General features: G+C 62.1%; 52 protein-coding genes, 1 other RNA gene and 1 riboswitch (1 of these 54 only partly in view). Of the genes, 22 read left to right on the top strand and 31 right to left on the bottom strand.

The genetic code is table 11. The features are described from left to right. The 10 genes from QN219_RS09410 to QN219_RS09365 form a co-directional block, all read right to left on the bottom strand. Positions 1-1,118 carry the 5' portion of a UDP-N-acetylmuramoyl-L-alanyl-D-glutamate--2,6-diaminopimelate ligase gene (locus QN219_RS09410; protein WP_283999503.1) on the bottom strand. Its footprint begins 343 nt before the window's first position, so the window shows 1,118 of its 1,461 coding nt (coding positions 1-1,118); its start codon is at positions 1,116-1,118; the stop codon falls past the left edge of the window. Between the two features lie 66 nt (positions 1,119-1,184). Beyond that, entirely contained in the window at positions 1,185-2,930 is a 1,746-nt protein-coding gene (locus QN219_RS09405; RefSeq protein ID WP_173509745.1) for a penicillin-binding protein 2, read from the bottom strand. Continuing rightward, positions 2,930-3,313: a hypothetical protein gene (locus QN219_RS09400; RefSeq protein WP_283999355.1), complete on the bottom strand. Its 384-nt coding sequence runs from the start codon at positions 3,311-3,313 to the stop codon at positions 2,930-2,932. The genes QN219_RS09405 and QN219_RS09400 overlap by 1 nt, the downstream gene beginning before the upstream one ends. Before the next feature lie 5 nt (positions 3,314-3,318). Continuing rightward, entirely contained in the window at positions 3,319-4,344 is a 1,026-nt protein-coding gene (gene rsmH, locus QN219_RS09395; RefSeq protein WP_283999354.1) for a 16S rRNA (cytosine(1402)-N(4))-methyltransferase RsmH, read from the bottom strand. A gap of 14 nt (positions 4,345-4,358) precedes the next feature. Continuing rightward, entirely contained in the window at positions 4,359-4,799 is a 441-nt protein-coding gene (gene mraZ / locus QN219_RS09390) for a division/cell wall cluster transcriptional repressor MraZ (protein ID WP_173509742.1), read from the bottom strand. 422 nt (positions 4,800-5,221) lie between these two features. Beyond that, an RNA gene (gene rnpB / locus QN219_RS09385) (RNase P RNA component class A) lies at positions 5,222-5,620 on the bottom strand. Positions 5,621-5,811: 191 nt separating this feature from the next. Then, the gene (locus QN219_RS09380) at positions 5,812-6,999 is read right to left on the bottom strand and encodes an FAD-binding oxidoreductase (protein ID WP_283999353.1); all 1,188 of its coding nucleotides are present in this window, start codon (positions 6,997-6,999) and stop codon (positions 5,812-5,814) included. A 184-nt stretch (positions 7,000-7,183) separates the two neighbouring features. Beyond that, complete coding sequence (locus tag QN219_RS09375; RefSeq protein WP_283999351.1) at positions 7,184-7,717, bottom strand: lytic transglycosylase domain-containing protein; 534 nt, start codon at positions 7,715-7,717, stop codon at positions 7,184-7,186. Between the two features lie 226 nt (positions 7,718-7,943). Next, positions 7,944-8,708 carry an N-acetylmuramoyl-L-alanine amidase gene (locus tag QN219_RS09370; protein ID WP_283999350.1) on the bottom strand — a complete coding sequence of 255 codons (765 nt, stop codon included), beginning with the start codon at positions 8,706-8,708 and terminating at the stop codon, positions 7,944-7,946. Then, positions 8,705-9,409: a DnaJ family molecular chaperone gene (locus tag QN219_RS09365; RefSeq protein ID WP_283999349.1), complete on the bottom strand. Its 705-nt coding sequence runs from the start codon at positions 9,407-9,409 to the stop codon at positions 8,705-8,707. The genes QN219_RS09370 and QN219_RS09365 overlap by 4 nt, the downstream gene beginning before the upstream one ends. Before the next feature lie 401 nt (positions 9,410-9,810). Between QN219_RS09365 and QN219_RS09360 the strand changes: the two genes are divergently transcribed. The 3 genes from QN219_RS09360 to QN219_RS09350 all read left to right on the top strand — a co-directional run bounded on the left by QN219_RS09360 (position 9,811) and on the right by QN219_RS09350 (position 12,987). Then, positions 9,811-11,025: a pyrophosphate--fructose-6-phosphate 1-phosphotransferase gene (locus QN219_RS09360; protein ID WP_283999348.1), complete on the top strand. Its 1,215-nt coding sequence runs from the start codon at positions 9,811-9,813 to the stop codon at positions 11,023-11,025. 202 nt (positions 11,026-11,227) lie between these two features. Further along, positions 11,228-11,863, top strand: coding sequence for a LysE family translocator (locus QN219_RS09355; protein ID WP_283999346.1), 636 nt, complete (start codon positions 11,228-11,230; stop codon positions 11,861-11,863). A 116-nt stretch (positions 11,864-11,979) separates the two neighbouring features. Continuing rightward, positions 11,980-12,987: a lytic transglycosylase domain-containing protein gene (locus QN219_RS09350; RefSeq protein WP_283999345.1), complete on the top strand. Its 1,008-nt coding sequence runs from the start codon at positions 11,980-11,982 to the stop codon at positions 12,985-12,987. 106 nt (positions 12,988-13,093) lie between these two features. On the opposite strand, the gene QN219_RS09345 is transcribed toward QN219_RS09350, so the two are convergent. After that, positions 13,094-14,461 (bottom strand): serine hydrolase, encoded by a 1,368-nt coding sequence (locus QN219_RS09345; RefSeq protein ID WP_283999344.1) that lies wholly within the window; start codon positions 14,459-14,461, stop codon positions 13,094-13,096. A 181-nt stretch (positions 14,462-14,642) separates the two neighbouring features. Here QN219_RS09345 and QN219_RS09340 point away from each other — a divergent pair, with 181 nt between their 5' ends. The 5 genes from QN219_RS09340 (at position 14,643) to QN219_RS09320 (ending at position 20,166) form a co-directional block, all read left to right on the top strand. Next, positions 14,643-15,893 carry a DUF3419 family protein gene (locus tag QN219_RS09340; protein ID WP_283999343.1) on the top strand — a complete coding sequence of 417 codons (1,251 nt, stop codon included), beginning with the start codon at positions 14,643-14,645 and terminating at the stop codon, positions 15,891-15,893. Continuing rightward, complete coding sequence (locus QN219_RS09335) at positions 15,890-16,567, top strand: class I SAM-dependent methyltransferase (RefSeq protein ID WP_283999342.1); 678 nt, start codon at positions 15,890-15,892, stop codon at positions 16,565-16,567. The genes QN219_RS09340 and QN219_RS09335 overlap by 4 nt, the downstream gene beginning before the upstream one ends. A 195-nt stretch (positions 16,568-16,762) precedes the next feature. Next, entirely contained in the window at positions 16,763-17,548 is a 786-nt protein-coding gene (locus QN219_RS09330) for a glycoside hydrolase family 25 protein (RefSeq protein WP_283999341.1), read from the top strand. Between the two features lie 248 nt (positions 17,549-17,796). After that, positions 17,797-19,008: a lytic murein transglycosylase gene (locus tag QN219_RS09325; RefSeq protein WP_283999340.1), complete on the top strand. Its 1,212-nt coding sequence runs from the start codon at positions 17,797-17,799 to the stop codon at positions 19,006-19,008. Positions 19,009-19,236: 228 nt separating this feature from the next. After that, a complete protein-coding gene (locus tag QN219_RS09320) occupies positions 19,237-20,166 on the top strand; it encodes a DMT family transporter (protein ID WP_283999338.1) in 930 nt (309 codons plus the stop codon). Positions 20,167-20,701: 535 nt separating this feature from the next. Here QN219_RS09320 and metF read toward each other — a convergent pair. From metF to QN219_RS09300, 4 genes are all read right to left on the bottom strand, one after another. Beyond that, complete coding sequence (gene metF / locus QN219_RS09315) at positions 20,702-21,637, bottom strand: methylenetetrahydrofolate reductase [NAD(P)H] (RefSeq protein WP_283999336.1); 936 nt, start codon at positions 21,635-21,637, stop codon at positions 20,702-20,704. 2 nt (positions 21,638-21,639) lie between these two features. Then, the gene (locus tag QN219_RS09310; RefSeq protein ID WP_283999335.1) at positions 21,640-22,659 is read right to left on the bottom strand and encodes a metalloregulator ArsR/SmtB family transcription factor; all 1,020 of its coding nucleotides are present in this window, start codon (positions 22,657-22,659) and stop codon (positions 21,640-21,642) included. Between the two features lie 395 nt (positions 22,660-23,054). Next, complete coding sequence (gene ettA, locus QN219_RS09305; RefSeq protein WP_283999334.1) at positions 23,055-24,704, bottom strand: energy-dependent translational throttle protein EttA; 1,650 nt, start codon at positions 24,702-24,704, stop codon at positions 23,055-23,057. 120 nt (positions 24,705-24,824) lie between these two features. Next, on the bottom strand, positions 24,825-25,598 hold the full coding sequence (locus tag QN219_RS09300; protein WP_283999332.1) for a ribonuclease T2 family protein: 774 nt from the start codon (positions 25,596-25,598) through the stop codon (positions 24,825-24,827). Between the two features lie 257 nt (positions 25,599-25,855). On the opposite strand from QN219_RS09300, the gene QN219_RS09295 reads away from it, so the two are divergent. The 3 genes from QN219_RS09295 to QN219_RS09285 all read left to right on the top strand — a co-directional run bounded on the left by QN219_RS09295 (position 25,856) and on the right by QN219_RS09285 (position 29,469). Continuing rightward, the gene (locus QN219_RS09295; RefSeq protein WP_283999331.1) at positions 25,856-26,791 is read left to right on the top strand and encodes an alpha/beta hydrolase; all 936 of its coding nucleotides are present in this window, start codon (positions 25,856-25,858) and stop codon (positions 26,789-26,791) included. 11 nt (positions 26,792-26,802) lie between these two features. Further along, positions 26,803-27,756 carry a DMT family transporter gene (locus tag QN219_RS09290; protein WP_283999330.1) on the top strand — a complete coding sequence of 318 codons (954 nt, stop codon included), beginning with the start codon at positions 26,803-26,805 and terminating at the stop codon, positions 27,754-27,756. Between the two features lie 63 nt (positions 27,757-27,819). Next, on the top strand, positions 27,820-29,469 hold the full coding sequence (locus QN219_RS09285; RefSeq protein WP_283999329.1) for a thiamine pyrophosphate-binding protein: 1,650 nt from the start codon (positions 27,820-27,822) through the stop codon (positions 29,467-29,469). A gap of 84 nt (positions 29,470-29,553) precedes the next feature. Here the strand turns inward: QN219_RS09285 and QN219_RS09280 are convergent, their stop codons facing one another. The 4 genes from QN219_RS09280 to QN219_RS09265 all read right to left on the bottom strand — a co-directional run bounded on the left by QN219_RS09280 (position 29,554) and on the right by QN219_RS09265 (position 31,522). Next, positions 29,554-29,760, bottom strand: coding sequence for a hypothetical protein (locus QN219_RS09280; protein ID WP_173509722.1), 207 nt, complete (start codon positions 29,758-29,760; stop codon positions 29,554-29,556). A 98-nt stretch (positions 29,761-29,858) separates the two neighbouring features. Continuing rightward, the gene (locus QN219_RS09275) at positions 29,859-30,209 is read right to left on the bottom strand and encodes a cupin domain-containing protein (RefSeq protein ID WP_283999328.1); all 351 of its coding nucleotides are present in this window, start codon (positions 30,207-30,209) and stop codon (positions 29,859-29,861) included. A 61-nt stretch (positions 30,210-30,270) separates the two neighbouring features. Next, positions 30,271-30,609, bottom strand: a complete 339-nt coding sequence (locus QN219_RS09270; protein WP_283999327.1) for a TIGR01244 family sulfur transferase — start codon at positions 30,607-30,609, stop codon at positions 30,271-30,273. 73 nt (positions 30,610-30,682) lie between these two features. Continuing rightward, on the bottom strand, positions 30,683-31,522 hold the full coding sequence (locus QN219_RS09265; RefSeq protein ID WP_283999326.1) for a DUF4432 family protein: 840 nt from the start codon (positions 31,520-31,522) through the stop codon (positions 30,683-30,685). A 366-nt stretch (positions 31,523-31,888) separates the two neighbouring features. On the opposite strand from QN219_RS09265, the gene QN219_RS09260 reads away from it, so the two are divergent. Next, positions 31,889-33,295 carry a L,D-transpeptidase gene (locus tag QN219_RS09260; protein WP_283999325.1) on the top strand — a complete coding sequence of 469 codons (1,407 nt, stop codon included), beginning with the start codon at positions 31,889-31,891 and terminating at the stop codon, positions 33,293-33,295. A gap of 47 nt (positions 33,296-33,342) precedes the next feature. Here the strand turns inward: QN219_RS09260 and QN219_RS09255 are convergent, their stop codons facing one another. Next, positions 33,343-33,504 carry a hypothetical protein gene (locus QN219_RS09255; RefSeq protein ID WP_283999324.1) on the bottom strand — a complete coding sequence of 54 codons (162 nt, stop codon included), beginning with the start codon at positions 33,502-33,504 and terminating at the stop codon, positions 33,343-33,345. A gap of 43 nt (positions 33,505-33,547) precedes the next feature. On the opposite strand from QN219_RS09255, the gene QN219_RS09250 reads away from it, so the two are divergent. Then, the gene (locus tag QN219_RS09250; protein ID WP_283999323.1) at positions 33,548-34,837 is read left to right on the top strand and encodes an FAD-binding oxidoreductase; all 1,290 of its coding nucleotides are present in this window, start codon (positions 33,548-33,550) and stop codon (positions 34,835-34,837) included. Positions 34,838-34,960: 123 nt separating this feature from the next. Here the strand turns inward: QN219_RS09250 and QN219_RS09245 are convergent, their stop codons facing one another. The 9 genes from QN219_RS09245 to QN219_RS09205 all read right to left on the bottom strand — a co-directional run bounded on the left by QN219_RS09245 (position 34,961) and on the right by QN219_RS09205 (position 44,207). Then, entirely contained in the window at positions 34,961-35,116 is a 156-nt protein-coding gene (locus QN219_RS09245; RefSeq protein ID WP_283999322.1) for a hypothetical protein, read from the bottom strand. 114 nt (positions 35,117-35,230) lie between these two features. Further along, positions 35,231-35,950: a ParA family protein gene (locus tag QN219_RS09240; protein WP_283999321.1), complete on the bottom strand. Its 720-nt coding sequence runs from the start codon at positions 35,948-35,950 to the stop codon at positions 35,231-35,233. Between the two features lie 194 nt (positions 35,951-36,144). Further along, complete coding sequence (locus QN219_RS09235; protein ID WP_283999320.1) at positions 36,145-37,290, bottom strand: iron-containing alcohol dehydrogenase; 1,146 nt, start codon at positions 37,288-37,290, stop codon at positions 36,145-36,147. Beyond that, positions 37,287-38,672 carry an aldehyde dehydrogenase family protein gene (locus QN219_RS09230; RefSeq protein ID WP_283999319.1) on the bottom strand — a complete coding sequence of 462 codons (1,386 nt, stop codon included), beginning with the start codon at positions 38,670-38,672 and terminating at the stop codon, positions 37,287-37,289. The genes QN219_RS09235 and QN219_RS09230 overlap by 4 nt, the downstream gene beginning before the upstream one ends. A 180-nt stretch (positions 38,673-38,852) precedes the next feature. Further along, positions 38,853-40,223 (bottom strand): glutamine synthetase family protein, encoded by a 1,371-nt coding sequence (locus QN219_RS09225; RefSeq protein WP_283999318.1) that lies wholly within the window; start codon positions 40,221-40,223, stop codon positions 38,853-38,855. A 100-nt stretch (positions 40,224-40,323) separates the two neighbouring features. Then, a complete protein-coding gene (locus QN219_RS09220; protein ID WP_283999317.1) occupies positions 40,324-41,373 on the bottom strand; it encodes a TRAP transporter substrate-binding protein in 1,050 nt (349 codons plus the stop codon). 96 nt (positions 41,374-41,469) lie between these two features. After that, positions 41,470-42,795: a TRAP transporter large permease subunit gene (locus tag QN219_RS09215; protein ID WP_283999316.1), complete on the bottom strand. Its 1,326-nt coding sequence runs from the start codon at positions 42,793-42,795 to the stop codon at positions 41,470-41,472. Next, entirely contained in the window at positions 42,792-43,301 is a 510-nt protein-coding gene (locus QN219_RS09210) for a TRAP transporter small permease subunit (protein ID WP_283999314.1), read from the bottom strand. Before QN219_RS09210 ends, QN219_RS09215 begins: the two co-directional genes overlap by 4 nt. 132 nt (positions 43,302-43,433) lie before the next feature. Beyond that, positions 43,434-44,207, bottom strand: coding sequence for an N-formylglutamate amidohydrolase (locus QN219_RS09205; RefSeq protein WP_283999502.1), 774 nt, complete (start codon positions 44,205-44,207; stop codon positions 43,434-43,436). Between the two features lie 195 nt (positions 44,208-44,402). Here QN219_RS09205 and QN219_RS09200 point away from each other — a divergent pair, with 195 nt between their 5' ends. The 8 genes from QN219_RS09200 (at position 44,403) to QN219_RS09165 (ending at position 53,703) form a co-directional block, all read left to right on the top strand. Next, positions 44,403-45,260, top strand: coding sequence for a MurR/RpiR family transcriptional regulator (locus QN219_RS09200; RefSeq protein WP_405052120.1), 858 nt, complete (start codon positions 44,403-44,405; stop codon positions 45,258-45,260). A 178-nt stretch (positions 45,261-45,438) separates the two neighbouring features. Beyond that, positions 45,439-46,542, top strand: a complete 1,104-nt coding sequence (locus QN219_RS09195; RefSeq protein ID WP_136510236.1) for an ABC transporter substrate-binding protein — start codon at positions 45,439-45,441, stop codon at positions 46,540-46,542. A 71-nt stretch (positions 46,543-46,613) separates the two neighbouring features. Beyond that, a complete protein-coding gene (locus QN219_RS09190) occupies positions 46,614-47,495 on the top strand; it encodes an ABC transporter permease subunit (protein WP_136510237.1) in 882 nt (293 codons plus the stop codon). Continuing rightward, positions 47,492-48,280, top strand: coding sequence for an ABC transporter permease (locus QN219_RS09185; protein ID WP_283999310.1), 789 nt, complete (start codon positions 47,492-47,494; stop codon positions 48,278-48,280). Before QN219_RS09190 ends, QN219_RS09185 begins: the two co-directional genes overlap by 4 nt. A gap of 4 nt (positions 48,281-48,284) precedes the next feature. Continuing rightward, entirely contained in the window at positions 48,285-49,346 is a 1,062-nt protein-coding gene (locus QN219_RS09180; protein WP_283999309.1) for an ABC transporter ATP-binding protein, read from the top strand. Positions 49,347-49,468: 122 nt separating this feature from the next. Continuing rightward, positions 49,469-49,642: riboswitch (FMN riboswitch) on the top strand. 90 nt (positions 49,643-49,732) lie between these two features. Next, complete coding sequence (locus tag QN219_RS09175) at positions 49,733-50,206, top strand: 6,7-dimethyl-8-ribityllumazine synthase (RefSeq protein ID WP_283999308.1); 474 nt, start codon at positions 49,733-49,735, stop codon at positions 50,204-50,206. Positions 50,207-50,404: 198 nt separating this feature from the next. Beyond that, a complete protein-coding gene (locus tag QN219_RS09170; RefSeq protein WP_283999307.1) occupies positions 50,405-51,289 on the top strand; it encodes an AraC family transcriptional regulator in 885 nt (294 codons plus the stop codon). A gap of 188 nt (positions 51,290-51,477) precedes the next feature. Continuing rightward, entirely contained in the window at positions 51,478-53,703 is a 2,226-nt protein-coding gene (locus tag QN219_RS09165) for a TonB-dependent siderophore receptor (RefSeq protein ID WP_283999306.1), read from the top strand. Positions 53,704-53,823: 120 nt separating this feature from the next. Here the strand turns inward: QN219_RS09165 and QN219_RS09160 are convergent, their stop codons facing one another. Together QN219_RS09160 and QN219_RS09155 are read right to left on the bottom strand one after the other, a co-directional pair. Beyond that, positions 53,824-55,101, bottom strand: coding sequence for a low temperature requirement protein A (locus QN219_RS09160; RefSeq protein WP_283999305.1), 1,278 nt, complete (start codon positions 55,099-55,101; stop codon positions 53,824-53,826). A 203-nt stretch (positions 55,102-55,304) separates the two neighbouring features. Beyond that, positions 55,305-56,108 (bottom strand): LuxR C-terminal-related transcriptional regulator, encoded by an 804-nt coding sequence (locus QN219_RS09155; protein WP_283999304.1) that lies wholly within the window; start codon positions 56,106-56,108, stop codon positions 55,305-55,307. Positions 56,109-56,293: 185 nt separating this feature from the next. On the opposite strand from QN219_RS09155, the gene QN219_RS09150 reads away from it, so the two are divergent. Beyond that, positions 56,294-56,916: ABC transporter ATP-binding protein (locus QN219_RS09150; RefSeq protein WP_283999302.1), on the top strand; the 623-nt coding region annotated here is incomplete at its 3' end.

Genomic DNA, 56,916 nt, shown 5'->3' with positions numbered 1-56,916 from the left:
CCGGTCGTGAACGGACGCACCGAGGTCAAGACGTTTTCCAGCGCGTCGGGCTTGTGGGCATAGTCCACATAGGCGAGCGCGCCGTCTTTGGTGTGCCCGACGAGTTCCAGGCGCCCTGACGCGCCCTGCAATTTCTCGAGCGCCGAGAAGGCCGCCTTGGCGCCGATGCCGGTGGACATGGCAAGGCCGGCGGCAACCAGCGCGTTGGCGATCTGGAAGTCGCCGGCAAGCGGCACATGGATTTCAAAGATATCGTCGCCGACATGGACCTCCGCCGACTGCTTGTGGCGGAAATGCTCGACGCGCTTCAGCGTGATGAATTCGCCCTTGCGTCCGACGGTGCGCACATCCTGGCCGGCTTTGCGGGCGGCGGCGATCGCCTGGTCCGACCATTGGTCGTCGGCGAAGATCACCGCCGGCGCTCCCTGGGGCAGGAGGTCGGAGAAGAGACGCATCTTCGAGGCCATGTAATGTTCGACCGTCGGATGATAGTCCATGTGGTCGCGGCCGAGATTGGTGAAGGCCGCAGCGGCAAGCCGAACGCCGTCGAGACGGCTCTGATCGAGGCCGTGGCTGGAGGCTTCCATCGCCGCGTGGGTTACGCCGGCGTCGGCGAGTTCTTTAAGCAGCTTGTGCAACGAAACCGGGTCCGGGGTGGTCAGCGATCCATAGTCGTTGCGGCCCGGCGCCACGACGCCGGTCGTTCCGATCATCGCAGCCGCAAGGCCCGAATGCGCCCAGATCTGGCGCGTGAAGGAGGCGACGGAGGTCTTGCCCGCCGTTCCCGTGACGGCCACCATGGTCTCCGGTTGGCGCCCGTAGAAGGCGGCTGCCGCTTTCGCTAGGAAGCGGCGCGGCTCCGAAAGCCCGAACACCGGCGCGCCGGCCTCCGCCTCGGCGCCGGCCGTGGTGATCACGGCCGCGGCGCCGCGCGAAAGAGCATCGGCAATATAGGCAGCGCCATTCGCCTTTGTCCCGGCAACGGCGACGAAAAGGTCGCCTGGCTTGACCTGCCGGCTATCGGCCGTAATGCCGGCGATATCGATATCCGAGGAAGCGCCCTTCAGTTGCGCCGAAAGTTCCGGGAAAGCTGCTCCCGCCAGGTCCTTGATCTTCATGAACTGCATGTCTCGCATCGATATCGATCCGCCGGATGACGAATCGTCCGCATTCTCATTTCACGGTCAATAAGACACAAGCAAGGCAGAGCCGTCTTCTCCAAATTTCGGCTCGACACCGAGAAGCGGCGCGGAGCGGCTGATGATGTCGCGCACCATTGGCGCTGCGTTGGAACCTGCGGTCCGCCCGCCGCCTTCGCCGGTCTTCGGCGCATCGATGAAGGTCAGTACGATGTATTTGGGATTGTCGATCGGGAACGCGGCGAGGAAGGCGTTGAAGTTCAGGTCGCTGGCGTAACGGCCGTTGACCACCTTGTCAGCCGTGCCGGTCTTGCCGCCGACGTTGAAGCCGGGGACGAGAGCCCGCTTTCCGGAACCGGCGATGCCGTTCCAGCGGAGCAGGAAGCGCATATCTTCGCTGGTGCTCTTCTTGACGACCGCGGTCGCAAGCTCGCTTGCCTGCTCCTCCGTGCGCGGAAGGAAGGTCGGCGGGATGAGCTTGCCGCCATTGACCAGCGCCGCCCCGGCAACTGCCGTCTGCAATGGCGTCGTCGAAACGCCGTGGCCGAAGGAGATGGTGATCGAATTGATCTTCTTCCATTCGCGCGGCTGGCTCGGTGTCTTGACCTCCGGAAGCTCCGTCGGCAGCTTCGACAAGAGCCCGATGCGCGTCAGGAACTCTTTGTGCCCGGGAATGCCGACCAGATCGGCGATCTTGGCCGTGCCGATGTTCGAGGAATACTGGAAGATCTCCGGGACGGTCAGCACGCGACGCTTGCCGTGAAAATCTTTGATTGTGAAGCCGCCGATGCGGATGGGCGCGGTCGCATCGAAGCTGTCGTTGAGCGTCACCTTGCCGGAGTCGAGCCCCATCGCGATCGTGAAGGTCTTGAAGGTCGAGCCCATCTCGAACGTGCCGTTCGACATGCGGTTCATCCAGCCTTCCTCGGCGCCTTCCACCGGCTTGTTCGGGTCGTAGTCCGGAACCGAGGCCATCGCCAGCACTTCGCCGGTATTGACGTCGAGCACGACCGCGCCGGCGGCAATCGCCTGGAAATTCTTCATGCCGGCGTCAATGACGTCACGCACGATGTTCTGGACGCGCACATCGATCGAAAGCTTGACCGGCTCGAGTTTCGCGTCGCTTGTCATGCCGATGGCCGCCAGGTCGGCGAGGCCCTGGCTGTCGATGTAGCGCTCCATGCCCGCGACGCCCCGGTTGTCGATATTGACATGGCCGAGAATGTGGGCGGCGGTCGGACCTCCGGGATAGAAGCGCCGCTTTTCCGGGCGGAAGCCGACGCCCGGAATCCCGAGCGCAAGGATTTCGCTCTGCTGCTTCGGCGTCAGTTGCCGGCGCAGCCATTGGAAGCGCGATTTCGACTTGAGCTTGTTGTAGATCTCGCGGGCGTTGAGATCGGGCAGAACCGTCGCCAGGCGCTCGACCGCTTCGTCGGCATCGACGATCTTGTGCGGCTCGGCATAGAGCGACACGGTGCGGATGTCGGTTGCGAGGATCTCGCCGTTGCGGTCGAGAATGTCGGGACGCGAAGCCATAAGGTTGTCGGCGCGCCCGATCGAGGAGACGGTCTCCGGCTGCGCCATGCCGTATTGCACCAGCCGCCCGCCGATCACCGCATAAACGATGCCGAAGCTGGCAATGACGATCGCCACCCGGTTCTTCGCCTGGCTGGCGCTCTTCTTGCGCGTCCCCTGGATCGTGACGTTAACCCCGTCGGACGGGCGGTTATTGCCGCCCGCCGAAAAATGCGCCTTGCTCTTCAGCACCATGATACGGGAGAGAAACGACATCAGCGCGCCACCGAACCTGTTGCGATACCATCTGTCTTGATGACGGCAGCGACGCCGTCTTCAGCCGCCTTGTCGACTTCCGGCTGCGGCAGGTCCGCTTTCAGCATCGGAAGCTCCTCGGGCCGAGCGAGCTGGGTCGAAGGCGTCGGCGCGAGTTGCAGGTCGACGGCGAAGGCGGCGACGAGGCGCTCCAGCCGGTTCGGCTGGGTCAGCAGCGCCCAGTCCGCCCTGAGCAGATCGATCGTGTCTTCCTCAAGCTTGATGGCCGCATCGAGCCGGCGGACCTCCTCGCGCTTGTTCTCGGCCTGATGCTTGATCGTATAGGTCACCGTGGCGGCTGCCGTCATGACGACGATCAGGACAATGTCGAGCGTTCGCAGCATCTTTCTCAGCCCCCCAGTTTCGCAAGGCTCGCCAGTTCCGGCAGATTGAAAATGGACAGATCGTCTCCCGGCGACGGGGCCTCCGTGCGGATGCCGGCTCTGAGCTTCGCGGACCGGGCGCGCGGATTGCGGGACGCTTCTTCCTCGCTGGCCGCAATCATAGGCTTGCCAACTGGCGTGAAGGTTGCGGCGCGGGCAGCAACCATCGGCAGGTGACGGGATCCTGCCGCCTTGCCGGATCGGTCCTGGAAGAATGTCTTGACGATCCTGTCTTCGAGAGAATGAAAGGTGACCACGACGAGGCGCCCGCCGGGCTTCAACACCCGCTCAGCCGCGAAAAGCGCGTTGGCAAGTTCGCCGAGCTCGTCGTTGACGAAGATGCGAAGCGCCTGGAAGACGCGGGTCGCGGGATGAATCTTGTCCTTGGCCTTGCGCGGGGTCACCGTCTCGATGAGGTTGGCGAGGTCGCGCGTCGTTTCGAACGGCGCCTCGGCGCGGCGCTTCTCGATGGCGCGGGCGATGCGGCCTGCCTGCTTCTCTTCGCCAAGGAACCCGAAAATGCGAATGAGATCGGAGACCTTGGCGCGGTTGACGACATCGGCGGCGGAGACGCCGGCGGCCGACATGCGCATATCGAGCGGGCCCTTTTTCTGGAACGAGAAGCCGCGCTCGGCCTCGTCGATCTGCATGGACGAGACGCCGATATCGAGCACGACACCATCAAGCCCTTGTGCCAGCGCGTGCTCGGCGAGGTCGGAAAAACGGGAATGAACGAGCGTGAGCCGCCCTTCGGAGGCAGCGGCGAGCGGTTGGCCGGCGGCAATCGCCGTCGGATCGCGATCGAGCGCGATCACGTCGGCGCCCGCCTTCAGGATGGCGGACGTGTAGCCGCCGGCACCGAAGGTGCCGTCGAGAATGATCTTGCCGGGCGCGGGATCGAGGGCGGCGAGCACTTCGCTCAACAGGACGGGAATGTGACGAACCGGTCCGCCGTCGGCTTCAGAAACTCCGCCGCCTTGATCCGTCACCATTCCGCCTCTCCATTCTATTCCGGACGCAACCCCCGTGATTTGCGCCCTTCCCGGGCCTCCGCCTGCGCTCTCGCAAACGCCTGCGGTTCCCAGAGCTGAAAATGATCTCCCCGGCCGACAAAAGTCACGTCGGTCGAGATGCCGGTGAAGTCGCGAATGAAATCCGTCACCATCAACCGGCCCTCCGGGTCGAGCTTCACAAAGACGCCGCCCCCATGAACGAGGAGCGACATCTGGTTGGCGGCATCCGAAAACGGATCCTCGGCCGCCATCTGCTTCTCGAACCGGTCCAGAAGCTCCGGCCCGCCGACGCTGATCGCCGGAAAGACGAAGTCCTGAAAGCAGTATAACTCCCGGACGCCTCCATCCGAAAGCACGGCACGGAACGCCGAAGGCACAGAGACCCGTCCCTTTGCATCGATCCGGTTCGTTGCATGTGACAAGAAGCGGTTCATGACGCGAAACGGCCGCCTCCGACTGACGGGCCACAATCATCGGCCCGCGCGAACACCTGCCTGCGCGCGCAAAAAACCCCCGCCGGACACAAGCATGCCCGCCTAATCCTTCCGAGGAAGGAACCTTGGAATTTTGCGACGATGGGCCACGACGCGGCCCTTGCGCAGTACCATTATGGGATAACATGGGACCATATGGGCGTCAATGGGAGAAGCTCGTAATAAGCCTCGCGGATGATCAAATATTGATAGGTTGTTAAGTTTAACAAAGGGTTACGATCGGAACCCTAATCCATTGGAATCCCGCGCGAAACCGCCCGGGACGGGCCGGCCAGACGGCCTTTGCCAGCTGATTCGTTTAAGGAGAAGGAAAGGGGCGACGCGCCGCTCGACGTCGACGCGCGAAAAGGTGTGGAAGAAAAATTGCCAGTTGGCCTGTAAGCCGGGTTCTGTATGGCCCCGCTCCCGAAGGAACGGAACGTGGCAGCCATTCATCTGGGACTGCGCTTGCGCGCAGCCTCTTGCAACCCACCCGGATGACGCGCCTGGAAACCGGCTGGGCGCTCGCGCGCCCGTGTCATCCCTATTCGGTCTTGCTCCCGGTGGGGTTTGCCGTGCCGTCCATGTTGCCATGTCCGCGGTGGGCTCTTACCCCACCCTTTCACCCTTACTCCGCGAAGCGAAGCGGTTTGCTTTCTGTGGCACTTTCCCTGGGGTCGCCCCCGCCGGACGTTATCCGGCACCGTGTTTCCGTGGAGCCCGGACTTTCCTCCCCCCGCGGCCTTTCGGCGCTTGCGGGGCGCGGCTGCCCGGCCAACTGGCAGAGCGGTCATTAACTGACCAAAGCGACAAGCGCCAGAGAAATCGGTGATTTCACTTTCGCTCGCCCGGATCCGCTTGCCTACTGCACGATTCCTTAAATCGGAATCGATTTGAGGACAAAATCATGCAGCACTTCAAATGCTACAGCCACATTAGCGCGTCCGATCGGACGCGCGGCGCTGTAGATCGGTCAGCGGTACGCAACCGCAAAATCGGTCTCGTATTCGGGGGCATCGAGATGCCCGTTCAGGACGAGCACGGCACCGAGTCGGCCGATCTCGTCGGAACTCTTGGCGGCCTGACCGTTGCCGCCGGTGACGACGCCGACGCGATCGCTGGCAAAGCCGATATAGGGATAGCCGTGGCGCGTAAACGACGTGATGCAAGGCGCAAAATGCGTCGAAACAGGCTGGAAGCCCGGCATCACTCCGGCAAGCAAGCCACGCAAATGATCGGCCGCGGGCGCATTGCCGCCGCTGCGGAACCATTCCCTCACCGCCGGTTCGCTCGCGAGCAGCCGGTCGGTCGGGTCGCCGCCGATCTTGATGTAGTGTTTGCCGTCGGCATAGGCAACCGGGGGCAGCAGATAATAGCTTCGCTCCTGCTCCGGAGCCGCACCGATCAGCGATGGCATGCCCTCGAAACTCGAGAGATCCCCGGCAGCGACCTCGGCAAAAAGCACGGTACGCGCCTTCACGGAAAGATCGATCGGCCGCGGCAGCAGCGCCTTCGACAGCGAAAAGCCGCCGGCAGCGACAAGGACACGCTCGGCCCGAACCGTTTGGCCGTCGGCGGTCGTAACGGCGGCGTGATCCGAATTTTCGTCGACGGCAATCACCTCGGAACGGATGACGCGTGCGCCCGACCTTTCGGCAAGGATCGTCTGCGCCAGCACCAGCGCCCGAGGATTGATGTGGCCCGCGCCCCGCGCCTCATGAATACCGCCGTAGCGCTTGGGGAAACGAAACCAGGGAAAGCGCTGAGCGAGATCATCGCCCAAAATCAGCGGCGCCTCGACGCCGAGCCTGTCACGGGCGTGTCCGACGTTCTCCAGATAATCGAATTCGCCGCCTGGCGCTGGCGCGGCGATCAGGCAGCCGACCTCCGCGTAGAAGTCGACGCCGCTCTCGCCGGCGATCTCCGCGTAGCGATCGATCGAACGGCGGGCGAGACGGGCCCAGACCGGATCGTCGTCGATCGTGCGGGTAATGCGGGCATTGTCATAGTGGCTGGCGAAGACGCCGCCGTGATTGGCCCAATCTTCCGGCTCGTCGGGGCCGATGAGCGCAACGCTTGCACCGGCACCGCTCAGATGCCGCGCGGCCGCAGCACCCATCATGCCCTTGCCGACAACGACGAAATCAAAGTTCTCCGACATGCCACTCCCCGACTGTTCAGTTCGCCGGGAATAACATGCCGCAATAACAAATGGCACCGAATTGAATTAACGGTATGCCGGAACGCGAGACCTATCCGGCCAAGCCTTGGATCGGAACCGCTCCAAGGCAAGTCATGCTCAGCCACGAAGGGCGACGCCGCCGGCCCACCGGCGATTTCAACGTTTAGTCGAGGATGGACTGGACCTTGCCGCAATAGCGCTTCGACACCGGGTTCATGCGCTTGGCGGCGTGACCGGCGTTGTACTTCAGGATGGTTCCGCAGGTGGTGCCGTCCGAAAGCTCGCGCGCCTTCGCAAGATACATCATGCCGAACTTGATGTTGGTTTCCGGGTCGTAGAGGCCCTTGGCGGAACCGGAATAGCCCATCATGCGGGCGGTGGCGGGCTTGATCTGCATGAGGCCGATTTCACCGGAGCTGCCGCGCGCCTTCGCGTCGAAGTTGCTTTCGACCTGCACGACGGCATGGGCGAGGCCCGCGGGGACGCCAAATTGTTTTGCGTAGGAATGGATGAGAATCGTGTATTGGGAGGCGGGCGATAGTGTCAGGTCTGGTTTCGGATAGCCTGTCGTTCTGGTGGCCGACGGAAGGGCAGAGGTCTTGATGGTCTTGTCGACGCCCCCCGCGTACGACGTACCCATCCCGGTGATGAACATGCCAAGGCATGCCGCCACCGCAGCAACAGACGATATTCTCATTTAGTTTGAAGTCTCCGGTCTGGGGAACTGCCCGGGCGGCGCACCCCGCCACCCGACCGAATTTCCCGATCGCTTTCATTGACAAAAGAGCGGCGCGGACGCGCTGCATCCCCTGCAGTTGATGGAGCGCAAATGAAGGGGCCATCATGGTAAACATGTGGCAACACAAAAAAATCGCGCAGGAAAGTGAAGAGCACGCTAAATTAGCGCACCCGAAAATCGCCGCCTAAACGCTGAGATTCGGAAGTGCGGAAAGCAGGCGGTGGAGCGTGTCGATGGTCGAAACATCGGCGATTCCGTCCACCCTCGCCTGGCGGAAATGTCGCTGGAACGCCGCCACCGCGCCCTCGGTCTTTTCACAGAAATCGCCTGTTACTTCAATACCATAGCCGTAAAGTGACAAGAGCGACTGGATTGCCGCGACGGGCTGCCCACGGTCGCCGCGCTGGAAAAACCGGCCACCGCCGACCGGCGTCGGTTCCACCCAGTGGCCGACCCCTCTGGCATGCAGCACATGCCAGGGAAATTTTTCTCCCGGATCGACCTTGCGAATCGGCGCGACATCGCTATGCGCAAGCACCCTTTCAGGGGCGATGGACCAGCGTTGGCCACAGTCCCGACACAATTCGACGACCGCTTCAATCTGCGCTTCAGGGAACTCCGGCAGGCCACCCGGATGGCCGGGATTGGCGATCTCGATGCCGATCGAGCACGAGTTGATGTCCGTCTCGCCTTTCCAGAAGCTTTTTCCCGCATGCCAGGCCCGCCGCTCCTCCGCGACAAGTTGGTCGACGCGCCCGTCCTCGTGGATGAAGTAGTGGCTGGAAACCTGACTTTCCTCGCGGCAAAGCCAGTCGAGCGCCGATACCGCCGTCTCCATACCGGTGTAGTGCAGCAGGATCATATCCGGCTCGCGACCGCCCGCCCGCTCGCCGTGGTTCGGCGACGGCACGAGACGCGCGCCGGGAAAATCGCATGTCTTCGCTGTCATGCGGCGCGGCGTTCTTTCTCGATCGCCTCGTAGGCCGCATTGAGCGCGGCCATGCGATCGTTGGCGATCGCGTGAAATTCTTCCGGAACGCCACGCGCCACCAGCATGTCCGGATGGTTCTCGGACACGAGCACGCGATAGCGCCTGCGGATCTTGGCGAAGTCGTCCTTCGGCGATACGCCCAGCACCTCATAGGGGTCGCCTGAGAGATGAACATGACGCGCCATGATGCTCTGGAAATGCTCCTCGTCCATCTTGAAGATCTCGGCGACGCGCATGAGGAAGGTCAGTTCCTTCTCGTGGACAGCGCCATCGGACTTCGCGATGTGGAAGAGTCCGTCGATAATGTCCTCGAGGATCGGGCAGTTCTTCTCGCAGGAGGAGCACAGCGACGCCATCTTTTCGGCATAGGCTTCGTAGCCCGCAACGTCCTGACGCGCGAGGTTGTAGAGACGCGCAACGTTCCGCGCCTGATCGGCGGGAAATTTGAAGATATCGCGGAAAGCGGCAACCTCGTTCTCGCTGACGATCCCGTCGGCCTTCGCCATCTTCGCCGAAAGGGCGATCATCGCGACCGAGAACGCGACCTTGCGCCGGGTTTCCGGATCTCCTTCAAAGAGGGTGCGAACAGCCTCCACCACGCCTGCAAGCGCGTTGCCGGTGGCCGTGACGATTTTCAGCAGGCTGTCCCAGAATGACATATGTGCGATTTTTCCCTGTCCACCAGCAGCATGACCCGATGTGGTGGCAAATTGCAAGCGGCCGGCAGCCGGAAACGTCCTGGATGACGGATTTGTGATGGCCCCTCAATAAATCATATCGCCGTAAATTTCAACCGATTTCGGTGCGGCATAAACGCGATCGATTCCGGTGAAGTTGCGATCGGGCAAAAAAATTTGGCGCGACTGAAAGCCCGCATCGCCAAGGCGGCGCGACGCGGTTTACGCCACCGCCCTGTTCGAACTTTTCGCGCATCCACAGCCCTGTCATTTAACTTCCATCGGATTTGCGCTAGACCACGGTGTCCTTGAATAGGCAAGGATCATGAATGTGATTGGCTCTGATGAGCCGCCAGCCAGTGCCGAATCGCCGAGGAGGAACCATGGCCAAGAAGAAAGTCGCAATGCTGACGGCGGGCGGGCTTGCCCCCTGCCTTTCATCCGCTGTCGGCGGCCTGATCGAACGGTACACGGACATCGCGCCCGACTACGAACTCGTCGCCTACCGCTCCGGCTACCAGGGCCTGCTTCTCGCCGATCGTATCGAAATTACCCCGGAAATGCGCGAGAAGGCGCATGTGCTTCATCGCCATGGCGGATCGCCGATCGGCAACAGCCGCGTGAAGCTCACGAATGCCGCCGACTGCGTGAAGCGCGGCCTGGTCAAGGAAGGTCAGAACCCGCTTCGTGTTGCCGCCGAAAGGCTGGCTTCCGACGGTGTGACGATCCTGCACACGATCGGCGGCGACGACACCAATACGACGGCGGCCGATCTTGCCGCCTATCTCGGTGCCAACGGCTACGACCTGACGGTGGTCGGCCTGCCGAAGACGGTCGACAACGACGTGGTGCCTATCCGCCAGACGCTCGGCGCCTGGACCGCGGCCGAATACGGTGCGCGTTTCTTCGACCATGTCAGCAACGAGCAGAGCGCAGCGCCGCGCACCCTCGTCGTCCACGAAGTGATGGGCCGCCACTGCGGCTGGCTGACGGCGGCAACCGCACGCTCCTATATCCAGATGGCCGGAGACAAGGACTATGTCGACGGCTTCATGATGAACGCGCAATTGAAGAACATCGACGGGCTATACCTGCCGGAGATGAAGTTCGACTTGGAGGCCGAGGCCGAGCGTCTGCGCGAAGTCATGGACCGCGCCGGCTTCGTCACCCTGTTCGTCAGTGAAGGCGCTTGCCTCGACGCGATCGTCGCCGAGCGCGAGGCGGCCGGCGAGACGGTCAAGCGTGATGCTTTCGGCCATGTGAAGATCGATACGATCAACGTCGGCAATTGGTTTTCCAAGCAGTTCGCCGCCCTGCTCGGCGCCGAACGCTCGATGGTGCAGAAGTCCGGCTATTACGCCCGCTCCGCGCCCGCCAATGGCGACGACCTGCGCCTGATCCAGAGCATGGTCGACCTCGCGGTCGAAAGCGCTCTCAACAAGGTCTCCGGCGTCACCGGCCATGACGAGGACCAGGGCGGCAAGCTGCGCACGATCGAGTTCCCGCGCATCAAGGGTGGCAAGCATTTCGACACGTCGGCCAAGTGGTTCGGCGATGTCATGGATGTCATCGGCCAGAAGTGGCAAGCGGCGGACTAGATCACGATGATTTCAGGTCGGAATCATAAACGTGATCGCTTCTAAGAAGTTCGCGCGGGATGCGGACGGAAAACCGCGCACACGCTTTTCCTCATCCCGCGCCAAGCAGCGCCCCCGCACTACCAGTTGACGGCTGCGCGCTTGCGTGGCTCCCTCCGGGTTCTACCCAGGAAAGAGAGCCATTCAAGCGCGGAGCCTTTTCATGTCCTTCGAACACTGGTTTGCCTTTGCGGCCGCCTCGGCGGTGCTGCTCGCCATCCCCGGCCCCACCATTCTTCTTGTGATCTCCTACTCCCTCGGTCATGGCCGGAAGACCGCCGGAGCGACGGTCGCCGGCGTCGCCCTCGGCGATTTCACCGCCATGACCGCCTCGATGCTCGGCCTTGGCGCCCTGCTCGCCACGTCGGCCGCCATCTTCACCCTCTTGAAATGGGTCGGCGCCGCATATCTCGTTTGGCTCGGCATCAAGCTCTGGAAGGCACCGGTCGGCAGTGACGATCAGGATGCCGACGGCACAGCCCCGACGGAACGGCCGTTGCGCATCTTCCTGCACACCTATGCCGTCACCGCGCTCAACCCGAAAAGTATCATCTTTTTCGTCGCCTTCCTGCCGCAGTTCCTTGATCTGTCGCGGCCGCTCTTTGCCCAGATGGCGATTTTCGAGGCCACGTTCCTCGTGCTCGCAACGCTCAATGCGGCGCTTTATGCCTTTCTCGCTTCGGCTGCGCGGAACTCGATCCGCAAGCCGAATGTTCGCCGCGTGGTCAACCGCACCGGCGGTTCGCTGCTCATCGGCGCCGGGCTGCTGACGGCCGGCCTGAAGCGGACTGCGTCGTGAAAATCGCCCCCACGCTTGCCGCAACCAACGGCATCGGTTAATGGAGATTCAAGCGCGGTGGTTGGCATCCACTGATTTGCAGGGGCTACGGGGCCCAGAAGCACGAAAGTGACACTATGGCGATATTCCGTATCTCCCTTTCAAAACGGGCATTTACTGCCGCTGCCCTGGCATCGGTGGCCATTGCCTCGGGGTGCTCCACGGTAGAGCATACGTCGCTTGAAGAACTGACCGCCGTGCAGACCGTCACGCCCATAGCGAAGCCCGGAACGGAAATGACGGCCTATGCCCTGCCGACGCCGGACGGGGTGGCGACCACCGCTTCGAGCGCGCTCGCAGCACAGGCGACCCCAGTCGCCGCCACGACGACGGCAATGCTGCCGGCCGCGACGGAAGCCGCGACAGGCGTCACTCCGGCAACGGACACGACATTGGCCTTTGCGGCACCGCAGCGCGTCGCCGTTCCCGTGGCCAAACCGGGCCAGGCATTCGAGGTAGCGATTGCAGCGCCCGCCGGACAGTCCCTTGCATCGGCAGAGCTTGCCGAGAAGCCTGCCGTCGCCGAGCCCGCGGCCGTGCCCTTCCTGGGTGTCGCTGCCGCCATGGAATCCGATTTCGACACGGGCGAGCCGGTCGGCCTCGAAACGCTGGTCGCCAAGAGGATGATCGTTCCGACCGCGCGGCCGAACACGGGCGTTATCGGCTCGGCCGTCGGCGCAGTCGCAAGCGTCATCCCCGATTCGATGAAATTCTCGAAAACGCCGACCAGCTCGCGGCCCGAGCTCGACCGGCTGATCAAATACTATGCCGAGCTGAACGGTATCCCGCTGGAGCTGGTGCATCGGGTCGTCAAGCGCGAGAGCAACTACAATCCCCGCGCCTACAGCAAGGGCAACTACGGCCTGATGCAGATCCGCTACAACACCGCCAAGGGCCTTGGCTTTGAAGGACCGGCCGAGGGCCTCTTCGACGCGGAAACCAATCTCAAATACGCGACCAGGTATCTGCGCGGCGCCTGGATGGTGGCCGACAACAAGCATGATGGCGCGGTGAAGCTCTACGCCAGCGGCTATTACTATCACGCCAAGCGGAAGGGCATGCTCGACGAGCTCGACATGCGGTAAGCGCTACTGCATGTTTCCTTGAATCGTAAGCGGTTGAAGGAGCATGCAGCAATTCAAAGTGCTACTGCGTCTTCCGCAAGCAACACGGCTTTGACATCCGAGGCGCTCAATCGAGCGCCTCTATTATTTTGGCGTTCAGCTTCTGCACATCGTAACCGGTTCGCGATGGCGTAAGGCCGAGACGGACGACCGCCAGCCTCAGCGAGGGGACGATCATGATCGCCTGTCCGTCGTGCCCGAGCATCCAGAACGTGTCCGGCGGGAAGCTGCCCGTCCCGGCGCGAATGCCGTTTTCCTGCAACCAGACCTGGGCGGAACCATAATCGCCGCCGGAAGCCGCCGATGGCGTTCGCATAAAGGAGACATAGCCCTTGGGCAAAAGCCGCCTGCCCTTCCAGCTTCCGTCCTCGAGCAGAAACTGTGCGAAGCGCGCCCAGTCCTGCGCCGTCGCATACATGTAGGAAGAGCCGACGAAAGTACCGCTCTCATCGGTCTCCATCACCGCGCTTCTCATGCCGAGTGGCGCAAAAAGCGCCTTGCCGGGATAGGCAAGTGCTTCAGCCGGATCGTCGAACGTCTGCATCCAGAGCCGGGATAGAAGGTTGCTGGTACCGCTCGAATAGCGGAATTTCGTGCCCGGCGGCACCTCCGGCAGCTTGGATGCAACGAAGCCGGCCATATCGGATTCGAGATAGAGCATGCGCGTGACGTCGGTGACGTCGCCATAGTCCTCGTTGAATGCGAGGCCGCTTTGCATCGCCAGCAGGTCGGCAAGCTTGATCCGCGATCGATCGTCGCCGCTCCAGGCGGGCAGCAGGTCGCTGCGCGCAACGTCCATCTCCCCCTCGCCGATCCGCAGACCGATCAGCGCCGCGGTCACGGATTTCGTCATCGACCAGCCGAGCAGAGGCGTCTCCCGGTCAAAGCCGGGGCCATAGGTTTCGGCCACCAGCCGGCCGTCGCGCACGACGGCGATCGCCCGTATGCCGGGCCCCGCCAGGCCGGCATCCTCGATGACGCTCTGAATTGCCGGATCGATATCGGCCTTGCTGCCGTCGGGCCAGCCGAGCGCCGCATCGTGAACGGCGGATACCCCGGCCGCACCCCTTGTCTCGCTTGGAGAGCCTGCAAGCGCCTGCGCGCCGCCGTCGTCGACGTTAGTGCAGCCAAATCCCGGCCTGTGGACCGCTCGGCCAGGCGCGGCAAAGCCGAATATGCGCGCCGTCACGGTCTCCCGGTCCCGGTCAACAGAGACACGCACGAACTTCAGGAGCGGATGCCCCGGTGCCTGCACGTCTTCCGCAAGGACGGCCTGCGGATCGCGCTTGGCAATGAAGACGTTGGAGCAGACGATCTTGGCGGCATAGCCGTCACCGACCTTCAGAAGGTCCGGCGGAAACAGCGCCAGCCAGCCGCCGATACCCGCAAGACCGACGACCACGGCCCCGGCGATCGTCTTCAGCAAACGTCTCATTCGCATCCTCCCGGGCTCTATTGCATGCACGCGCATAGGGCACGCAACAGGCTTCAGAGAAACAGGATTCCGGCGAAAGGAAAAGCCCTTTGGAAAGCGCGCGCCTGTGCGAAACCCCGTCATCAAAGTGTAGCGGAGTCACTTTAGAAGCGGCTAAGTTTCAACTGGATGACAGGCAAAGATGACCGAACTCGCTCCCGATGCCGGCTTTGGCAGGAAGAACCCGAAGCTGAAAAGCGCGCTGCTCCAGCACAAGCCCCTCTCCCTCGCCGGCCTGTCGGAACGCCTGTTCGGGCTGCTCTTCTCCGGGCTCGTCTATCCGCAGATCTGGGAAGACCCGATCGTCGACATGGCGGCAATGCAGATCCGCCCCGGACACCGCATCGTGACGATCGGCTCCGGCGGCTGCAACATGCTGACCTATCTCTCCGCCGGCCCCGCCCGTATCGATGTCGTCGATCTCAATCCACACCACATCGCACTGAACCGGCTGAAACTCGCGGCCTTCCGCCACCTGCCGAGCCACAAAGATGTCGTGCGGTTTCTCGGCGAAACCGGCACGCGGTCGAACGTACAGGCCTTCGATCTCTTCCTGGCCCCTAACCTCGATGCGGCGACCCGCGCCTACTGGAACGGCCGCGCACGCGACGGACGCCGCCGCATCGGCGTGTTCGGCCGCAACATCTATCGCACCGGCCTGCTCGGCCGCTTCATTGCCGCCAGCCATCTGCTCGCCTGTCTTCACGGCATCAATCCGGAAGACTTCGTCAAGGCGCGCTCCATGCGCGAACAGCGCCAGTTCTTCGACGACAAGCTCGCGCCGCTGTTCGACCGTCCCGTTATCCGCTGGATCACCAGCCGCAAGAGCTCGCTTTTTGGCCTCGGCATCCCGCCGCAGCAGTTCGACGAGCTCGCGAGCCTGAGCGAGGAGAAATCGCTGGCCGCAGTGCTTCGCCACCGTCTTGAGAAGCTCACCTGCCATTTCCCGCTTCGCGAGAACTATTTCGCCTGGCAGGCATTCGCCCGACGCTATCCGCAGCCGCACGAAGGTGAGCTGCCGGCCTATCTGCAAGCCCAGAACCACGAGGCGATCCGCAACCATGCCGAACGCGTCGAAGTCCACCACGCAAGCTTCACCGAGCTGCTTGCCGGCAAGGCCGCTTCGTCCGTCGATCGTTACGTCCTGCTCGACGCGCAGGACTGGATGACCGATCGCCAATTGAACGATCTCTGGACGGAGATCACGCGCACCGCCGATGCCGGGGCCATGGTGATCTTCCGCACGGCCGCGGAAGCAAGCATCCTGCCGGGCCGCGTCTCCGCCGCACTGCTTGACCAGTGGCACTACGATGCCGAGGCGTCCATCAAGCTCGGCGCCGAGGACCGTTCGGCCATCTACGGCGGCTTCCACGTCTACCGGAAGAAAGCATGAGCGCCGCCCAGCCCTTGGAAAACAACCACGCCCGCCTCATGGACCGGATGTACCGCTACCAGCGGTACATCTATGATTTTACGCGGAAATATTATCTTTTCGGGCGCGACACGCTGATCCGGGAGCTCAACCCGCCGCCGGGTGCCTCCGTGCTCGAGGTCGGCTGCGGCACGGGCCGCAACCTCGCCATGATCGGCGATCTCTATCCGGACGCCCGGCTGTTCGGTCTCGATATTTCTGCAGAAATGCTCGCCACCGCGAGAACAAAGCTTCGGCGACAGGGGCGGTCGGACGTGACCTTGCGCGTCGCCGATGCGACGAATTTCACACCCGCCGCTTTCGACCTGCCGAGTTTCGACCGGATCGTCATTTCCTATGCGCTCTCGATGATCCCCGAATGGGACCGGTCGCTCGATGCCGCGATCGCCGCGCTCAACCCGGGAGGCTCGCTTCACATCGCCGACTTCGGCCAGCAGGAGGGTTGGCCCGGCGGCTTCCGCCGCCTGCTCCAGGCGTGGCTCCGGCGCTTTCACGTGACGCCTCGTGAAGCGCTTTTCGACGTCCTGCATGACAAGGCCGACAGAAACGGAGCGGTGCTCGAACTGAAGTCGATCGGTCGGGGATATGCCTGGCTGGCCGTCTACCGCCGCCCCGGCGCGAACGGGCCTAGATAACCCTGACGCATCACCGGCGGGGCAAGCGCCCGCACCAGCGACACCGAACTGTTCGTCCCGTCGCAATCCCCACTTGAGCTAACTCAATTTTTACGATGATATGGTGAAAATGGGGCACGCCTCCGAGGGGAAAATCATCATCATGGAAGCCATCGCGTGAGGCAGGATCGTCGATCGTCTCGAAACGGGAACCCCATGCGCCGGCTTCTTCTGGCTTTATTGCCTATTGCAACCATTCTTTCCGCCTGCACCTCAACCGACTACGACCTGGTCCAGACCGCCTCGATATCGCCGCGGTTCCGGGACACGGACCCGCAGGATTTCGGCGGTCGCACGCCGCATGGTCACCACGTCCACGGTATCGACGTGTCCAAGTGGAACGGCGACATCGACTGGGCGAGCGTGAAAAATTCGGGCGTCTCCTTCGCCTTCATCAAGGCGACCGAAGGCAAGGACAGGGTCGATACGCGCTTCAACGAATATTGGCAGCAGGCGCGCGCCGCCGGAATTCCCTACGCGCCCTACCACTTCTATTACTTCTGCTCGACCGCGGACGCCCAGGCCGACTGGTTCATCGCCAACGTGCCAAAGAGCGCGGTCTATCTGCCGCCGGTACTCGATGTCGAATGGAACGGCGAATCGAAGACCTGCCGCTATCGCCCCTCGCCCGAGACCGTGCGCGCCGAAATGAAGCGTTTCATGGACCGGCTGGAAGCGCATTACGGCAAGCGGCCGATCATCTATACGTCCGTTGACTTCCATCGCGACAATCTCGTTGACCAGTTCAAGGACTATCACTTCTGGGTCCGCTCGGTTGCCAAGCATCCGGGCGAGGTCTACGTGGAGCGCCGCTGGGCCTTCTGGCAATACACCAGCACCGGCGTCATCCCCGGTATCCAGGGAAGCACGGACATCAACGCCTTCGCCGGGTCCGCGAAAAACTGGCAGAAGTGGGTCGCGGCGGTTTCCCGGGCGAGATAGACGGGAATTGCTGTTCGGATTTGGTCGTGGACACCCCGCATTTCTTCATTCGGTCATAATGCTCTGAGAGAGCTTGGGCAGATTTGATCCCTACGGCGCCATGCGGTGTTCAGACGCGCAACGGTCGTTGCAGCACTCGGAATGGCTGCATGTTTCCCTGGATCGCCGGCGGTACAAGGAAACATGCAGTAGACAGATTGCAGGCTCGCCGGCCGACTGAGACCGACCGGCGACAGAAAGGAATTATGATGACTGGCGCAGCCCAAAAAGCCCTTCTCACTCTCGGACTGCTCGCGCTGACCGCCACCTCGGCGCTGGCGCAGCCCCAACCGCAGACGCCGGCCATGGCCTGCGGCGGCGATCTCGCCACGTTTCTCGAGGGCGTCAAGGCCGAGGCCGTTGCCAAGGGTATGCCGGCCGATGCCGCCGACCGCGCTCTCGCCGGCGCCGCGATCGACCAGAAGGTTCTGAGCCGCGACCGCGCCCAGGGCGTGTTCAAGCAGACGTTCACCGAGTTTTCCAAGCGCACCGTCAGCAAGGCTCGGCTCGATATCGGCGCGCAGAAGATGAGGGAATATGCCGACGTTTTCGCTCGGGCGGAAAGCGAATTCGGCGTGCCGGCTCCGGTCATCACCGCCTTCTGGGCGATGGAGACTGATTTCGGCGCGGTCCAGGGCGATTTCAACACGCGCAATGCGCTGGTGACGCTGGCACATGATTGCCGCCGCCCGGAAATGTTCCGCCCGCAGCTGCTGGCTGCGATCGAAATGGTGCAGCACGGCGACCTCGACCCGGCGACAACCACCGGCGCCTGGGCCGGCGAGATCGGCCAGGTGCAGATGCTGCCGGAAGACATCATCGCCTATGGCGTCGATGGCGACGGCGACGGCCACGTTAATCTGAAGAAGAGCTCACCGGATGCCATCCTCACGGCGGCAAAATTCATCCAGAGCCTCGGCTTCAAGGCCGGCCAGCCCTGGATTCAGGAAGTCAGGGTCCCGGAGAACCTGCCATGGGAGAAGACCGGGCTGCAATCCGGCATGACGGCGGGAGACTGGTTCGCGCTCGGCGTCACGCCGCGCGACGGCAACACCGCCAACAGCGGCCTTGAAGCATCCCTCGTCGTGCCGCAAGGTCGCAAGGGCGTCGCCTTCCTGACCTATCCGAACTTCAACATCTATCTCGAGTGGAATCAGTCGTTCATCTACACGACTTCCGCAGCCTATTTTGCCACCCGCCTTGCCGGCGCCCCGCCCTACCAGGGCGGCAATCCGGAACCGGGCCTCGGCGATGTCGAGATGAAGGCGCTGCAAACGCGGCTCCAGGCCCTCGGCCACGACGTCGGCAAGATCGACGGCATTCTCGGTTCCGGAACGCGCACCGCGCTGCAGAAGGAGCAGCTGAAGCTGGGATTGCCCGCCGACGGCTGGGCAACGCCGGAGCTCCTGGGCGCGCTCTGATCTGCTGCATGTTCCCTTAGGTCGAAGCCGAGTTAAGGCAGCAACTCAAAGTGCTACAACGGCCTTTGTGCGTCTGAAAAGACGCACGCCGCTGTAGAACTACGCTCGTCATCGGACAAGCCGAGACGGGCTCGAAAACAGTCGAACGCGAGCAAGAAGCGGGTGGTACCACCCGCTTCGCCGTATTAGGGCTTACGCGTCAATTTGCAGAACGGCGCAGGCACGATCATGAATTCACCGATCAACACACAGATGACGATGCGCAACTGGGCGCTCCTGGCCCTGCTCGGTCTCATCTGGGGTGGTTCGTTTTTCTTCGCGCGTGTGGCTGTCGCCCATGTGCCGCCCTTCACGCTGGTTCTCCTGCGCCTCGGTCTCGCGGCACTTGCTCTCCACATCTATATTCGCGGCCGCTACGACATCTATCCGGCGCTCAAGAGACGCTGGCCCGAATTCCTGTTGATGGGGCTGATCAACAATGCCATTCCACACGCCTTCATCTTCCTCGGCCAGACCCATATCGGTGCGGGGCTCGCCGCGATCCTGAATGCGACGACTCCGGTCTGGACCGTGCTGATCGCCAACATGGCGACGGACGACGAGAAACTGAGCGCCTCCAAGATCAGCGGCTGCCTGCTGGGACTGGCGGGCACCATCGTGCTTGTCGGGCCGAGCGCGCTCGCGGGCCTTGTCGGCCGTTCCACCACGATCCCGCTTTGGGCGCTCGTCCTGCCCGTGCTCGCTGCCGTGAGCTACGGTCTCGCAGCAACCTACGGCAAGCGCTTCCGCAATCTGGCGCCGCCCGTGACGGCAGCGGGACAACTGACGGCGTCGACACTCATGATGTTGCCGATCGCTGCCCTTGCCGATACGCCCTGGATATTGCCCATGCCGCCGATGACCGCTGTGCTCGCGATCCTCGGACTTGCCCTTGTCTCCACCGCCTACGGCTACATTCTTTATTTCCGGGTCATGGCGGAAGCCGGCGCGACGAATGCTTCCCTTGTCACTCTCCTGGTGCCGCCGAGCGCCATCCTGCTTGGCTATCTCTTCCTCGGCGAAACGCTGCAGGCGTTGGACGTCGCCGGCATGGCCCTCATCGCGACCGGTCTCACGGTCCTCGACGGACGCATCCTGAAACTCCGATATTCAGCTTGAAACAGAATCAAAACGGCTCTCGCCGCCACGCGACGCCCCGCTCACGCAGCATTACAAACGTTCATATTAACCGCTGCGAAGCAATTGTGAAAAAAATGTGGCAACGGAAATTGGTGAGCGATTCCCGGCGGTTAGCCCTGTGAATATGGTTTCTCCACCAGACGCGTTTCGCAGCGCAGCACAAGTTTCGCTTTCACGCGCCGCTTTTTCGCCCTATGTTTTACCCGTCAACGCAGGGAGGATCAGCTTATGGGACTTACACATTCGTTGAATGTCCTCATGATCAGTGCAGCGTTTGCATTCGTGGCCGTAATGCTTTTTGTCTGAGCAAGGCCACTGACAAGTCCAAACCGAGACAGGGACTTTAATTCCGGAAAATCCATTTGCAGCGAGATTAGTCAGGCAGGCCTCTCATAGAGTACCCGGTCAACAGGCTGCGATAATGACCAAAGCCCATGAACGTTGATTCGTTCATGGGCTTTCTCTCTGTTCCGGCACTGCGCGCTGCCGGCACTATCTATATCTATATCGATATCTATGCCCTTGCGACCGCCTTGACCGGGAGCTCGACAGCGGTCTCCTGTGCCGGTGCACGCGCATAGCCGACCAGGTCGCAAACCGCCGTGACAAGCGGCGAGCGGTTCATCGTGTAGAGATGGAAGTCGCGCACGCCGCGCCGCGCAAGATCGACAATCTGCTCGGCAGCTATGTGGGTCGCTTCCTTGAACCGCTCCGCCGGCTGTTCTTCAAGATGGGCGAGCCGCGAAATTATCGCCTGCGGAATCCGCGCTCCGCACAGGCCAGCAAATCTCTGCACTTGCGTGAGATTGTTGATCGGCAGGATTCCCGGGACGATCGGGACCTGGACGCCAGCCCGCCGCACCCGCTCCAGATAGCGCTCGAAATCATCGTTGTCGAAAAAGAACTGGGTGATCGCCCGCGTCGCGCCGTTGTCGACCTTGCGCTTCAGCATGTCGATGTCGGCGGCGACATCCGGGCTCTCCGGGTGTTTCTCCGGATAGGCCGAGACCGAGATTTCGAAGTCGCCACGGGCACGCAAGGCCTTCACGAGGGCGGCGGCGTTTTCATAACCGCCCGGAAACGGCTGATAGGTGCTGCCGATGCCGCCCTGCGGGTCGCCCCGGAGAGCCACGAAATGCCGGACGCCAAAGGCCAGGAACTCCTCTATCACCGCATCGACCTCGGGCTTTGGGGCGCCGACGCAGGTCAGATGCGCCGCAGTGTTCGTCGCGCCCATCTCCCCGATCATGCGCCTGACGGTCGTCAGCGAGCGGGCTTTCGTCGAGCCGCCGGCACCGTAGGTCACGGTGACGAAGGCGGGATTGAAAACGGAGAGGTCGGCCACGGTCTGGAAGAGCTGTACCTCCATCTCGTCCGTCTTCGGAGGAAAATACTCTAATGACAGCCTGAGATTGCCGCGCTCGGCCGGATAAAGCGTGCGTGTCGCCATTCTCAAACTCCCCCTGCCTGAACGCGCTGACGCGGCATATCGGCGATGTGATCGGCGACGCGCTGATCGCGCGCAAGCCAGATCGTCACTGTCAGTTTGCCCTCGTCCGCACCTTCCGGCGCGAGGTCGGTTGTTTTCTCCAGCGCAAGGCCCGCCTTCTGCAGCCAGTCGGCCATCGCCTGATGGGAGAAGCCGAGGCGTGCATGGGCGTGCTCGTCGCGCAGATACTCGAGCCCGTGCGGCGCGAAATCGATGATAACGAGCCGGCCGCCAGGCGCGAGCATACGCGCGGCCTCGGCGATCGCCGCTTCGGGCTCCTCCAGGAAATGCAGCACCTGATGGATCGTCACGAGATCGAAAGCCTGGCCATCAAGCGGCAGATTGAAAATGTCGCCGTGACGGATGGAAGCCTTCGTGATCCCGGCTTTGTCGAGATTGGACCGCGCCACGGCGAGCATGTCGCGGCTGGCGTCGACGCCGATGCCGCGCCGGTAGATGCCCTCGAAAAGCTGCAGGATGCGCCCCGTGCCGGTGCCGAGATCGAGCAGACTCTCGACCGGCTCGTCGCCGACCATCGCCTTCAGCGTGGCTTCGACATCGCCTTCGCTGACATGCAGCCGTCTCAGCTCATCCCATCCGGCGGCGTTACGGCTGAAATAGGCTTGCGCCTTCTCGGCACGCTGCCGCTTCAGGACGGCCAGCCGCGCCGCATCCTTGGCGAGGATGGCGTCTTCAGCCGCGGCTGCTGACAGCAGATCACGCACCAGAGCGACGCGCCCCCCCTCTTGCCGCAGGCGGAAATAGGCCCATGCCCCTTCCTGATAGCGATCAATGAGCGCCACTTCGGCGAGCAGCTTCAGATGCCGAGAAATACGCGGCTGCGATTGGCCGAGAATTTCGGTAAGATCGGTAACGGTGAGGTCGCTGGCGGAAAGCAGCGCGAGAAGGCGCATTCGCGTCGGCTCACCCGCCGCCTTCAAAACGTCGACCAACGCATCCAACCCAAGGGTTCCTCGGCTCACCGTCGTCTCCTCATCAACACATAAAGATATCTTTATGTGAATTGCGAGACGCGTGCAAGCGAATTTGCGCGGAAAGACAATAGAGTGGCGCGCGGGAGATAGCCGGACGGACGGAAAACCTCCGCCGCCGCAGGATGCTGCCAGGCAGCATCCCTGTCGGGGCCAAGGTAACGCCCTCCACCCTTATCCCTGCGCTCGTCACAGGAATCACGGCGCGTCAGGCGCCGTGATTGACCTGATGCGGACTGAGGGAAAGCGGTACGGAACATGAAGGCGATTTCTGGGCCCAGAACCTGGCCGTGCCGTATTCCTGGCGAGCACAATGAGCAGGCGAAGCGCAACGATCCGTTGCGCGGGAAACCTGCCCCGGGTGCGTCCCCTCGATCGTTCAGGCCTCAGCGCGTCAGGCGCTTATAGGTCACCCGCTTCGGATTGACCGAATCCGGGCCGAGGCGGCGGATCTTGTCCTTTTCGTAATCCTCGAAGTTGCCTTCGAACCATTCGACGTGACTGTCGCCCTCGAAGGCGAGGATATGGGTTGCCAGACGGTCGAGGAACATGCGGTCGTGGCTGATGATCACCGCGCAGCCGGCGAAGTTTTCGAGCGCGTCCTCGAGCGCCGCCAACGTTTCGGTATCGAGGTCGTTGGTCGGTTCGTCGAGCAGGATGACGTTGCCGCCGGCCTTCAGCATCTTGGCGAGGTGTACGCGGTTGCGCTGGCCGCCGGAAAGCGTACCGACCTTCTGCTGCTGGTCGCCGCCCTTGAAGTTGAAGGACGAGCAGTAGGCGCGCGAGTTGACCTCGTGCTTGCCGAGCTTGATGACGTCGTTGCCGCCGGAGATTTCCTCCCAGACGGTCTTGCTTCCGTCGAGCGCGTCGCGGCTCTGGTCGACATAGCCGAGTTGGACGCTGTCGCCGATGCGGAACGCGCCTTCGTCGGGCTGTTCCTGGCCGGTGATCATGCGGAAGAGCGTCGTCTTGCCGGCGCCGTTCGGACCGATGACGCCGACGATGCCGCCGGGCGGCAGTTTGAAGCTCAGGCCTTCGATCAGCAACTGGTCGTCATAACCCTTGGAGATGTTTTCCGCTTCGATCACCACCTGGCCGAGACGCTCGCCGACGGGAATGATGATCTGCGCGTCGCCCGGCCGCCGGTCGGCCGCCGCCTTGACCAGCTCGTCATAGGCACGGATACGCGCCTTGGACTTCGCCTGGCGCGCCTTCGGGCTCGAAGCGATCCACTCCTGCTCGCGACTGATCGCCTTCTGGCGAGTGGCCTCTTCGCGCCCCTCCTGCGCCATGCGCTTGGATTTCGCCTGCAGATAGGCGGAATAATTGCCCTCGTAGGGAATGCCGCGGCCGCGGTCGAGCTCGAGGATCCAGCCGGTGACATTGTCGAGGAAGTAGCGGTCGTGGGTGATCATCAGCACGGCGCCCGGATATTCGCGCAGGTGCTTTTCAAGCCAGGCGATCGTCTCGGCGTCGAGGTGGTTTGTCGGTTCGTCGAGCAGAAGGAGATCCGGCTGCGACAGCAGCAGCTTGCAGAGCGCGACGCGGCGCTTCTCACCGCCCGAAAGATTGGTGACCTCCGCATCGCCGGGCGGGCAGCGCAACGCGTCCATCGCCATTTCCACCTGGCTGTCCAGATCCCAGAGATTCTGGCTGTCGATGATGTCCTGGAGCTTGGCGCCTTCGTCCGCCGTCTCGTCGGAATAGTTCATCATCAGCTCGTTGTAGCGGTCGAGGATCGCCTTCTTGGCGGCAACGCCTTCCATGACGTTCTCGAGCACCGTCTTCTGTGGATCGAGCTGCGGTTCCTGCGGCAGATAGCCGACGGTCGCGCCCTCGGCGACCCAGGCTTCGCCGGTATATTCATGATCGAGGCCGGCCATGATCCTGAGCACCGTCGACTTACCCGCGCCGTTGGGGCCGAGAATACCGATCTTCGCGTCCGGATAGAACGACAGGTGAATGTTCTCCAGGACCTTTTTGTTGCCATAGGCCTTGTTGAGCCCGGCCATGTGATAGATGAACTGACGTGCCATAAAGGAATGCTCCGCATCGGAAGGGAAATTTGCCCGCTATGTAGGCGAATTATGGTGGCGGGGCAATCCGCCAAAGGCCCCCGCCCCGCCATTCCCTCCCGACGGGCTACCCGTCACGGATCAGCCGCGACCGGCAGCGTCGGCGACCCCCTTGGCGCATTTGAACTCTGTCGGTCCCGCCGCCTGGATCAGGCTTTTAAGGTCGTCCTCACCCGCGAGATCTCCGGAAAGCCCGATGGTGAGACCGGTGATGACGCTGCGGCCCTCCACCGTCTGGCAACGCATGCGCACCCGGTCACCGGCACCGGCGCCGAAGCTCCGGTCAAAAGCCTGCTTGATCTCACTTTCGCCAATCTCGGAACCGACCTTTTCAGCAAAGAGGGCCTGCACGGCGGACGAGTTCAGTTCGTCGAGAAGACGCAGTTGCAGCTTGAAGTAGTCCTCGGCCTTTGCCGCCTGGCACGTGCCGCTCTGCAGCCACTGGTGGCGATCGAGGCCGGATTTGACGCCCGGCATGGCGACAAGCAGACGGGCTGCAGTCTCGTCGGCCATCGCAAGCTTCGGCAGGTCCAGCCAATCGCCCTTGCGGTCGCGCGCCTTAAGCTCCGCCTCGACGCCGCAATAGCTTTTCTTCAGCGGCCAAAGCCCGTGCAGCGAGAAATGCGTCGCATCGAAACGGTCGGCCGTCTGGTCCACGCATTCCTTGCGGGTGGGTCGCGTCTCGCAAAATCCCGGCTGCCAACTGACCGCCAGCACATATTGCGTCTTGTCGGAGCTCGTCGCCCCCGCAGTTTCGTCCGTCGACACGTCCTCGGCTGCGGCAAGGGACGACAGTCCCAGGCCCAGAATGAGCGTCGCAACCCTCGTAAGATTCGTTACCGCCTTCGCCCGCATTTCAGATAGCCTCCAACAAGAAAACAAAACGAGAACAAATATCGACAGGAACGCGAAAATTGCAACCCCTAATCCTCGTTTCCGGATTCGTTGTGACCTCATGCGCAACAAGCAACAAGCAGCGATTGCCTTTGCCGCCCAAATCGATTTGATATCCGGCGGAGCATTTTTCCTTTGGGAAGTGTTTCCGGTTTTTGCATAACGGGCGTCCTCTTTTGGGCGCACACGAGAGTCTGGCGAATGTTCCGGGGGCATGCATGTTCGGGCAGGTGAGGACGCATCAGAGCCCGACGGGTGCCGCGCTCGGGTGGCGCCATTTCGCCACCTCTGTCGATCCGAAGGGCATTCTCATTGTCAGCCACGGACTTGCCGAACATTCCGGCCGCTATGCGCGCTTCGCCGAAGCGATGGCGAAACATGGCTTCCATGTCTATGCGCATGACCATCGCGGCCACGGGGAGAGCCGGGCGCCGGACGCGCCGCTTGCGACCTTCGCGCATCGCGAAGGAACGGAGAAGGTCATAGCGGACCTGCGGGCAATGCGCGACATGGCCGCCGCCAGCCACCCTGGCCTGCCGATCGTTCTCTTCGGCCATTCGATGGGCGGCCTCATCGCGCTCAACGCCGCCGAAAGCGATCCGGAACTCTACGACGCTCTTGCCGTCTGGAATTCCAACTTCCGCCCGGGCCTCGCCGGTCGGGCGGGCCAGGCGGTGCTGGCGATCGAGAGGATGCTGAAAGGCTCGGACGTGCCGAGCCCGCTGCTCACGAAGCTCACCTTCGGCGCCTGGAGCAAGGCGATTGCCGATCGGAAGACCGATTTCGACTGGCTGTCGCGCGACGAAAGTGAAGTCGCCAAATATGCCGCCGATCCGCTCTGCGGTTTCGATGCGACGGTGTCGCTGTGGATCGACGTGTTCAAATTCGCCTTCGCCGGTGCCCGCGCGGACCGGCTGGCGCGGCTACCCTCCAATCTGCCGGTCCATCTCGTCGGCGGCAGCGCCGATCCTTCGACCTTCAACGGTGCCGCCATTCGCTGGTTGGCCGGACGGATGAAGGCGCGCGGCATGACCGATGTCACGGTTACGATCCATGACGGCATGCGCCACGAGACGCTCAACGAGATCGGCCGGGAGAAGGCGATGGAAGACTTCGCCGCCTGGTGCCTCAAGGCCGTCGACAGGAAGCGCTGAAACGGAAGATCATGACCGACCTCTCGCTGCCCAAAATCGCCACCGATCATAGCCGCGTCTCCTACGGCCTGACGCTGATGGTCATCGCCGTTCTGATATCGCCGCTGATCGACATCTTTGCCAAGCTGGCGATTGCCACGGTTCCGTCGGCGGAAATTACCGCCGCTCGTTTCCTGCTGCAGGTTGTCTTCATCCTGCCGGTTGTCCTTGTCCGACGTACGCTCTTTGACCTTACCTGGCGCAAGACTGCGCTGCATGCGCTGCGCGGCGGCCTGCTGGTGCTGACCATGCTCTCCTTCATCACCACGTTGAAGGTGATGGAGGTGGCCGACGCGATCGCGATCTTTTTCGTCGAACCGATCATCCTCACCATTCTCGGCAGTATCTTCCTGAAGGAGACGATCGGCTGGCGCCGTTATACCGCCTGTGCGGTCGGCTTCTTCGGCGCACTGCTCGTCATCCAGCCGAGCATGCAGGAAGTCGGCCTGATTGCGCTTCTGCCGATCGTCGCCGCCTTCGGTCTCGCTGTCTTCCTGCTGGTCACCCGCATGGTCGCGCAGAATGAGGATCCCTGGTCGATGCAGTTCCATGCCGGCATCTGGGGCGGCCTCTTCTGCCTCGTCCTGCTGTCGTTCGGCGAAGGCAGCGGATCGAGCGTGTTCGATCCGGTCTGGCCGGAAGGCGACGCCTGGATCTACCTGCTCGGCGTCGGTGTCTCTGCGACGATCTCGGGCGTGCTTGGTGTCTATGCCTATCGCGCCGCCCCGGCCTCGGTGCTCGCGCCGCTGCAATATCTCGAAATCGTCTCGGCGACGATCTTCGGCTGGCTCGTCTTCGGCGACCTGCCGGATGCGCTGAAGTGGCTGGGCATCGCGATCATCATCGGCTCGGGCCTCTATATCATCTGGCGTGAGCGCAGGGTCGAGAAGACGGCGAGCATCGCGCCGGTATCGCCGGCGATCTGAGGCGTCCGTAAAATGAACAAATCCGCAAGCGGATAGAATGAAAGAGCATTGGGAGGTGTGTGGATGAAAACGGGTGGTCAACTGATTGTCGAGGCGCTGGTCGCAAACGGCGTCAAGCGCATCTCGTGCGTGCCGGGAGAAAGCTATCTTGCCGTACTGGACGCGCTCCACGACACCGACATCGACGTCGTCGTCTGCCGCCAGGAAGGCGGCGCGGCAATGATGGCGGATTGCTGGGGACGGCTCACGGGCGAGCCCGGCATCTGCATGGTGACCCGCGGCCCCGGCGCCACCAATGCCTCCGCCGGCCTTCATGTCGCGAGACAGGATTCGATCCCGATGATCCTCTTCATCGGCCAGGTGCAGCGCGATGCGCGCGAGCGCGAGGCCTTCCAGGAGATCGAGTATCGCCGCGCCTTCACCGAGGTCGCCAAATGGGTGGGCGAAATCGACGATCCGGCGCGCATCCCCGAATTCGTCACCCGCGCCTTTGCCGTCGCGACGTCCGGTCGTCCGGGGCCGGTGGTGCTGACGCTGCCTGAAGACATGTTGACCGAGAGCACCGAGGCGCCTCCGGCGCGCGCCTACCAGCCGGTCGAAAGCCATCCAGCGCGTGGCCAGATCGCCCGGTTGAAGGAACTGCTCGCCGCCGCGAAACAGCCGATCGCCATTCTCGGCGGTACGCGTTGGTCGGCCGAAAGCGTGGCGGAGTTCCAGCGCTTTGCCGAGCGCTGGAGGCTGCCGGTCGGCTGCTCCTTCCGCCGCCAGATGCTCTTCGATCACCTGAATCCGGTCTACGCCGGCGATGTCGGCATCGGCATCAACCCCGCGCTGGCGAAGGAAATCAAGGAGGCCGACCTCGTCCTTCTCGTCGGCGGCCGTTTTTCGGAAATGCCCTCCTCCAGCTACACGTTGATTGACGTCCCCTACCCCAGGCAGACGCTGGTTCATGTCCATCCCGACCCTGCGGAACTCGGCCGCGTCTACCGCCCGGATCTGGCGATCGCCGCGAGCCCACGCGATTTCGTGGCGGCACTCGACGACATCGGGCCCGCGGGCGGCGAACCCGCGTGCTCCGCTCGCACCGCCGCGATGCACGAAGCCTATCTCAAATGGTCGACGCCGCCCGAGAAGGGACCCGGCGACGTGCAGATGGGGCCGATCATGAACTGGATCGAGGCGAATACCGCGCCGGACACGATCTTCACGAACGGCGCCGGCAACTACGCCACCTGGCTGCACCGCTTCCATCGCTTCCGCCGCTATGGAACCCAGGCAGCCCCCGCTTCAGGCTCGATGGGCTACGGCCTGCCGGCGGCTGTCGCGGCCAAGCAACTCCACCCGGAACGAGAAGTCCTCTGTTTTGCCGGCGACGGCTGCTTCCTCATGCACGGGCAGGAGTTCGCGACCGCGATCCGCTATCAGCTGCCGATCATCGTGCTCGTCATCAACAATGGCATCTACGGCACGATCCGCATGCACCAGGAGCGCGAGTATCCAGGTCGTGTCAGCGCAACGGACCTCACCAATCCGGATTTTGCAGCGCTCGCGCGTGCCTATGGCGGCCATGGCGAAACAGTCGAGCGAACGGAAGAATTCGCCGATGCTTTCCTCCGAGCACGCGCCACTGGCAAGCCTGCGATCATCGAGATCAAGCTCGACCCGGAAGCAATCACGCCAACGCGAACGCTCACTGAAATCCGCAACGGCTGAGGGACGCAAAGGAGAAGGCTTCTGCTCCCGGCAGCACCGTGCGCCTTTTCAGTCGCACACGCTGTAGCACTCTGAGTTGCTGCCTCAGATTGTCCGGATCATCTCCCAAATCTGGTCCGGCTCCCTGACGCCGGTCTGGTAAAGCTTGATGATCCTTCTGGCGAGTTGGTCAGCCTCCTCACTGGCGATAGACAAGTTGCGTTCCTTCAGCGCCTTGTTCAGCACGCCTTCGAGGATCAACACGTCGCCAGGAAGGATGGGATAATCTCGAAAGTTATTGAATGGATTCATGGCCGATCTCCTCTCCAGGTAAATCTGCCGGTGGAGACAGTCTACGCGTGTTTGAAGAGACGGCGAATAGCGAAATACGGTTGTTCGGCTGCCCGCGCCTATTCCAGCCACTCGGTCGAAAAGGCATCGCTCGCATGCAGGTCCGTGGTCTCCAGCCGACCCGGACCAAGGTTGGCGAACTTGTGCGGAACGTTCGCAGGTGCGACGACGATCTGCCCCGCCTCCGCTTCGATCGTCTGGTCGCCGACCGTGAACAGGGCGCGGCCGGTGCGAACGATGAAGGTTTCCGGATAGGGATGCCGGTGCAATTTCGGACCGCCGCCGATGCGGTCGGTCGTGTAGAACATGACCGAAACGCCGGCGCCATAAGCAGCGCCCTCGAACTCGCCCTGCCAGACGTCAGGCCTTTCGGCCCACTGGTCCCGGTTGATCAGATGCGGTCCGGCCATGCTTTACCTCCCTATCTCGCGCGCACAGCATGTTCGCTCGGCAGGCGGCAAACCGATCCTGTCAGCCGCGGATATGCTGGGTCTGCTGATAGACTGCGGTGGAGCGGGCGCCGGAACGGCAATAGCCGAGCATCGGGCGCTGGAATTCGTCGAGCGCATCCACCATGCGGGTGACGGCATCGGCGGTCACGCCCATCGGGCCCACGGGAATATGGGTAATCTCCAGGCCCAGCTCAGCAGCGCGTGCGGCGATCGCATCGAAAGTCGGTTGATCGGGCGCCTCGAAATCCGGACGATGGCAGACGATGGACTTGAAACCGAGCGCCTTGATCTCATCGAGGTCCTCGACCGTGATCTGGCCGGAGACCGAGTATTCATCGTTGATCGGGCGAATGTCCATGATGATGCTTCCTCTGAACTGCGTTGGCTTGATGTAGGCCGGGCATGAGGCGGCGTCAATCGCGAAGCAAGCTTCAGGAAACGGCAAAGCCGAGCGCGTAGCCGCGCGATTGCCCCGGCTCGATGAGGCCGAGTTCGCCTGATGCCGCGAGTTCTCCCCGCTTCGCCAGGCGGTGTGAGGCGGGTTCGATGCTGATGACGTTGGCGCCGCCGCGCTGGCACCGCCACATCTGCAAGAACGGTAGCGTATCCACGCGAAACCGGACGATAAGCCGCCGCCCGCCAAGCCCTGGCAACGGCCCGAGCGCGACCTCCGACCATCCGCCCTCTGCGCGCGCGGGAGTGCACAAGTGGGCGCTCTCGCCTTCGCCGAAGCGCCACTCCAGTGATCCGCTTTCCAGCGAAGGGCTGACGACCCGCGTTTCCTGGCAGAGCAGCCGGCCGCCAATGTTCATGTGATACATCATCATCGGTGCGAAGGCCGAGGCGCCGATATTGGTCACGCGGTCCTCAAGCATCACGCATTGGCCGCCTTCGCTCACATGCCACCGACGCTCGACCGCCGCCTTGCCACCACAGGCAAGATCTACCTCAGTCAGAGCCTCACAACGGGTGGCGTCGGCGGACATCTCCGTCCGGACGACGGCCGTGCCTGCAAGCGAACCATGCAGCGGATAGCGCCTCCCGTCTTGACCTTCGACCGGCTCGGGATGGCGAATGTGATCGGGACCGCAGGTGAAGAAAAAGCCGGCAAGCGCCCGGTCGATCCGCGGGTCGCCATCCGAGGGAATAGCGGAGCCGGGAGAAAGATCCGTGCCATCGACCACGAAGGCGGCAATGTCGAGCGCAGACGAGCGGTCGAACAGGAGATGACCGGGAACGCCGTCGTGCGTGCAGGTCAAGGTCGTTTCCATGTTTCCCCCGCAGTCGGCCCGCGTCTCTTCAGTGCAGACGGTGGCTGCAATTCATTGAACTGCCGCTTGGCTCATCCTTAAATCGATTCCCTTGCAAGAAACATCCGGGAAACCGCGATGGCCGCAAATGCATGAAAAGCAAAGTAAAACGATAAATCCCGATTGAACAATCCGGCTTTCGCGCGCGTTATCGACATAGACGGTCGGGAATACGGTGCGAGGATTGCTCCAGGGCCTCGGCCCGCCCTTTCTCCCGGTTGAAACAGACGCCGGATCGATCTACTACGGTTAACCGATCGGTCAGGATGAATTTTAACCAACCGTTCACGATGGATTCACTTTTTTCACATTAACGTCGAAATCGGCATGTACCGCCGCGGATCATCTACCATGAAAACAGGTTCTATCGTGACGACTGCGACCCGCACCGGCCTCTCGCTTCTCGCCGCAGCCGGCCTTTTAGCCGTGGAGCTTAGCCCTGCTTCCGCGCAGGAAGGTTATTATCGCGGCGGCGGCGACGTGATCCTGGTTACGCCGAATGGCGAAATTCTCGACTATATGCCCGGGCAGGACGAGGTCCGCGCGATGCGTGACCACCGTGGCCGCACTGTTCTCGTTGATCCTTGGGGCAATGTCGTCGCGACAGTGATGCCGTCGGACGGTTACGGCAGAGCCCGCCGCCGGCAAAGCGACGTCGACGTCTATTCGAACGACGGCTACGCTGATTACGACCGCCGCTACGGCTATTCCGAGCCCGGCGAGTTTACGGGCACGGTCCCGGACTACCGCGAACCGGCCCCGGTCGAGCGCGAGGAGTTGCGGGACAACCTGCCGGGCCTGATCGATGGCAGCGAGCAGGCCGCCTACGATCCGCAATATGATGAGCCGCTCAGGCAGCCGATGCCTCCGGCGCTCTCGGTGAAGGGCAAGTCGCGCGCGGAAATCGCCGCTCTGCAGGTGTTTCTCGACCGCGAGGGTTTCTCGCCGGGCGTCATCGACGGCAAGATGGGCTCCAACGTCACCAAGGCGATCGAAGCCTGGCAGCAGGCAACCGGCGAAACGCTCGACCCGAACAACACCGAGGACATCCTCGAACGGCTGCGCTTCAACGGCGGCCTGCCGATCACGACCTACACGATCACCGCTGCCGACGCGGCTGGCCCCTATGTTGCGTCGATCCCCGAAGACTATGCCCACAAGTCGATGCTTCCGCATCTGTCCTTCACGTCCACCGTCGAGATGCTCGGCGAAAAATTCCACATGGACGAGAACTACCTGCGCGAACTCAATCCCGGTGTCGATTTTTCCATTCCGGGTACGATCATCAAGGTCATCAATCCAGGCCCTAACAAGGCGGGCAAGGTCGCGCGGATCGTGGCCGACAAGGGTCGCAAGCAGGTGCTCGCCTATGATGAGGCCGGCAAGCTCATTGCCGCTTATCCTTCTACGATCGGCTCGTCGGACACACCCTCCCCGTCCGGCATCGTATCGGTCGAGCGGATCGCCTTCGATCCGGGCTACACCTACAATCCGAAGATCAACTTCCAGCAGGGCGCGAACGACAAGATTCTGACCCTGCAGCCAGGACCGAACGGTCCCGTCGGCACGATGTGGATCGCACTGTCGAAGCCGACCTACGGCATTCACGGCACCCCCGATCCATCGAAGATCGGCAAGACCCAGAGTCACGGCTGCATTCGCCTGACCAACTGGGACGCGACCGAACTCGGCAAGATGGTGAGCAAGGGCGTGACGGTGGAATTCGTCGACTGATCCGGACCCGGCGCTTGCGCCTCCGGCCAAGCGGGCGCTCCCGTTTTTCACGGCGCCGCAATCGATCCTGAACGCTTCTGCGGCGGCCATTCGGTATTGCGCGCCTTCATGACCTCATGAAACATTGTCATGAAAAACTTTGCGGCAATGGTTCTATCACTGACGAAGTATTTTCCATCACGATCGGTCGGCGCAGGATGGGCGGACACGCTACGCCTTCCACATCCGCTCCGAAGATAAGGAATGTCCGCAATGGCTACGGAGCGTGCTCTCCCCAACCTCTGGCATGCGACGGCACCCGCCGCGCCTGAAACCGGTCCCCTTACCGGCGAGCTGAGCACAGACGTGGCAATTGTCGGCGGCGGTTTCACCGGTCTCTCCGCCGCGCTGCATCTTGCGGAAAAGGGCCTGAAAGCAACCGTGGTCGAAGCGCGGATGATCGGCTTCGGCGGTTCCGGCCGCAATGTCGGCCTCGTCAACGCCGGCATGTGGGTGAAGCCGGACGATCTCGTCGCAACCCTCGGCACTGGGGCCGGAAACCGGTTGTTGAACGAGCTCGGCGACGGTCCGTCTCTCGTCTACGATCTCGTCGCGAAACACGGCATGCAATGCGAGGCCGTACGCAACGGTACGCTCCACATGGCCGTCGGTGCCGAGGGCCTGAAGGACATCCGGGATCGCGAGGCGCAGTGGAAGAAACGCGGCGCGCCGGTCGAAGTGCTTTCGGCCGACAGGGCTCACATGCTCTCCGGCGCCGAGGGCTTTGCCGGCGCGCTGCTCGACCGCCGCGCCGGAACGATCCAGCCGCTTGCCTACGCAAGAGGGCTGGCGCGCGCCGCACTCGCCGCCGGCGCCAAGATCTTCACGGACACCCCTCTCCTTGCCGCCGAGCGCCAGGGCGATCAGTGGAGGCTTAAGGCGGGCCACGGCAGTCTTACGGCCCGGCATATCATTCTAGCGACCAACGCCTATGGAGCGCTCGTTCCCGACGTGCCGTGGAAGGCGCATACCCGGGAACTGACGATTCTCCCCTATTTCCAGTTCGCCACCAATCCGCTTCCCGAAAAGGTCGCAACGCGTATCCTGCCGGAGCGTCAGGGCGCCTGGGATACCGGGCTCGTCATGACTTCCTTCCGCATGGATCAGCAGAACCGGATGATCTTCGGTTCGATCGGCCGGCTCGATGCCATCGCCGAGGGCACGCATCGCGCCTTCGCGGCCCGCTCGCTGCGCAAACTCTTTCCCGATATCGGCGATTTCCGCTTCGAATACTGGTGGGATGGCCGCATCGGCATGACGACCAACAACCTGCCCGCCATGCACGTGCTCGCGCCGAATGTCGTGTCGGTGAGCGGCTACAACGGTCGCGGCATTGCGCCCGGAACCGTCTTCGGACGAGCGCTCGCCCACCACGTCATGGGCGATGCCTCGGCAATTCCGCTTGCTGAAACACCGATCACGCCGGATCCGTGGCGGACCGTGAAATCCGCCTTCTATCATGCCGGCGCACAGGCAAAACACTTCGTCGATCGGCGCTTTTGAAGTCACCGCCATCGGCGCCTCTCCGGGGCGAGCGCCGCTTCCGCCTGGGTCCTAAGCCGCCGTCTGGTAGCCGGGCCCTATACTTGCCTTCGCATTGCCCGAGGTCTGGAACGCGCGGAGACGTCACGCAATCTGCTCGGCTTCGGCCGTTAGCGCCTGGCACGAGGCATTCGCCTGCTCCACCATTGCCGCATTCTGCTGGGTAATCTGGTCTACCTCCCGCAGGCCGGTCGCCTGCTCGGCTGTGCTGGCGCGGATTGCGCCGAAAATCGAACTCACCTCCACCACCTGGGCACGATCTGCTGGCGACCGGGCGACCTTGTTGACCGAATTGAATTCCGGTTGAATGACGATGAGCCGAGGCCGGATGAAATGCGCCGACCGGCAAAGTGGCTAGGCGGCGCGCAACCGCGCCCAGGACGGCACCCGCGCAGCCCAGGACCGCTGATAGCAAACGGGCAGGAGCGCCAGAACCTCCTGAGCGAGCGCAAGGGCATTCTCGCGCGCCTTGTCGAGATTGCTGACGCGGCCCGCATCCATCGTCTGCAGCGTTCCGCCGCATTCGAAAATCTCGCGATAGGCGGCGCGTTCGACGATCGGGGTGTCGAGCATCGAAACGTTGCGTGAAGCAAGCAGCGTCTTGATCGCCTGGAGCGCACGTGTGGTCACCAGCGAGTTAACCCGCGTGAGCACGACCGAATGCTTGATGCGAGCCGTTGTCTTTTGTTCGATATGGCGGATCAATTCCAGGATCTGAACAGCCCCTTGCGCGTCCATTGCGCAGCCCTGGACCGGGATCAGCACCTGATCGGACAGGCCCAGCGCCAGCGCGACGATCGCATCCTTGGCGCCGGCGAGGTCGATAATGATGAAATCAGCCGCGTCTTTCAGTTCACGGATGTGGCAGGGCAGCGACGCGGGCGTGATATGCGAGATCACTTCGAGATTGGAGACATGGCCGGAGACTTCCGACCAGCGCGTGATCCAGCGCTGCGGGTCCGCGTCGAGCACCACCACCCTGTTGCCCTGTCTCGCCAGTTCCGTCGACAGGATCAGTGCCGCCGTCGTCTTGCCGGCACCGCCTTTTGCGTTGGCAAATGTGATGACCGCCATCTTCCACCTCATTCCGTCATTGTTTCGAGGCTCCGACCGATGCGTCAGCAGGCGGGCCCTTAACAAAGCCTTTCAGAAGATGGTTAACGAAATGGAAACTTTGGGGTGCAAAGATTAACCGCAGCGCCGCACATCAATAAAAACGCCCGGAAAACCAAGGCCTTCCGGGCTCCAGAAAATTAACGCGATCAAGCTCAAATGCTTTCTCTGAACAGTTTTTTCGCTGCGTCGAGGGTCAGCTCCACCGGGTTGCCGCCGGCGGTCGGGTCGACGATCGCCATTTCCGACATTTCATCGATGCGATCGGTGCCGACGCCGAGTGTGGAAAGTTTGTCCGGCACGCCGAGCTCTTCGCGCAACTTCAAGACGTAGTCATAAAATCCGTCGAAGCCTCCGGCAATGCCGAGATAGGCGGCTGCACGCGCGATCTTGTCCTCGATCGCCGGGCGGTTGAAGCGCAGCACTGGCGGCATCACGACGGCATTGGTCATGCCGTGGTGGGTGTTGTAGATCGCGCCGACCGGATGGGAGAGGGAATGGATCGCGCCGAGCCCCTTCTGGAAGGCGACGGCGCCCATCGCGGCAGCACTCATCATGTGGGCGCGCGCCTCGATATCAGTGCCGTCCTTGTAGGCGCGCGGCAGATATTCCTTGACGAGCCGCATGCCTTCGAGCGCGATGCCCGCCGACATCGGATGATAGAAGGGCGAGGAATAGGCCTCCAGGCAATGAGCGAAGGCGTCCATGCCGGTGCCGGCGGTGATGACCTTCGGCATGCCGACGGTCAGTTCCGGATCGCAGATCGTCACGCCCGGCAGGAACTTCGGGTGGAAGATCACCTTCTTCACATGGCTTGCCGAATTGGTGATGACGCTGGCGCGACCGACCTCAGAACCGGTGCCGGCGGTCGTCGGCACCGCAACGATCGGTGCGATGCCTTCGACGCTCGCGCGTGTCCACCAGTCGCCGATATCCTCGAAATCCCAGACCGGCCGCATCTGGCCGACCATGAAGGCGACGCACTTGCCGAGATCGAGGCCGGAGCCACCGCCGAAGGCAACGACGCCATCATGGCCGCCGTCCTTAAACGCCTTCACGCCTGCTTCCAGATTCTTGTCGTTCGGGTTCGGATCGACATCGGCGAAGATGGCGCGGCCAAGGCCGCCTGCTTCCAGGATATCGAGCGCATTCTGCGTGATCGCCATCGGCGCAAGGCCACGATCGGTCACGAGCAGCGGCTTCCTCATGCCGAGGGCCCTGCAATGGTCGGCAAGCTCCTTGATCCGGCCCGCACCGAACGTGACGGCGGTCGGATAGCTCCAGTTGGCGGTAATCGTCATGCGGTTACTTTCTTCAGATGATAGGATTTCGGGCGAGTGAGATTGTGGAAGCCGAGAATCGAAAGCGAGCCGCCACGGCCCGTTTCCTTGACACCCGTCCAGCAGAGCGCCGGGTCGAGATAATCGGCGCGGTTCATGAAGACGGTGCCGGTCTCAAGATCACGGCCGATGCGGGAGGCGCGCTCGGCGTCCTTTGTCCAGAGCGAAACGGTCAAGCCATACTGGCAATCGTTCATCAGTTCGATCGCTTCTGCGTCGCTTTTCACCTTCATGATGCCGACCGCCGGCCCAAACGTTTCCTCGCGCATGAACTCCATCGAATGATCGACGTCGACGAGAACCTGCGGCGCGAGATAGGCGCCACCGTCATCCTGCGGGAAGAGCTTGGGGTCGATCAGCGCCTTGGCACCCTTCGACACCGCATCGGCGACCTGCTGGCGAACCGTGGCGGCGAAGCGCTTGTTGGCCATGGGTCCGAGCGTCGTTTCCGTATCGAGCGGGTTGCCGAGCTTGTAGTTGGAGACCCAGGCGACGGATTTTTCGACGAAGGCGTCGTAGAGCGTTTCATGCACATAGATGCGCTCGATGCCGCAGCAGCACTGGCCGGAATTGTAGGTCGCGCCGTCCATCAGTGTATCGACGGCGGCGTCGAGGTCCGCATCTTCCATCACATAGCCGGGATCCTTGCCGCCGAGTTCGAGGCCGAGTCCAGTAAAGGTGCCAGCCGCCGCCCGCTCGATCGAGCGCCCGCCTTCAACCGAGCCGGTGAAGTTGATGAAGTCGAAGCTCTTCGCCGCAATCAGCGCCGCCGTCGTCTCGTGATCGAGGAAGAGGTTCTGAAACACGTCCGCCGGCACGCCCGCCTCGATGAAGGCCCGCACCATACGCTCGCCGACAAGGATCGTCTGGCTCGCATGCTTGATGATGACCGTGTTGCCGGCCATCAACGCCGGGGCGACCGTGTTGATCGCCGTCATGTAAGGGTAGTTCCACGGCGCGATGACGAAGACGACACCATGCGGCTCGCGCTCGATGCGCCGCTCGAAGCGATCGCTCTCTTCGACGACAATCGGTTTCAGCGCATCGGCGGCGATGGAGGCGACATAGTTCGAACGCTCGTTGAAGCCCTTGAACTCGCCGCCGTACCGCACCGGCCGGCCCATCTGCCAGGCAAGCTCTGGCACCACTTCGTCGACCATCTCGTTGAGTCGCGCGACGCCGGCGAGCACCAGCTTGACCCGCTCTTCGACCGGCCGCTTTGCCCAGTTTTTCTGCGCCAGACGCGCATGGGCCACGGCCTGCCTGGCGAGTTCCAGCGGCATTGCGGGGCGCTCGGCGTAGAGCTCGCCGTTTACCGGGGAAATGCATTTGATCATCGTCATGATCGTCATCCTGTTTTCATTTCAATTGACTGTCCCCTCCCCACAAGAGGGACGGGCTCGCTGGCGTTACCGTCCGGCCCCGATTCGGCCCCCGCAGCTGGCAACAGCCCAGATTGAGTGAGAAGGCTGTCCGGGGGAAGCCTCTCCCCCTTGTGGCGAAGGGATGGGAAGGAGAATTTCTTATGCCCGTTCGAAACCGCGCGCGACCTCCCAATCGGTTACGCGTCGGTCATATTCCTCCTGCTCCCACCGCGCCGCGCGGGTGTAATGGTCGATCACATCGTCGCCGAAGGCGGCGCGCAGCATTTTCGAGCCGGTCAATGCCTCGGTCGCATCCCTCAGCGTTTGCGGGATCTCGCGTATGTCCTTGCCGTGATAGGCATCGCCGACGAAGGGCGCTTCGAGTTCCATCTTGCCTTCGATACCGGATATCCCGGCCGTGATCAAAGCGGCAAAGGCAAGGTATGGATTGAGGTCGGAACCTCCGACGCGGCATTCGATGCGGATCGATTTGGTGTCTTCGCCGCAAAGGCGATAGCCGGCGGTGCGGTTGTCCTTGCTCCAGATCGCCTTGGTCGGCGCGAAGGTACCGGCCATGAAACGCTTGTAGGAGTTGATGTAAGGCGCAAGGAAATAGGTGATCTCGCTCGCATGGGTCAGAAGGCCGGCCACGTAATGCCGCATCAGCTCGGACATGCCGTGACGCGCGCTCTTGTCGAAGAAGAGCGGCGTCTCGCCATCGGCACTCCAGAGCGACTGATGGATATGCGAGGACGAGCCGGCAGCCGAATAGTTCCACTTAGCGAGGAAGGTGACGGCCTTGCCGCGCTGCCAGGCGATTTCCTTGCAGCCGTTCTTGATGATCGCATGGCGGTCGGCCATGGCGAGCGCATCGGCGTAGCGGACGTTGATTTCTTCCTGACCGGCAGAAGCCTCACCCTTGGAATTCTCTACCGGGATGTCGGCGCCCTGAAGGCCGTTGCGGATCGCCCGCATCACATCCTCTTCCTTGGTCGTCTGGAAGATATGGTAATCCTCGTTGTAGCCGCTGGCGAGCTGCAGGTCGCGATAGCCGGACTGGCGTGCGTCGTCATAAGATTGGTCAAAGAGGAAGAATTCGAGCTCGCTCGCCATTAAAGCCTTCAGACCCATGGCCTCGAGGCGTGCAATCTGCTTCTTGAGGATGGCGCGGGGCGAATGCGGCACCTCTTCGTGCGTGTGGTGATCGAGCACGTCGCAGATGACCAGCGCCGTGCCTTCCAGCCACGGGATGCGCCGGAGCGTCGCAAGGTCCGGCTTCATCGTATAGTCGCCGTAGCCCTTCTCCCAGCTCGTCGCCTTGTAGCCGGAGACCGTTTCCATCTCCATGTCGGTCGCAAGCAGATAGTTACAGCTATGCGTTTCCTTCCACGCGCTTTCGACGAAATATTCCGCATGGAAGCGCTTGCCCATCAGGCGGCCCTGCATGTCCACCTGGCAGGCGAGCACGGTGTCGATGTGGCCTTCGGCCACGTCTTTCTTCAGGTCGTCGAAAGTGTACTTGGCGGTCATGGAAAAGTCCTGGTTCCGGCATCGCGCCGGTTTGAGTTAGTCGATCTGCATCCGGGCCGGCCCCCCGGCACCGGATGCGAATTGGGAGGCGAGCCGCCAATTAGCCGTAGCGATAAGGCGGGCCTGCCTTTTCCATTGTCGCGCGGTATTTCTTCAGGATGTCGACGACTTTCGCGGCGCGCGGGCTGGTGGCGGCAATTTCGTCCCAGAATTTGAGCGCCTCTTCCTCGACTGTCTTCCATTCCTCGTCAGGAATGGTTGTCAACTCGAGCTTCGTTCCTTCGGCGCGCAATTTGGCCTCGCCGCCCCAATACCAATGCTGGCGGTAGTAGTGCGAGGAATCGATGCAGAGACGGAAAAGCGTCTGCAGATGTTCGGGTACTTCCTTCCAGCGCGCGGAGTTCGCGAAGAACGAACCGCACCAGGCACCCGAAATATTGTTCGTCAGGAAGTACTTGGTCACGTCTGCCCAACCGACAGTGTAGTCTTCAGTAATGCCCGACCAGGCGAGACCGTCGAGTTCGCCCGTCTGCATGGCAACCTGCACGTCTTCCCAAGGCAGTGTCACCGGCACGACCCCGAAGCGCGTGAGGAACTTGCCGGCCGTCGGGAACGTGAAGACACGCAGCCCCTTGAGGTCGGCCAATGTCTTGATCGGCTTAACCGTGGCAAAGTTGCACGGATCCCACGATCCGGCGGAAAGCCAGGTGACGCCTTCGACCTCGCCGTAGGCTTCGGCCCAGATTTCGTTGAGGCCGTATTGATGGAATAACGTCGGCACGTCGAGGCTGTAGCGCGAGGCGAAGGGGAAGTAGCCGCCGAAGACCTTGATGTCGACTGGCGAGGCCATCGAGTCGTCGTCGCTCTGCACGGCATCGATAGTGCCCGCCTGCATCGCGCGGAAGAGTTCGCCCGTCGGAACGAGCTGGTCGGCGGTGTAGAGGTCGATCTGCATTTCGCCGTTGGCCGCCTTGTTGAACGCATCGATCGCCGGCTTGATTACGTGCTCGGCCAGTGCGGGGCCGGCATAGGTCTGCAGGCGCCAAGTGATCTTACGGGACTGTGCGCGCACGGCAGGCGCTGAAAGCGCAGTTGTTCCGGCTGCCGCGGCGAGCCCGGCTTTCCTCAGGAAATCGCGTCTGTTGGTCATCGTCTTGTTTCCCTCTGTCTTTGTTGAAGAAGCATTCCTTATTTTACTTTGTCTCCGCGAAACGCCGTGCGGAGAAGTCTCTTCCGGCCTGTCCTGTCACCCTCTCACATAAACGTTCTGCGGAAGCCAAAGCGCGATCTCCGGGAAAGCCGTCACGATCGCTAGTCCTACGATCATCACCGCAACAAAGGGGAACACGGACTTGTAGATGTCGATCAGCGATATCTCGGGCGGCGCCATGGCCCTCATTAGGAACAGGTTGTATCCAAAGGGCGGGGTCATGTAGGCGATCTGGCAAGTGATCGTATAAAGGACGCCATACCAGATGAGGTCGAAACCGAGGCTGCCGACAAGCGGGATGTAGAGCGGCGCAACAATCACGAGCATGGCCGTATCGTCGAGAAACGTGCCCATGATCAAATAGGAAATTTGCATCAGGATCAGCACTTCCCAGGGGCCCAGACCCCATTTCTCCAGGAACAGATATTCGATGGCCTTGACGGCGCCGAGGCCATCGAAAACTGCTCCGAAGCAAAGCGCCGCCAGAATGATCCACATAAACATGCAGGATATCCCGAGCGTCTGCTCGATCGTTTTGTCGAACACGGTCCATGTCAGGCGACCCTTCCACCACGCAGCGGCAAGCGCCGAAATCGCCCCCACCGCCGAGCTTTCGACCAGGCTCGTAACGCCCATGACGAAAAGGCCCATCATCAGGAAGAAGATCATGAAGGGCAGGATGCCGGCCCGCAGCAGCTTAAGCTTCTCGGCCAGCGGGATGTTGCGTTCCTCCTTTGGCAACGCCGGTCCCAGATGAGGCTGAATCTTGCAGCGGATGACCACGTAGATGGAAAACAGCAACGCCAGCAGCAAACCCGGGAAAACGCCCGCGAGCCAGAGCTGGCCGACCGGCTGACGTGCAATCATGCCGTAGAGCACAAGCACGACGCTCGGCGGAACCAGAATGCCGAGCGAACTGCCCGCCTGAATGACGCCGGAAACCATGATCTTGTCGTAGCCGCGGCGCAAAAGCTCGGGCAGCGCGATCGTCGCGCCGATCGCCATTCCGGCGACGCTCAGCCCGTTCATAGCCGAAATGATGACCATCAATCCGATGGTGCCGAGTGCGAGCCCGCCGCGTAAGCCCCCCATCCAGACATGGAACATCTTATAGAGATCCTCGGCGATGCCGGACTCCGACAGCATGTACCCCATGAAAATGAAGAGCGGCAGCGTCAGGAGCGGATACCACTTCATCAGTTTCATCGAGGCGGCGAAGGCCATTTCGAAGCCGCCATTACCCCAGAGGAAGGCAGCGGAGACCACTCCGACGACACCGATGGCAGCAAAAACGCGCTGGCCGGTAAGCATGGTCATCATCATGGACGAGAACATCATGAAGGCGATCAGTTCATAGCTCATACGATCGGTCTCCCCATCGCCAGAGCCAAGTCCTTGATGAAGATGGATGTCGCCTGAAGGAGAGTGAGCGCGACGCCGATCGTCATGATGATCTTGATGGGAGCCATGTAGGGCGCCCAGCTCGAGTAGCTCGTCTCTCCGTATTTCAGCGCATAGGCTGTGCTGGAAACGCCGCCAAAAAGCAGGAAGGCCAAGTAGACGAATAGCATGGTGATGGTTACGGCGTCGACGGCCGCACGCGTTCGCAACGTCCAGCGTCCATAGAGCAGGTCCATGCGCACATGACTGTTGAGTTGCAGCGAATAGGCGCCACCAAGGAGATAGTAGGCGGCCATCACGAACTGCGCCATTTCGAGCGTCCAGAGCGAGGGTAGGAGCCATGCTTTCGATACCGATGAATAGAGCAGGATGCCCATCATCGCGAAGATAAGATACATGGTCGCTCTGCCGACGTGTCGATTGAACCCATCGACGACGCGGACATATGTCTTCAAATATTCAGGCATGGTGGCGCCCCTGCCGAGGGTGTGGGTTATCCGGCCGAGGAAACGCGCCTCCCCTTGCTGCCGATCCAAGCATTGGCTGTCTTGCTCCTGTTCATGATCACCACCGCGGCTTTGCCGCTCCCCAGGGTCTTCTTATCGTGCTGGAAGGGCGGCCGCGCTCTTTGCGAGGAGCCCCTCCAGATAATCAGCCATGACCCTCTGGCTAATCTCGTCGCGAATGAGATCGTTTCTGATCTCGATCATCACGTTCGGCAGTCCGTTTCGCACGCCGTACTCCACCAGACTGTGGGTGACACCATCCGCCGGTCCATAGGGCTCGTTCCGGCGGATATCGTAGGCGACCTCCCCATCAGTCGCGATCTCAAGCATGCGGTCGGCAAGCCGGCTGTCGGCATCGTGCAGGATGCCGATTTCGACGGCGCGCGGGTTGCCGAAATAAACGGGCGTGAAACTGTGCATGGTGACAAGGATGAGGCGCCGCCCGGCGGCCTTGCGCTCGGACACGAACCGCCCCACGGCATCACGAAACGGCAGGTAAATTTCCTGCACCCTTGCCTGACGTTCGGCAGCCGACATCGCCTTGTTGCCCGGCACCTCGTAAATTTCGCTGACCGCCGGCATCGCCGCGTCGGACTCGGGCGGCCGGTTGCAGTCATAGGCAAGGCGAGAAAAGCGTTGATGGATGAGCGCGCCATCGAGCCTCTCGGCAAGATGCCTGGCGACCGTCAGCGCGCCGGGGTCCCAGGCGATGTGGCTCTCCAGTGCTTCTTTTGAAAGGCCGAGCGTCCCCAGGCGCTCCGGCAGGCGGCGCGACGCGTGCTCGCAGACGAAGAGAAACTCTCCCTTCCCGTCGGCATTGTCGATGGCGACCGGATCGCCCTCTGCCTGCGTCAAAAGTCCCGTCAAAACCGGCACCCCCAAATTGCCTCGTCAGACGATCTTGATGAAAAGAATTCTTCACGAATCAGAGAGTGTCAACGAAAATCTGAAACGATCTCTTCAAAAAGCAGATTGACTCCGATTGTGACAGCGATGTTTAATTCGTCACAAGCTGGCACAGACCAGTTCAGGGGCACGACATTGAGCAGCAAAGCGGCATCCATGACGGTGTCGGATGTGATCAACGCACATTTCGCGGCGCTGACGCGCGCCGAGAAGCGATTGGCGGAGACACTCCTCGACAACTATCCAGTCTCCGGGCTCGGTTCGATCACTACGGTCGCCGAGAACGCCGGCGTTTCGACGCCAACCGTGGCGCGCATGGTCCAGAAGCTGGGTTTCCGCGGATTTCCGGACTTTCAGTCAAGGCTGCACCAGGAGCTCGAGGCGACGATTTCCAATCCGATCGCCAAGCATGATCGCTGGGCCGCCAGCGCCCCCGGCACGCACACGCTGAACCGGTTCGCCGACGCGGTCATGGGAAACATGCGCCAGACGCTGTCCCAGATAGAACCGCGCGAATTCGACCAAACCGCCACCCTGATCGCCGATAGCAAGCGCAATATCTATCTTGCCGGCGGGCGTATCACCCGCTCGATGGCGGACTACTTCTTCACCCATCTCCAGGTCATCCGCACCGGCGTGACGCAGATCGCCGCCAACCCGAGCTCCTGGCCGCACTACGTCTTGGACATGAAGCAGGGCGACGTTCTGATCCTGTTCGATATCCGCCGGTACGAACAGGAGATGGAAACGCTTGCCCGCTTCGCCCGTGATCGGGGCGTCGAAATCGTTCTCTTCACCGACCAGTGGGGTTCGCCGGTCGCCAAGTCCTCTTCCAAGGTCTTTCGCGTGCAGATCGAAGCACCCTCGGCCTGGGATAGTTCGGTGATGCTGCTCTTTCTCGTCGAGGCGCTGATCGAGGCCGTGCAGAACATGAACTGGGACGACACACGGGACCGGATGAAGATGCTTGAAGGCCTGTTCGATTCGACGCGCATCTTTCGCAGGCCGGTCTAGGGAGGAACCGGCTGTTTATGGACCAAGCTAACGGCTGCGGTGCAAATCGAGGCGACCGCCGTCCAGTGACCGACACGCATGGCGCGAACGGGACAGAGCGTGTCACACAGGTTTCATCGCGTCTCATTAACAGCATCGCCGAAATTACAACGAACGAAAGCACATAAGGAGAACGTCAGTGATTTCAAAGACTCAACGCCTGCTCTCGCTTTCCACCGCCATGCTGCTCGCAACGTCGGCGATCGCCGTCGCCGAGCCGAGCGAGGAGCTTATCGCCGCCGCCAAGAAGGAAGGCACGCTGACCACGATCGCGCTCCCGCACACCTGGTGCGGTTACGGCGACGTCATTGCCGGCTTCAAGGCCAAGTACGGCATCGAAGTCAACGAACTGAACCCGGACGCCGGTTCGGGTGACGAAATCGAAGCGATCAAGGCCAACAAGGGCAACACCGGCCCGCAGGCACCCGACGTGATCGACGTCGGTCTCTCCTTCGGTCCGTCGGCGAAGGCCGAAGGCCTGATCCAGCCCTACAAGGTCTCGACCTGGGACACGATCCCGGACAGCGCCAAGGACGCCGACGGTTACTGGTATGGCGATTATTACGGCGTTCTGTCGTTCGTGGTGAACACCGACATCGTCAAGGACGTGCCGAAGGACTGGGCCGACCTCAAGAAGTCGGACTATGCGAACGCGGTCGCGCTCGCCGGCGATCCGCGCGCGTCCAACCAGGCCGTGCAGGCCGTCTATGCAGCCGGTCTCGCTGCCGGTGAAAAAGATGCTGCCAAGGCCGGCGAAGCTGGTCTCGCCTTCTTCGCCGAGGTCAACAAGGCCGGCAACTTCGTTCCGGTCATCGGCAAGTCCGCCTCGCTGGCGCAAGGCTCGACCCCGATCATCATCGCCTGGGACTATAACGGTCTCTCCTGGCGCGACAGCCTGAACGGCAACCCGCCGGTCGAAGTCGTGGTTCCGGCTTCGGGCGTCGTCGCCGGCGTCTACGTCCAGGCAATCTCGGCCTTCGCTCCGCATCCGAACGCAGCGAAGCTCTGGATGGAATACCTCTATTCGGACGAGGGCCAGCTCGGCTGGCTGAAGGGCTATTGCCACCCGATCCGCTTCAACGATCTCGCCAAGAACGGCAAGATCCCGCAGGAAATGCTCGACAAGCTGCCGCCGGCAGCAGCCTATGAGAAGGCTGTCTTCCCGACGCTTGAAGAGCAGGAAGCCGGAAAGACGGCAATCACCACCAAGTGGGATAGCGTCGTCGGCGCCAACGTACAGTAACCGCAAGATCGGCCTCCCCTCCGCACGCGCGGCGGGGAGGCTTCCTTTGACGCCGGGACAGCCGAAACGCGATGACGACAACAACAGCCGCAGCACCCCTGATCAGCAAACGGGCGATTATCGATTGGCTCGGCATCGCGCCGTTCATGATTTTCGCGCTGATGTTCCTGATCGTCCCGACGCTCTATCTCGTGACCGGCGCCTTTCTGACGCCCGAGGGCGAGCTCACTTTCAAGAACATCGCCGATCTCTTCACGCCTTCGATTCTCTCTGCCTATTGGATCTCGATCCGGGTCTCGGTCGCCTCCTCGCTCGGCGGCGCGCTGATCGGTTTCTTCCTTGCCTGGGCGATCGTGCTCGGCGGCGTGCCGACCTGGGTCCGCTCCGGCCTCCTCACCTTCTCCGGCGTCGCTTCGAATTTCGCCGGCGTGCCGCTGGCCTTCGCGTTTCTCGCAACCCTTGGCCGCACCGGCCTCGTGACGGTTTTCCTGCGCGACTGGTTCGGTTTCAATCTCTATTCGACCGGCTTCAACCTGCTGAGCTTCTTCGGCCTCACCATCACCTACATGTATTTCCAGATCCCGCTGATGGTGCTGATCCTGACCCCGGCGCTCGACGGCATGAAGAAGGAATGGCGCGAGGCATCCGAGATCCTCGGCGCCTCGACCTGGCAATACTGGCGCATGGTGGCGCTGCCGATCCTCTGGCCGAGCCTGCTCGGCACGACACTCCTGCTTTTCGCCAACGCTTTTGGCGCAATCGCCACGGCCTACGCGCTTACCGGCAGTTCGCTCAACATAGTGCCGATCCTGCTCTATGCGCAGATCCGCGGCGACGTGCTGCACAACCCCAATCTTGGCTATGCGCTGGCGCTCGGCATGATCGTCATCACCGGCATCTCCAACATTCTCTACATCTGGCTGCGGATGCGCGCCGAACGGTGGCAAAAATGAAAGCACAACGCCTCGGCGCCTGGATCGCCATCGCTATCGGAGCGAGCTATTTCATTATTCCGCTGCTCGGCACCCTGGAATTCTCGCTGCGCATGCGCCGCGGCGAATATTCCTTCGACGCCTACCAGTCGGTCTTCGCCGACATCCAGTTCCGCGAAACCTTCGGCTATTCGATGATGATGGCGCTCCTGACCATCATCTTCGGGATGTTGCTCGTCGTGCCGACCGCCTACTGGGTGCGGCTGCGCCTGCCGCAGGTGCGACCGGTCGTCGAATTCATCACGCTGCTGCCGCTCGTCATCCCGGCGATCGTCATCGTCTTCGGCTACCTGCGTCTCTACAACTCCTCATCGATGCTGCCGCTGACCGGCTCGACCTCCGGAACGAACGCGCTGTTGATGTTTTCCTACATGACGCTATCGCTCCCCTACATGTATCGCGCGGTCGATACAGCCATGCGGGCGATCGACGTCAGGACACTGACGGAAGCGGCCGAGAGCCTTGGCGCCAAATGGCCGACGATCCTCTTCCGCTGCATCTTCCCGAACGTGATGAGCGGCGTGCTGTCCGGCTCCTTCATCACCTTCGCGATCGTGATGGGTGAATTCACCATGGCCGCGCTGCTCAATCGGCCCGCCTTCGGCCCCTACCTGCAGCTCGTCGGGGCTAACAAGGCCTACGAGCCCTCGGCGCTCGCCGTTATCGCGTTTGCCATCACCTGGCTCAGCATGGGTCTGATCCAGCTCGTCTCCCGTTTCCAGAAATCCGCTCCGGCCAAGGCTTGATCACATGGCATTCCTGACACTGACCAACATCCAGAAGTCCTTCGGCCCGGTTCAGGTCGTGCACAACTTCAACATGGGCATCGACAAGGGCGAGTTCGTTTCCTTTCTCGGACCCTCCGGCTGCGGCAAGACCACGATCCTGCGGATGATTGCCGGGTTCGAGAGCCCGTCGGACGGCTCCGTCATCATCGACGGCAAGAACCAGGGCTCATTGAAGCCGAACCAGCGCAATATCGGCATGGTGTTTCAGGCCTATGCGCTATTCCCGAACATGAACGTGCACGACAACGTCGCCTTCGGCCTCAAGGTCGCGGGCGCTTCCAAAACGGAAATTGATCAACGGGTGAAGCAGATGCTCGGGCTCATCAAGCTCGAGCACCTGGCGGACCGCTTCCCCTATCAATTATCCGGCGGCCAGCAGCAACGCGTGGCGCTTGCCCGCGCGCTTGCGGTCAAGCCGCAAGTGCTGCTGCTCGACGAGCCCCTCTCCGCCCTCGACGCGAAAATCCGCGTGTCGCTGCGCGAAGAGATCCGGCAGATCCAGCAGCAGCTCGGCATTACCACCGTCTTCGTGACGCACGACCAGGAGGAGGCGCTGTCGATATCGGACCGCATCGTCGTCATGAACGCCGGCCACGCCGACCAGATCGGCACACCCTTCGAGATCTACAACACGCCGGCAACCCGTTTCGTCGCGTCTTTTGTCGGTACGTTGAACATCATCGAGGGAAAGGTCGCGGACCCCTCCGCCGGCGCAGTCACCATTGGCGGCCAGAGGATTTCGCTGAGGGAGTCGATCGCTGGCCTGAAGGGCGGCGACAGCATCTCGCTTGCACTGCGCCCGGAAGCGGGCTCGATTGCCGAGGGCGCCAGGGGCGATACCGCGCTTATCGGCGAAGTCGTCTCCACGAGCTTCCTTGGCTCGGTCATCCGGACAAAACTGCGTGTCGGCAGCGACATCATCTCCTTCGACACGTTCAACGATCCCGGCCTCACGCTGCCGGTCTCGGGTGAAAACGTCACCCTGCGCTTCGCCGCCAAGGACCTGCTCGTCATCCGTGAATAGGGGCCGCTGATTGCCGGAAAGAATTGTCCGGCAACGCGCCTGCTTTGGAAAAATCTGTCGCGTTTTTTCACTTCCGCGTCGTTGCGCGCGTTTGACCGCCACCGGTCGATCTATATAGTCGCAAGCGTTCTCAGGGCGGGGCGCAATTCCCCACCGGCGGTAGCGATCATCCGATCGAAGCCCGCGAGCGCTTCGGAAGCCGTGCGTCCAATTGGACGCACGAAGGTGTTCGGAGGTCAGCAGATCCGGTCGAATTCCGGAGCCGACGGTTACAGTCCGGATGGAAGAGAGCAAGCAGGAGCGGAGTCCCATCCGGGCTCTCCGCGCGTGCATGTTCGCCCGACGGGATCATTGGAAAAACGCCAAACCCTGAAAGGCTTGAGACCATGACCGTTCTTTCCCAACCCTCCGCCAGAATTGCAGTCGTCCGCGCCCGCTGGCATGCCGACATCGTCGATCAGTGCGTCGACGCTTTCGTCGCGCAGTGGACGAAACTCGGCGGCAATGCGGCCGACGTCGAGATCTTCGACGTGCCGGGGGCTCTCGAAATCCCGCTTCACGCGCAGAAGCTCGCGAGGACCGGGCGCTATTCGGCGATCCTCGGTACGGCCTTCGTGGTGAACGGCGGCATCTACCGCCACGACTTCGTCGCCGGTACCGTGCTTGACGGCATGATGCGGGTGCAGCTCGACACCGACGTGCCGGTCCTTTCCGCCGTGCTCACCCCGCACAACTTCCAGGAAAGCGAACCCCTGATCGCCTTCTTCCGCGACCATTTCATCGTCAAGGGCGAAGAGGCCGCCAATGCCTGCGCACAGATCCTGGACGCCCGCGCCAAGCTGGCACTGATCGGCGCCTGACGGCGCGACATTTGCGGTCTTAACGAGGGGCACGACCGGCGTCGGTCGTGCCCCTGCTGCATGTTTCGTTGAATCGGAGCGATGCAACGCGATCGGCGCGATTGAAAACCCCGACCTCCTACAGTATGGAAACTTGACTACAAAATGAAAGATTAGGCACTACGCCGGGCCGACCTACCCGCGAACGGGAATGCGACGATGACATTTCAACCGCGCATGCAAAACAAGATCAGCGGTTTCTCTGTCATAGGCGGGCTGCACCGGCGTCATTGGAACGGCGTTGTCGCCGACGTGTGGGATGTCGAGTGCGTTCCTCACGCCGGCGGATATTACGTCGCGGAAGATCCGCGTATGTTCATCGTGCTCGACGCCAGGGGCGGAGGCAATTGCCGCGTCAAGCTAGCCTCTAACGGCAGAAGCACCGTCCAGAACTATCATCGGCAGGCCCTCTCCTACATACCGGCCGGCGTGGAGCTCTGGACCGATGTCGTCGATATCCAGTACCTGCGGCATCTCGACCTGCATTTCGATGTCGATGTGCTCAGCCGCCGTCTGATGGAAGATCTCGACCCCAGCGCGGTCGAGACGCCTCGGCTGATGTTTCAGGACCCTCGTTTTCTGCAGCTTGCCGAGCTGATCGCCGCCGAATGCCTCAATCCGCAACCGCTGCACGACCTCTACGGCGACGGGCTGACGCTGGCGCTGTTCATCGACCTGATGAAAATCAACCGGAGCGCCCGTCGCAAACGCAGCCAGTTGGCGGCCTGGCAACTGCGCCGCGCGATCGACTACATCGGCGAAAACGTCGCCCGCAACGTCCGGCTTGAAGAGTTGGCGAATCTCACCGGCTTGTCGCAATCGCATTTCAGCCATGCCTTCAAGGCGTCGACAGGGATGGCGCCGCACCAATGGCAGACAAATACCCGGATCAAGCGCGCAAAAGAGATGCTGCTTGAGAACAACGCATCGCTGACCACAGTGGCGGCGGAAACAGGTTTTGCCGATCAGGCACACTTCACCCGCGTGTTCCGCAAGACGGTCGGCACGACGCCGGCGCTCTGGAAAAAGAGCCGTCTCTCCTGACGAAGATTGTCCCTGTATTGTCCGTGTGCGGTGCGGAGATTTGCGCAGGATCGTTCAATTTTCCCGGGTCCGGACAAGCCCCGCCCGATATACTTGAGATAAACGCTCATCTTATCAAGGTGAAGACCGGCTGTGCCGCGTTCTCCGGGGATGGAGCGCCGGACGGCTGATTTCGGGGCAGAAGTGCGATGCAAAGCAATGGCAGCGGGGCGCGTTTGAAAGACCTATTGGCAGGCGGGGCGGCATTTGCCGCAGTGCTGATCGCCGGAGCGGCGCAGGCTCAGGACGGCAGCGCCACCGAGCTTGAAAGACTGGTGGTCGAAGGCGGAACACCGGCGAACGGCAGCGCCACCGGCCCTGTTGACGGCTACGTGGCCAAGGCAACCGCAACGGGGTCGAAGACCGCCACGCCGCTGAGCGAAATCCCCCAGTCGGTCTCCGTCGTCGGTCGCGAGGAGCTGGACGATCGGGCCGTCGTCAACAAGGTCGATGAAGCCTTGCGCTATACGCCCGGCGTCATGGCCGCGCCCTTCGGCGTCGACGCCGATACGGACTGGTTCTATATCCGCGGCTTCGACGCGGCGCAGACCGGCGTTTTTCTCGACGGCCTCTCCCTCTTCAGCTACGCCTTCGGCAACTTCCAGATCGACCCCTTCATGCTGGAGCGGATCGAGGTGCTGAAGGGACCGGCCTCCGTGCTCTATGGCGGCGCCAATCCGGGCGGCATCATCAATCTGATCAGCAAGCGGCCGCTTGACGAGCCGCTCTACTACACGGAAGTTGGCATCAACAGTGATGGCAACGCCTTCACCGGCTTCGATGTCAACGACCGGCTGACCGAAGACGGAACCGTTCGCTACCGTCTGACCGGCAAGATCGCCGGCGGCGACAACTACTCGGATTTCTCCGAAGACCTGCGGGGTTTCATCCTGCCGCAAGTGACCTATGCCCCAGACGACGCGACTAGCCTGACGGTATTCGGCCTGCTGCAAGGGCTCGACCAGATCCATGTCGGCAACGGCTTCCTGCCCTATGTCGCAACGGTGGTCGACGCCCCCTTCGGCAAGATCGACCGTGATGCCTATTTCGGCGAACCCGATATCGACGAGGGAACCTACGCCCAACAGATGCTCGGCTATGAGTTCAAGCACGATTTCGACAATGGCTGGACCTTTACCCAGAACGCGCGTTTCGCCCATCTGCACAAGCACGAGCGGTACCCATACCCCTACGGCTATGTCGGCCCTGGCTTTGGCAATGTCGAGCCCATCGGTCCGGACTACCTTCTGAACCGCATCGGCTTCGAGGCGACGTCGAAGGTCGACAGCTTCTCGATCGACAACCGGGCGGAGAGGGATTTCGATCTCGGCGCCACGAATCACACCTTCCTCGCCGGGCTCGATTACAAATACTACCGCCTCGACCACATCGGGGCGTCGGGAGGCGCTACGCCGATCAGCCCCACCGATCCGGTCTATGGTGTGCCCCAAGGGCCGACGGCGGTCTATGTCAACCAGATTTTCACACAGCAGCAGATCGGCATCTATGCCCAGGATCAGGTGCGCTTCGGCGACGGTTGGCTCGTAACGCTCAATGGGCGCTACGACTATGTCGATACCGACCTCAAGAACGGCGCTACGGCCTGGGCCGGAGCTTCCAACTTCGGATATGATGACGGCGCGCTCAGCGGCCGCGCCGGCCTCGCTTACGAGTTCGACAACGGCTTCACGCCCTATGTAAGCGTCGCGACCTTCTTCAACCCTCTCGTGGGCTCACGCGACTCGAACCCTGATCCTGCGGTCACGACTTTGGTGCCCCTGAAGCCCGAAGAAGGCTACCAATATGAAGCGGGAATCAAATACGAGCCGACGTTTATCGACGGATTGTTCACCGCCTCAATCTTCGAGATAACCAAGCAGAACGTCCAGGTGACGGAGCCCATCCTTGGGCTCTCGAGCCAACTCGGCGAGGTGCGCTCCCGCGGGGTCGAGCTTGAAGGCAAGATCAATCTTGATGAGAACTGGAAGGTCATTTCCGCTTTCAGCTATACCGATCTCGAGATCACGGAAGACACCAACCCGTCGCTGCTCGGCAAGTCGCCCTATCTCATACCCGAAACGCAGGCTGCCCTGTGGCTCGACTACACGGTGACCAGTGGCGCGTTCGAAGGCGTGAGCCTCGGCGCAGGCGTGCGCCGCCAGGGCGAGTCCTGGGCTGACGTCGAGAACACGAAGAAAGTCCCGGCGGCGACGCTCGTCGATGCCGCGATCCGCTACGAGAGGAACGACTGGGCGGCCTCCCTCAACGTCGCCAACCTCTTCGACAAGGAATATGTCAAGGGATGCCAGGGACTCTTGACCTGCGGCTACGGCGAAAGCCGGACCTTCACGCTGAAGCTCAGCAAGACGTGGTGAGCGGCTATGCCCACAACGCCGGAGCGAATTGAATCACCTCGTGAAGCGCTTGAAACGGATCGTCAGGCGCCTCACGCAAAGCCTTGATGCGACTCAACAATTTCGTGCCCAAGCAAGGCCTCAATGCGCGCTCTGCCCGCCACCGAGCGCGCGTTCGAGTGCCCGCGCCTTGTGGCGATGGCCGGCGCGTTCGTAACCGATGACGGTGATGACCGGCGCGAACATCAGGATGATAAGGCAGACCGCCATGTCGATTCCCGCCATCGCCGCACCAACGGACGCGGCCAGCACGAGGACCGTGGCGCAGAACTGCCAGATGTGGCGACGCTCCATCGCCCTGACCAGATAGACGTACATGGCGTAGATCAAGCCTATGTAGATCGCGACGGGAACGGCAACGGTCAACACCGTCGCGACGGACGAGATATGCGCCTTGTGCTCGATATAGTAGGCAGCGACGTGCAGCCCGGCGCCCGTCGCCACGATCGCAGCGAAGATCAGCATATGCCCGTAGCCCCATACAACGGCGCGCTTCCGGAACTTGTGAAGGATTTCCGCGCTCGGGAGCGTGAAATAGATCCACCACATCCCGAAGGTTAGCCCCGTCCCGGCGATGCAGACAAGCGCCACGTCAAGGTTCCATCCCCGCCCCTCGACCACCGCCGTGACCGAGGCGACCGTTCCGACCACCCCTTCGCCGAGCGCGATGATGGCGAGCAGGCCGTAGCGCTCGGCGATATGGTGCGCATGCCAGGGCGTTCCGCCCTGCCGCGACTCCGCGATCACTGGCCCGGCCATTTCTACCGCGGTCAGCACGACCACGAAGGCAAGCGTCACCAGCAGGGAGAAATCGATGAAGATCAGCACGATCCAGCCAATCTGGGCGATGGAGACCGCTGTGGCGTAGGTGGTGCAGGCCTTGCGGCGGTGCGGATCCTGTCGCGCCGCCCTGAGCCACTGAAACACCATGGCGACGCGCATCACGACATAGCCTAGCACCATGATGCGATTGTCGAGATATTCTCCCTTGTCGATCGACTCGAACATCGGCGGCAGCCCGATGGCGAGAATGAGGACGCCGGCCATCTGCACCATGGTGACGCAGCGAAATGCCCAATCGTCGGTGTCATAGGCGGAAGCGAACCAGGAGAAATTCACCCAGGCCCAGCAGATCGCGAAGCTCGCGAAGCCGAAGCCGATCAGACCGGCTTTGAAATGTCCCTCGGCCAGCAGGTGGGCGAGCTGCGCGGCAGCAAGGCTGAAAGCGATGACGAATGTCAGGTCGAAGAGCAGCTCCAGCGGCGTCGCGGCGCGATGCCCCTCGTGCGGATCCCGCCCGCTCATCCTGGCGACATGATGGGCAATCGAATGCGGCTTGGACGGCGGGATCTCGGACATCGAACGCTCCGGCTTTTCTACGGCGCCGCGCGTCTTTCAGACGCACAAAGTTCGCTGTAGCACTTTGAATTGCTGCAGGTTTCCTCCTTAAATCGGCTCCGATTCGAGGAGACATGCAGAAGGGAATGTGACAATCCTCAATTATTCATCGGAAGCCAGTCAAGGCCGCACCTTTGAAATGGCGTCGAAACGCGCGTGACGCCTCAATGGCCGAGATTCTTGATGTAGAGCGAAAGAAGCTGGGTCTGCGAGGAGATGCCGAGCTTGCGATAGACGTTGCGTCGGTGAACCTTGACCGTGCCGGTCGAGATGCCGAGCTTGAGGCCGATCGATTCCGACGAGTGCCCCTGGAGCACCAACTCGACGATCGCCGCCTCCCTTTCCGTCAGGTTCAGATGTTGCCAGACGCCGTCGGCGGGCGGGTGCGCCGCCTTGCGGCGGCTCCGTCCCGTTTTCGCCAGCGCCGCGTCGAAGCGGCGACCGAGCTCGGCCCAGTGGTGGCGCACCAGCGCCGCCACCAGCGGCTCGGCCTTCTTGAGAAGCGCGAATTCCGCCGCGCTGAAGGTGCCGGTCGCCTCGCGCCGCATCAGCGAGAGAACGACGGTGATCTGGTCGCTGATCGGCACAAAGAAGCCGACCTCTTCCGCGAGCCCCGTCTGAACGTAGTAGGTCCGATAGTATTCGCTGGAGAAGAACCGATCGGGCGCAAGCTCCCTCATCCGCCAGACGCCGGGCTTCGGTGCGCATGCGGCATGATAGAAGGGATCGAGCAGATAGGGCCCGGCCTGATAGAGGCTGACGAAGAGGACATGGTCCTTCGCGTCGAAGGTGCTGTAGAGATCGATCGGGCGCTCCTTGCCGCGATAGGCGAAGACGACGACATAGTCGAAATTCATCAACGTCGACATCAGCCGGCGAAATGCGCCGCCGACAGCCTCATCGTCCATCGGCATACCGTCGATCAAGGGTACGAGTGCCTGAAAAAGTCCATCGAGGTCGATACTCAAATCGCGCTCCCGGCCGATTTTCCCGCTTCGGGGTATACTCCTTCCACAGGGCAATCCGGGTTGAAATACCTCTCTTGGGGTATATACCAGCGCGGCCGCCTTTGACTAGGCTGCTCGGTAATAGCGGCGGGAGAAGCGGCGTAAGAACCGCAAACGATCTCCAAAGATAACCGCAGGGAACAGACGTGACATCCGCTTCGACGAACGACATCGAATTCCGTTCGGTCGCCAAACGCTATGGCAGCGTCACGGCCGTATCGGACATCAACCTCGCAGTGCCAAAGGGCGCCTTCGTGGCCCTGCTCGGCCCTTCCGGCTGCGGCAAGACCACCTGCCTGCGCATGATCGGCGGCTTCGAGCAACCGAGCGAGGGCACGGTCTTTATCGGCGGTCAGCCGATGAACGGCGTGCCTGCCTATCGGCGGCCGGTCAACATGGTGTTCCAGCAATATGCGCTGTTCCCGCACCTCGATGTCGAACAGAACGTCGCCTACGGCTTGAAGCAGACGCGCCCGCGCATCCCCGCCGCCGAAATTGCCCGTCGAGCGAAGGAGGCGCTGGAGATGGTCCGTCTCGGCGGCTTCGGCAAGCGCCGCATCCACGAAATGTCCGGCGGCCAACAGCAGCGCGTGGCGCTCGCCCGCGCCATCGTCAACAAGCCGAAGGTGCTGCTCCTCGACGAACCGCTTGCCGCTCTCGACAAGAAGCTTCGCACCGCGATGCAGATCGAGCTCCAGAGCCTGCAACGCGAACTCGGCATCACATTCGTCCTCGTCACCCACGACCAGGAAGAGGCGTTGTCACTGAG

It is taken from the genome of Sinorhizobium sp. 8-89, from assembly GCF_030124325.1.
Lineage (GTDB): Bacteria > Pseudomonadota > Alphaproteobacteria > Rhizobiales > Rhizobiaceae > Sinorhizobium.
The sequence above is the reverse complement of the archived record's forward strand: the minus strand, read 5'-3'. Positions and strand labels throughout refer to the sequence as shown.

Excerpts from the sequence above, each read along its gene's own strand:
- QN219_RS09405 (WP_173509745.1), bottom strand. The coding sequence starts at position 2,930 with ATGTCGTTTCTCTCCCGTATCATGGTGCTGAAGAGCAAGGCGCATTTT.
- QN219_RS09400 (WP_283999355.1), bottom strand. The coding sequence starts at position 3,313 with ATGCTGCGAACGCTCGACATTGTCCTGATCGTCGTCATGACGGCAGCC.
- rsmH (WP_283999354.1), bottom strand. The coding sequence starts at position 4,344 with ATGGTGACGGATCAAGGCGGCGGAGTTTCTGAAGCCGACGGCGGACCG.
- mraZ (WP_173509742.1), bottom strand. The coding sequence starts at position 4,799 with ATGAACCGCTTCTTGTCACATGCAACGAACCGGATCGATGCAAAGGGA.
- QN219_RS09380 (WP_283999353.1), bottom strand. The coding sequence starts at position 6,999 with ATGTCGGAGAACTTTGATTTCGTCGTTGTCGGCAAGGGCATGATGGGT.
- QN219_RS09375 (WP_283999351.1), bottom strand. The coding sequence starts at position 7,717 with ATGAGAATATCGTCTGTTGCTGCGGTGGCGGCATGCCTTGGCATGTTC.
- QN219_RS09370 (WP_283999350.1), bottom strand. The coding sequence starts at position 8,708 with ATGACAGCGAAGACATGCGATTTTCCCGGCGCGCGTCTCGTGCCGTCG.
- QN219_RS09365 (WP_283999349.1), bottom strand. The coding sequence starts at position 9,409 with ATGTCATTCTGGGACAGCCTGCTGAAAATCGTCACGGCCACCGGCAAC.
- QN219_RS09360 (WP_283999348.1), top strand. The coding sequence starts at position 9,811 with ATGGCCAAGAAGAAAGTCGCAATGCTGACGGCGGGCGGGCTTGCCCCC.
- QN219_RS09355 (WP_283999346.1), top strand. The coding sequence starts at position 11,228 with ATGTCCTTCGAACACTGGTTTGCCTTTGCGGCCGCCTCGGCGGTGCTG.
- QN219_RS09350 (WP_283999345.1), top strand. The coding sequence starts at position 11,980 with ATGGCGATATTCCGTATCTCCCTTTCAAAACGGGCATTTACTGCCGCT.
- QN219_RS09345 (WP_283999344.1), bottom strand. The coding sequence starts at position 14,461 with ATGAGACGTTTGCTGAAGACGATCGCCGGGGCCGTGGTCGTCGGTCTT.
- QN219_RS09340 (WP_283999343.1), top strand. The coding sequence starts at position 14,643 with ATGACCGAACTCGCTCCCGATGCCGGCTTTGGCAGGAAGAACCCGAAG.
- QN219_RS09335 (WP_283999342.1), top strand. The coding sequence starts at position 15,890 with ATGAGCGCCGCCCAGCCCTTGGAAAACAACCACGCCCGCCTCATGGAC.
- QN219_RS09330 (WP_283999341.1), top strand. The coding sequence starts at position 16,763 with ATGCGCCGGCTTCTTCTGGCTTTATTGCCTATTGCAACCATTCTTTCC.
- QN219_RS09325 (WP_283999340.1), top strand. The coding sequence starts at position 17,797 with ATGACTGGCGCAGCCCAAAAAGCCCTTCTCACTCTCGGACTGCTCGCG.
- QN219_RS09320 (WP_283999338.1), top strand. The coding sequence starts at position 19,237 with ATGAATTCACCGATCAACACACAGATGACGATGCGCAACTGGGCGCTC.
- metF (WP_283999336.1), bottom strand. The coding sequence starts at position 21,637 with ATGGCGACACGCACGCTTTATCCGGCCGAGCGCGGCAATCTCAGGCTG.
- ettA (WP_283999334.1), bottom strand. The coding sequence starts at position 24,704 with ATGGCACGTCAGTTCATCTATCACATGGCCGGGCTCAACAAGGCCTAT.
- QN219_RS09300 (WP_283999332.1), bottom strand. The coding sequence starts at position 25,598 with ATGCGGGCGAAGGCGGTAACGAATCTTACGAGGGTTGCGACGCTCATT.
- QN219_RS09295 (WP_283999331.1), top strand. The coding sequence starts at position 25,856 with ATGTTCGGGCAGGTGAGGACGCATCAGAGCCCGACGGGTGCCGCGCTC.
- QN219_RS09290 (WP_283999330.1), top strand. The coding sequence starts at position 26,803 with ATGACCGACCTCTCGCTGCCCAAAATCGCCACCGATCATAGCCGCGTC.
- QN219_RS09285 (WP_283999329.1), top strand. The coding sequence starts at position 27,820 with ATGAAAACGGGTGGTCAACTGATTGTCGAGGCGCTGGTCGCAAACGGC.
- QN219_RS09280 (WP_173509722.1), bottom strand. The coding sequence starts at position 29,760 with ATGAATCCATTCAATAACTTTCGAGATTATCCCATCCTTCCTGGCGAC.
- QN219_RS09275 (WP_283999328.1), bottom strand. The coding sequence starts at position 30,209 with ATGGCCGGACCGCATCTGATCAACCGGGACCAGTGGGCCGAAAGGCCT.
- QN219_RS09270 (WP_283999327.1), bottom strand. The coding sequence starts at position 30,609 with ATGGACATTCGCCCGATCAACGATGAATACTCGGTCTCCGGCCAGATC.
- QN219_RS09265 (WP_283999326.1), bottom strand. The coding sequence starts at position 31,522 with ATGGAAACGACCTTGACCTGCACGCACGACGGCGTTCCCGGTCATCTC.
- QN219_RS09260 (WP_283999325.1), top strand. The coding sequence starts at position 31,889 with ATGTACCGCCGCGGATCATCTACCATGAAAACAGGTTCTATCGTGACG.
- QN219_RS09250 (WP_283999323.1), top strand. The coding sequence starts at position 33,548 with ATGGCTACGGAGCGTGCTCTCCCCAACCTCTGGCATGCGACGGCACCC.
- QN219_RS09240 (WP_283999321.1), bottom strand. The coding sequence starts at position 35,950 with ATGGCGGTCATCACATTTGCCAACGCAAAAGGCGGTGCCGGCAAGACG.
- QN219_RS09235 (WP_283999320.1), bottom strand. The coding sequence starts at position 37,290 with ATGACGATTACCGCCAACTGGAGCTATCCGACCGCCGTCACGTTCGGT.
- QN219_RS09230 (WP_283999319.1), bottom strand. The coding sequence starts at position 38,672 with ATGACGATGATCAAATGCATTTCCCCGGTAAACGGCGAGCTCTACGCC.
- QN219_RS09225 (WP_283999318.1), bottom strand. The coding sequence starts at position 40,223 with ATGACCGCCAAGTACACTTTCGACGACCTGAAGAAAGACGTGGCCGAA.
- QN219_RS09220 (WP_283999317.1), bottom strand. The coding sequence starts at position 41,373 with ATGACCAACAGACGCGATTTCCTGAGGAAAGCCGGGCTCGCCGCGGCA.
- QN219_RS09215 (WP_283999316.1), bottom strand. The coding sequence starts at position 42,795 with ATGAGCTATGAACTGATCGCCTTCATGATGTTCTCGTCCATGATGATG.
- QN219_RS09210 (WP_283999314.1), bottom strand. The coding sequence starts at position 43,301 with ATGCCTGAATATTTGAAGACATATGTCCGCGTCGTCGATGGGTTCAAT.
- QN219_RS09200 (WP_405052120.1), top strand. The coding sequence starts at position 44,403 with ATGACGGTGTCGGATGTGATCAACGCACATTTCGCGGCGCTGACGCGC.
- QN219_RS09190 (WP_136510237.1), top strand. The coding sequence starts at position 46,614 with ATGACGACAACAACAGCCGCAGCACCCCTGATCAGCAAACGGGCGATT.
- QN219_RS09185 (WP_283999310.1), top strand. The coding sequence starts at position 47,492 with ATGAAAGCACAACGCCTCGGCGCCTGGATCGCCATCGCTATCGGAGCG.
- QN219_RS09180 (WP_283999309.1), top strand. The coding sequence starts at position 48,285 with ATGGCATTCCTGACACTGACCAACATCCAGAAGTCCTTCGGCCCGGTT.
- QN219_RS09175 (WP_283999308.1), top strand. The coding sequence starts at position 49,733 with ATGACCGTTCTTTCCCAACCCTCCGCCAGAATTGCAGTCGTCCGCGCC.
- QN219_RS09170 (WP_283999307.1), top strand. The coding sequence starts at position 50,405 with ATGACATTTCAACCGCGCATGCAAAACAAGATCAGCGGTTTCTCTGTC.
- QN219_RS09165 (WP_283999306.1), top strand. The coding sequence starts at position 51,478 with ATGCAAAGCAATGGCAGCGGGGCGCGTTTGAAAGACCTATTGGCAGGC.
- QN219_RS09160 (WP_283999305.1), bottom strand. The coding sequence starts at position 55,101 with ATGTCCGAGATCCCGCCGTCCAAGCCGCATTCGATTGCCCATCATGTC.